The organism is Bacillus sp. USDA818B3_A (assembly GCF_009928415.1).
Lineage (GTDB): Bacteria > Bacillota > Bacilli > Bacillales > Cytobacillaceae > Neobacillus.
The window spans coordinates 72555-130225 of record NZ_JAABNN010000010.1; the positions used below are offsets into that span (position 1 = coordinate 72555).

A 57671-nucleotide genomic window follows, 5' to 3' on the forward strand; every position below is an offset into this window, starting at 1 on the left:
TTTACAGGTGTGACCGAACCAATCGAATTTGCCTTTATGTTTTTAGCTCCAATGCTTTATTTGGTCCATGCAATCTTAACAGGTCTTTCATTGGCGATAGCTGCCGCGTTTCATTGGACCGCCGGATTTGGATTTAGCGCCGGGCTTGTTGACTATGTGCTAAGTTTTAAAATCCCAATCGCCAATCAGCCATATATGTTAATCGTTCAAGGGTTAGTCTTTGCTGTTATCTATTACTTCTTATTCCGGTATATTATCGTTAAGTTTAATTTAATGACTCCAGGCCGCGAAGAGGACGAAGATGAGGCTGCAGTTGAGGCTGGAGCGGGCGAAGGCAAGTTTGCGTCTATGGCCGCCGTGATTTATGAGGGGTTGGGCGGAGATGACAATGTAGTTTCGGTTGATAACTGCGTGACCCGCTTACGATTAGAAGTGAAAGATATAAGTAAGGTGGATCAAAAGAAAATCAAATCAGCCGGTGTATCGGGAGTTAACATTGTTGGTCCTCAAAGTATCCAAGTGATTATTGGCACGAATGTTCAATTTGTGGCTGATGAGGTCCATAAGTTGAGGAAAAACGAATAATGAGTGAAACCGCTAAGATTGGATTATCGAATCTTAGCGGCTTTTTTTTGTTAAAATAAATGGAAAAGAAGTGTATAGGAGCCACCCATGAAAGAATATTACTTTGATAAATTACTTAATATTAAGACCCGCGGTGATCAGCAGGGGTTTCATAAGTCGCTCCATTATCATCGCTATGAGCCGACGCCCTACAGCGCCCTGGAAGAATTGTTTCGTCATTACCAGATAAATCACGACGACTATATTATTGATTTTGGTTCGGGGAAAGGACGCCTGAATTTTTATCTTCATTATTTTTATGATGTAAATGTTGTCGGGGTTGAAATGGATGAAGATCTTTATCATGAGGCGCTGTTAAACCTAAAGCGTTATATAAAAAAGAATGGGAAGGGTAAAATTCAATTTGTTCGCTGTTTTGCTGAAGAATATGAAATCAGCCCTTTAGATAACCGCTTTTATTTTTTTAATCCGTTCTCGATTCAGGTGTTTCGAAAAGTGGTTAACAATATTTTACGCTCTTTGGAGGATACCCCAAGGGATGTGGAGCTGGTTTTGTATTATCCGTCAGAGGATTATATTTATTTCTTAGAGCACGAGACGGCCTTTGAACTGAAGCAGGAAGTGGTTTTGCCATATGTTTATGAAAATAATCCCAATGAACGTTTTTTGATTTACCGGTTAGTACCGTAAAATAAAAACGCCCCTTCCTCTAGGAAGGGGGCTATTCGTCTATTCGTTTATTACCGCACTGGCTTTTTTTGTCTTGATTTTTACGGCAGGGTTAACATACTTTTCGGTAAAAATCGTGTAGCCCATGAGGACATAGGTAAAGCCCCAGAAGAAAGCGAAATAGTCACCTAGGAAAGGAATTCCTAGTGATAAAAGCATAAGTGCAAAGATGGCAATATACCAGCGTGGAAAAAGATTTGCACGGTAGGTGACAATCATCAGGAGTAAGGTCCCTAATAGCAGGCCAGGATAGGCAAGAGATTCAATAATATTCACGAAGGTGCCTGGCTTCGGTAATTCCCCGAAGGCAAAAAATCCATAAAAGCCGCCCGCTAAAATGATATTACCCATGGCAAGAAGTAAGGTCGCAATAAATCCAAAGATTCCTGCCTTTTTTGCTTGAGCTAAGAAGAGGTTGATTGAGCTAATTCCCATTAAGATACTGGCCGCCAAGGCGAAGGCAAGTTCCTGTTTACTATCTGCTCCAAATAATAAACCCGCAGGAGTCATCCCTATTCTAGCAATCCCCGCTAATATACAAATTAATCCAAGCCACTTAATTGTTCTTTCAACAGTCATTCGATCCATCTCCCTAAAAATTGTTGTTTGTTGTTTACAAACTAATCGTAACAAACCAATATTCCTATTTACGAGAGCACCCCATACCTAAAGAATTCGGGAACTTTCATAGGAATATTCGGGATGAATTTGACTGTATACATAGGGAGATGGTCGTTGTTATAATTTTCCTATATATAGGGGGATGGGGAGGATGAGGCCAATGAAAAAAATCGCCACTCGAAGCGGTTTGATTGCCCAGGTAACAGCGGCAGCACTTTGTGCCCTAATGATCGTTTTTTATATGAATAATATTCCTAGTTATTATGAAACACTTCGAATGGACTGTACACTCAAGCCTTGCAGTGCACTGGCCCCTGCCCCGCCAACATCTTTAGAGGCATTGAGTGTTTATCATTTAACCCCTGATACCTACTCGTTATGGTTCGTCATCATTGAATGTACATTTTCATTTCTCTTTTATCTGGCAGCGTTTCTTATTTTTCTAAAAAGTAAACGGGATTTACTGGGGCTGTTGGCGATGATTGCTCTTGTTGCTTACGGGACGACGTTTACTTCGTTAGTCTATATCGGATCGGAAGACAGTCCATTTTTAGAAAAGGTTCCTGAGGCTGTAGCTGGTATTGGACGGATGACGTTCTTTCTGTTTTTGCTTCTTTTTCCAAAAGGCCGCTTTGTACCGCGCTGGACGGTGCTTGTTTTTATCCCTTTTTGCATCGTTCAGATCATCAGCTTCCTGTCCGCGGGGACAGCATTTGATTTGTTAAATTGGTCCAATACAGGCAGGCTTCTCTACTACTTAACCATGATGGGTGTAACCATTTTTTCGCAGGTTTTTCGTTATCGGAAGGTATCGAGTTCCATTGAAAAACAGCAAACGAAGTGGGTGGTCTATGGAGCGGTGATTTCCCTCCTCGGGTCAGTGATCATAAGTGGTTTTTTTGTGTATCCTGTGTTTGCTGATAATCCGATTTCTTATATCTATTTAAGTGCCTTGCTGTACATGGTGGTGGCAATCATTCCTTTAACATTGGTGCTGGCGATTTTAAGGCACCGGTTATGGGAGATTGATCCGCTCGTAAACCGTACCATTCTTTATGGGGCTTTAACGTTAACGATTATTTTAATTTACGCTGGTAGTGTCATGTATCTAGGCGGTTTATTCAAGACTAAGGATAATTTTGTGATTTCAATGATTTCAACGGGAGTGGTGGCGGTTCTTTTTTCACCGTTAAAAGAAAGGCTTCAACGAATTGTAAACCGGCTGATGAAGGGGCGGCATGATGATCCCTATACAGTCTTAAAGGAATTGGGGGATCATTTGGTCCAGCCATTATCTCAGGAAGAGGTATTGAAGGAGGTAGCAGGCACGATAAAAGGGGCATTGCGGCTTCCGTTTGTCGGGATATTCGTAAGGGTAAAAGATGAAGAAAAAATGGCTGTTGCTGCAGGAAATACTGAGGCTATTTTTGATGTTCATTCCTTTCCCATCATTCATGGCGGAGAGGAGCTCGGGACGTTGATGGTTTCGAGCCGCTCACAAGATGAAACTTTTTCCCAAGAGGATTTACGCCTGATGGATGTATTACTCAGACAGTCCGGTGTGATTTTGCAAAATGTAAAAATGACCTGGGGGATGCAGCTTTTAGCCAATGATTTGCAAGAGTCCAGGGAGAAGCTGGTGCTGGCCCGTGAAGAAGAGCGGCTGCAAATTCGGAGAAACCTCCATGATGACCTCGCTCCAAGGCTGTTATCATTATCCTTTAATGTGGCGGCAGCGGAGCAATATGTGAAAAAACAGCCAGATAAAGCTGTTGAGCTGTTGGGGGAACTGCGCAGCGTTATCCGAACGACTGTAAATGAAATCCGCACGATGGTCCATGATTTACGGCCGCCAACATTGGATGAATTCGGGCTGATTGGGTCGATTGAAACGAGGATCAATGAGATTCGAAAAACGATGGGGACAAACAAAACGCAAGAGAATGAGGAAGCAGCCGTGTTAAAGATAGCCTTGGAAGCACCTGAGCAGCTGCCTGTTTTGCCGGCAGCCGTTGAGGTTGCGGCCTACCGGATTATTACAGAGGCACTTGTGAATGTGGTCAAACATGCGCAGGCCACTGAGTGTGTGGTGAGGATATCGGTTCATTCTGAATCCGAACTTCAGATTGAAGTAAGTGACAATGGGCTCGGCTTGCCAATATTGTTAAAGCCGTCAATCAGCGGCGGCATAGGTTTAAAGTCGATACGGGAACGAACAGCAGAGCTTGGCGGGCAATGTTTTTTTGAAAAGTTAGAGAGAGGCAGCGGAACAAGGGTAAGAGCTATAGTACCTTTTTTGCAAAGGGAGGAGAAGGTTAATGAAGGTAGTCTTAATAGATGATCATCCATTATTTCGGAGCGGGGTTCGTAATCTTATACAGACGACAGACGATTTAAAAGTGATTGGCGAGGGAGCTTCGGGGGAAGAGGCAGTGGAACTGGCGCTAAGGCTTCAGCCTGATGTGATGGTGATGGATATTCGCATGCCGGGGATTAATGGGATTGAAGCGACCCGGGTGATACGTGAGAAGCAGCCTGAAATGAAGATATTAATAGTTACGATGTTAAAGAATGATAAATCAGTCTTCACCGCCATGCAAATGGGAGCACGCGGGTATGTTTTAAAGGATGCGGGGGAAATGGAGCTGCTTCATTCGATTCGCATGGTCGGTAACGGAGGAGCCGTATTTAGTTCAGATATTGCTGCCCGGATGATGAACTACTTTACCATGCCGCAAAAGCAGAGCCATGTGAACACTGCTCTTAGCGAGCTGACTAGCCGGGAGCTGGAAGTGTTAGAACTGATTGCTGAAGGATACACGAATGTGCAAATTGGGAACAAGCTGCAGCTAAGTTCAAAAACGGTCGCCAACCATATTTCCAATATACTTAATAAATTGCAAGTCGCAGACAGATACCAAGCAAAAAAACTCTACAAAGAATCACAAAATCCGCTTAGTGGAGAGGATGAAGAATAAGAACAGACCAATCAATAAAGAATCAATGCTAAAAAATTAATTATAGTGAAAAACTTAGTAAGGGTGACAGGCACCGGATGGACATTTGTCCATCCGTGGTGCCTGTCACCCTTTTTAATATCTAGATTACTGTGGATTTATCCTTGATTAGGGTACAAACCTAGAGCCTGTCTTAGTTGTGTTACATATAAATGAAGTACAGTCATACAGAGAGATAAATGGAAGGGAGGGACAAGTGCGGACAAACCTGAGGGGGGGAGGGGGGCGACCCCTGAAACATCATGTCTTACTAACTAGAATGAAAGGGGATAGATATGTTTTTACAACCAATGGTATGGATGACCATCCTATCTTTCGTGTTTACATTAATCTTTATTCTTTGGAGGCCTAAGGGGGTTAATGAAGCAGTTCCAGCAACGGTCGGAGCCATTTTTGTTTTATTAAGCGGCAGTGTTTCGCTGACCGACCTCGGAATGATCACAGAGACGATAAGCGGTGCCGCAATCACGATTATCGCCACAATTGTTATGGCCATCGTTTTAGAAAGCTTTGGATTTTTTAACTGGGTTGCGGAAAAATTGGCAGCCAAGGCCAGGGGGTCTGGTATTCGGTTATTTTGGTATGTGAATCTCTTATGCTTTTTGATGACCCTATTTTTTAATAATGATGGGAGTATCTTAATTACCACACCGATTTTAGTCATGCTTCTTAATAATATGGGGCTGAAAAACCACCAGAAGATTCCATATTTATTATCAGGCGGATTGGTTGCGACAGCATCGAGTGCACCGATTGGGGTAAGTAATATTGTTAACTTAATCGCGCTTAAAATTGTTCATATGAGCCTTTATTTACACACTGCGATGATGTTTGTACCGGCAACGCTGGGCTTGCTGTTCCTTGTCTTTTTGCTGTACCTGCGCTTTAAAAGGATACTGCCGAAAACCGTTCCTGCCACGGTAAGCGGCTTAACGCGCAAATCTTATCATCCACTTAAGCTTGGTCCGGAATATGCTAATGAAAAAGAACGATCAAAATTCATGCGCAATGTATTGCTGTTTGTATTTGGTGTACGAATCAGTCTTTTTGCCGCCTCCTATATTGGCATTCCTGTTTCTTTAATGGCTGTAATAGGATCGCTGATCCTGCTGGGCTGGAGATGGGCCTATCTAAAAATCCCGCCAATCGATATGATTAAAAAGACTCCGTGGTATATTCTTATCTTCGCATTTAGTATGTACGTCATCATCTATGGATTGAACAATATTGGTCTGACGGATTGGCTAATCGGTTTCATGCGGCCAATGGTGTCGGGAAGTTTGCTGAATGCCAGTGTGATGATGGGGACACTTTTAACCGTACTTTCCAATATTTTTAACAATCATCCCGCCCTGATGGTTGGAACGCTTACGTTAACACATATGGGGCTAGACACGCTTACCTTGAAAATTGCTTATCTGGCAAATGTAATTGGAAGTGATATGGGCTCACTCCTGCTGCCGATGGGGACTCTTGCTACACTGATGTGGATGCATATTATTCGGAAAGGGAAGGTTAAGTTTTCTTGGTGGGAATATGTGAAGGTTACAGTGGTTGTCATACCGCCTGCCACTTTGTTCACGCTAGTAATCTTGTATTATTGGGTATCCGGATTGTTTGGAGGAGCACTCCAGTAAGTTCAGTTAGAAAAAGGAAGAGAATCGATGACCCCTATGATCAGAAATAAACAAAAAAAAATAATCCAAACTTGTTTGGCCGACAAAGATTGGATTCACTCGCTCACATTTATACACATAAGCCGTAGTACTAAAAGACTACGGTTCTTTTTCGTTTTTTAGTAATATCGATATATAAATAAAATATGAATCCTTGTATAACTATGTTCATCACCTTAAAAAAAATATCAAGGTTACTATTGGTGACAGGCACCATATGTTAGACTCGAGAAGGGGTGTGTTATGAGTTCGATCGGGGAGAATGAGCGGATTGATCTGTTGGATTTTTTGCGGGGATTTGCTTTAGCTGGGATTATTTTGGTTAATATCGGCCCATTGCTGTCTGTGGATCCCCCGGCAGCAGGGACAGCCGCTTCGGCTTATTGGCGGTTTTTGTATTTATTCATTGAAGGCCGCTTTTATACGATTTTTACCTTTTTATTTGGTGTCGGATTTTACTTGTTTATATCCCGTGCCAATTCGAGAGGGAGAAATGGAACCGTACTTTTTATAAGGCGAATAACGATATTACTCCTGTTTGGTTTAGTCCACGTTCAGTTTCATCCTGGGGAGGCATTAACCGTCTATGCGGTCTCCGGACTGCTTCTTCTGCCATTTTACAAGGTAAAGAGAGACATCAATCTCGTGTTTGCCATCGTCATGCTCGTGGTATTAGCTTTTTTTGCTGCCAAAATTTTTATGGTTATCCCATTAATGCTATTGGGAATTGCTGCAGGCCAATATCATGTATTTGAAAGAATAACACAGCTAAAAAAGGCAACCGCTATTTTTACAGTAATTATGTTTCTTTCCGGTGCCGCTGGGCTTATTTTTCAATATCAATCGGCACCGCCTTTACCTATAAGTGCCAATGATGCGCACCCCGTCCAAATGCAGCAATTTATCAGCAGAGGCATTACCATAGGTCCGCTTGTGTCCGCATTCTATGCTGGATGCATGGTGCTCTTATTGCAAAATCACTTTTTCCGTAAACTATTGGCACCGCTAAAACGCTATGGAAGGATGGCCTTTACTAATTATATATTGCAAACAGTCCTTATCTTGCTGGCGGGGAAAGTGCTTGGTCAGGTGAATCCTCTTACCTGCCTTCAATCCTTATTAATCTGCATTATTATTATAATGATTCAATTACTGTTTAGTACGTTTTGGCTGCGCTATTTCAAGTTTGGCCCTTTGGAGTGGGTGTGGAGGGCGTTGACCTATTTAGAATTTCCGCCCATGCGAAAAAGAACCTAGCATAAATACTTTCATGCAGGTCCGAGCCGTCCACCCCAAAAAACACAGAGCAAGGCTTCGATGGCTCTGTGTTTTCTGCTGAAAAAACTTAAAGTTTAGCTGCTCTTTATTTTCACATTATGTTCTTTTGCCAGTTTGTTCAATTTACTTTTATAATCTTGGATCCGCTCTCTGGCATCTGCCAGCATATCGTTAGCCTCTTGAATGAGGGCAGGATCCTGCTCTTCTATCGCCTGTTTGATGGTGACAAACGCTTTATATTGTATATCGGCACCCTCTATATAAATCTCGTGAATCTCCCTTAGTTCATCGGTTTCTATCTTGACTGAATCCAATTCCTGAATAAATTCATTATAGTTTGGAATTACCTCTTTCGTGAGGGCATCGTACATCGTTTGATCATCCTTATAATTGGCACCGGCAACCCCTTCATAGGCAGATACCGCCGCCGCTTCTAATTTCCCCGCTTGTTTAATTTCCTTATTAACATAATTCATCAAATCATCTTGGACAGGATCGTTAAAGCAGCCTGACAATAACAGCAAAAATGGAAGAACAATGACCCATAGACCTTTTTTCACTTGGCTCACCCCCTAATCCTCAATTTATGAGGTGCTGGAAGTCCAATATGTTAGGGTGTGAAAAAAATGTTAAGCCATCCAACCGCCGCCCGAGAAGTTACCAATGAAATCCAATGAAATTGATAGAAATTCTCATTTACGTATTGACACCATTTTTACCCATTGTTTATACTACATATAAGTGATAATGATTTTCAATCTCACTTGTTTAAAAATAAACCTTTGGAGACAGCGATGAAAAAACGATATCTATTATTGGTGTTATTACTATTGTCAGGGGTCTCATTGTTTGTAGGGGTTACAAGCATCTCACCCAGCGATCTCACAAACTTACAATCTGAGGAAACACAAATATTTTTAATCAGCAGGATACCGCGGCTTGTGGCCATCATCCTTGCCGGAGCAGGAATGAGCATTGCTGGATTAATCATGCAGCAGCTTAGCCGAAACAAATTTGTCTCACCGACAACAGCTGGTACACTAGATGCGACCCGCTTAGGAATATTGGTGTCGATGCTTTTGTTTGCCAATGCCTCGATGATTGAAAAAATGCTGGTTGCCTTTGGTTTTGCACTGGCGGGAACGTTTTTATTTATGCAAATACTCGAGAGAATTAAATTCAAGGATGCCATTTTCATCCCGCTTGTGGGTTTAATGTTTGGAAACATCTTATCATCAGTAACGACTTTCTTTGCTTACCGGGCAGATGTCATTCAAAATATGTCGGCGTGGCTCCAAGGCGATTTTTCGATGATCATGAAAGGTCGTTATGAACTCCTATACATAAGTATTCCGATTTTAATTATTTCCTATTTTTATGCCAACCGTTTCACCGTGGCAGGAATGGGGGAAGATTTTTCAAAAAATCTAGGCCTTGCCTATCGCAGAATTGTCAATATCGGGCTGGTTCTTGTTGCGTTAATCACGGTAACGGTTGTTCTGACAGTCGGAATGATTCCGTTTCTCGGTCTAATTGTTCCAAATATCATCTCGATTTTTAAAGGTGACCATTTGCAAAAGACGCTCCCGCATACAGCCTTACTTGGAGCGAGCTTTTTGCTAGTTTGCGATATTTTAGGAAGAATCATCATTTACCCTTATGAAATTTCGATAAGCCTTATGGTCGGTGTCATAGGCAGCGGAATCTTCCTTTATCTGCTTTTTAGGAGGAGAGCCTATGCGTAACCATTGGACGAAAATGGGGGGGCTTATCTTAGTTGCCTTGTTATGCTGTGGAATCTATTTATTCCATGATTTAAATGGGAGTTTTGATTATGCCCTGCCTAGAAGGGTTGTAAAGGTAATCGCAATGGTCATTACTGGGTTTACGATTGCGTATGCAACAGTTGTTTTTCAAACGATTACCCATAATCGTATTCTAACCCCAAGCATCATGGGGCTTGATGCCCTTTATTTGCTGCTGCAGACCGTCATCATTTTCTTTCTCGGCTCAGACCATCTAGCAGTTGTGAATAAACAGGTAAACTTCTTGATTTCTATAGTAATCATGATTTTGTTTGCCCTTGGTCTGTATCGGTTTCTTTTTAAAAAGGGCGGTCAGTCCATTTACTTTCTGCTTCTAATTGGTATTATCGTCGGAACCTTTTTCTCGAGTATCTCCACCTTCTTTCAGGTGCTGATTGATCCGAATGAATTTCAGATTGTTCAAGACCGAATGTTTGCTAGTTTCAATAATGTTAATGCCGATTTGGTCTGGCTTGCGCTGCTGCTGGTGGGCGTCGTGATTATTTATGCCTGGCGCTATATGAAATACCTCGATGTCTTATCACTGGGGAGGGAGTGGGCGATTAATCTCGGCGTTCCTTATGATTCGATTGTGAAGAAAATGCTGATTATCGTAGCCATATTTATTTCCATCTCCACGGCTCTGGTGGGGCCGATTACCTTCTTTGGCTTAATTGTGGCGAATCTTTCTTATCAGTTTTTTAAAACGTATACACATAAGGTTCTCATTAGTGGTGCGGTTGTCATGAGTGTGATTGCACTTGTCGGCGGGCAGTGGGTAGTCGAGCGGCTCTTTACCTTTTCAACCACCCTAAGCGTCATTATTAACTTTTTCGGCGGAATCTACTTTATCTATCTACTATTAAAGGAGAGGAAAGCAGTATGATCCAAGTAAAGTCATTATCGAAGTTCTACGGTAAGAAGCCGGTGGTCGAGGATGTAACGGTTGATATACTGCCAGGTAAAATTACTTCGTTCATTGGACCGAATGGCGCTGGAAAATCAACGCTTCTTTCGATGGTGAGCAGGCTGCTTGATGCAGATACAGGGGAGGTGCTGCTTAATACCTCCAATGTCCGCAAGATGAAGTCCAATGACTTTGCGAAATCGGTTTCGATTCTAAAACAATCCAATTATATGAATGTTCGTCTCACCATTCGTGAACTGGTTTCGTTTGGACGGTTTCCCTATTCCAGGGGGCGGCTTACCGAAGAGGATGAGCGGGTGGTGGACCAATCCTTAGAGTACATGCATCTCACTGAATTACAGGATAGTTTTTTAGACGAATTATCCGGAGGACAGCGTCAGCGCGCGTTTATCGCGATGGTCATTGCTCAAGATACGCAATATATTTTGCTCGATGAACCTCTAAATAATCTGGATATGAAGCATTCGGTCCAGATTATGAAAATACTGCGCCGGCTGGTCGATGAACTTGGTAAAACGGTAGTTATTGTGCTTCATGATATTAATTTTGCCTCGGTCTATTCTGATTGGATTGTCGCGATGAAAGACGGAAAAGTGGTCAAAAATGGACCGACTGAGGAGATTATACAATCGGATGCCTTAAGTGAGATTTACGACATGGATATTCCGATTCAGGAAATGAACAATTGCCGAATCTGCGTTTATTTTAATTCATAAAAAGGAGAGTGGAACAGATGAAGAAATGGAGTTTAATAGGATTTGTTTTTACGATGATTTTGGTGTTGGCAGCTTGTGGAACAAAGGAGCAGGAGACCTCCAATACAGCCGCTTCAAGTGAGCAGTCAGAAGAGAAGGTGACAATAAAGCATGAGTATGGTGAAGCGGTAGTTGAAAAAAATCCGAAGAAGGTTGTTGTCTTTGATTTTGGTGTGTTAGATACCCTAGATGAGTTAGGTATAGACGTCACAGGTGTTCCTCAAACAGCAATTCCTTCTTACTTAAAGAAATACGCGGATAAAAAGTATACGAATGTCGGCAGCTTAAAAGAGCCTGATTTCGAAGCCATCCATGCATTGAAGCCGGACGTTATTTTTATCTCGGGGCGCCAGGCAGAATTATACGATCAATTTGCTGAGATTGCACCAACCGTGTATGTTGGAATGGATTATGTTCACTACATGGATTCATTTACTCAAAATATGAATACAATTGGTGAGATCTTTGGAAAAGAGGATCAGGTAGCAAGTGAATTGAAGGACATTCAGGCAAGTGTGGATGAATTAAATAAAAAGGCGTCTGCAGAGGATAAAAAAGGTCTTATTATCTTAGCGAATGAAGGGAAAGTAAGTGCCTACGGCCCAAGTTCCCGGTTTGGCATCATTCATGACGTTTTTGGCTTCGGTGCAGCGGATGAAAAAATCGAGGTCTCTACCCACGGACAAAGCATAACATTTGAATATATCAAAGAAAAAAATCCTGACGTTTTATTTGTCATTGACCGCTCTACGGCTGTTGGAGGAGAAATTGGTGCCAAAGAAATCGTTGAAAATGAGTTAGTTAAGAAAACGACTGCGTATCAGGATAAAAAGGTTATTTACCTAAATGCTGATTCTTGGTACCTAAGCGGCGGTGGTTTGCAATCAATGAAGAGTATGGCAAAAGAAATAGAATCAGCCCTATAAAATAAATGAAATGGTTGGAACAAAACGCTTGGCTTACCGAAGAGGCCAAGCGTTTTATCTATATGTCCATCCCAGAAGGACAAAGAAGAGCGAATGTCTTTTTTTGGTGCCTGTCACCAATTACCTCTTTCTTTTATTCCAAAGTTTTGTAAAAATGGAGTAAGAGAGCTTATGTTTGGAGAGATATATATGGCTAAGAGTTTTCCTTTATTTGGCGGATTGAGTGAATCAGATGCTATTAATCTTGATGAATTAATTGACTTGTTTTTAAATGGGACGGCCGATGGTATATGCATGGTGGATATGGAAGATCGTTTTATCCGCGTCAATATGATGTATACGAAAATTTTTGGTTATACGGAAAAAGAGCTGTTAGGGCGCAAATTTGAGGATGTTATTCACTCTTATTTAACGGATGATGTTATTAAGGCAGTTAAACAAGGGGAGTTTATCCATGATCTTGTGACACAATTCTATCACAGAGATGGAAGCCTTCTAGATATTGCCGTATCATTTTCTCCTCTGCGAAACTCAAGCGGAGAAATTATCGCCATCATCGGCAGTTATCGTGATATTACCAAACATTTAACAATTGAACGGGAATTAAAGACAACGCGAAAGTTATATCAGTTGATTACAGAAAATACCACCGATATGATTAAGCTTTATTCCAAAGATAAAAGGGTCCTGTATGCTTCTCCTTCACATACACAAGGGGTAGGAATTCCTCCCGAGGAATTAGTAGGGCAGGACGTATACAATATCATCCTGCCGGAAGAGAAAGAGAACTTTGACAAAGTATATGAGGAACTCAAAAAGACGGGAGAACCGCAGCTGTACCAGGTGAAAATGAGAACGATTGATAATGGATTTATTTATTCGGAGACAAACATGTCCCCTATTTATAATGAAAATAGAGAATTAGAAGCATTTGTAACGGTCGGAAGGGATATTAGCGACCGGGTCAAAAATGATGATGCTCTGCGTAATCTTGATCGTTTATCGATCATTGGACAATTGGCTGCAGGGGTGGCTCATGAAATCCGCAACCCGTTGACCTCATTAAAAGGTTTTTCCAAGCTTTTAAAAAGTACAATCGATAAACAAAAGCAAGAAGATTATCTATCGATTATCATGAATGAACTTGACCGAATCGATATGATTGTTAATGAATTTATGTCGCTGGCCAAACCGCAGGCCATTCAATTTGAAAGAGAGAGTTTAAGTACTATTTTAGAGAGCACTGTTAACATTTTACACCCGCAAGCACTCTTACATAATGTGCAGATCATTAACCGTTTCACCACAGAGGATATTGAGTTGCTTTGCAGCCCTCATCAGTTGAAACAAGTCTTTGTTAACTTTTTAAAAAATGCAATAGAGTCGATGCCGTCTGGGGGCAAGGTCTATATTGATGTTCAAAAAGTAAATGAGAAAGAAGTATTGATCCAGTTTACCGATGAAGGGATTGGAATTGACAGTCAGCTCTTGGAGTACCTCGGTACGCCGTTCTATACGACAAAGGACAAGGGGATTGGGCTGGGTTTAACAGTCAGCAACAAAATTATCCAAGAGCATAACGGCACAATGAAGATTGGAAGTAAACTTGGTAAAGGTACAACTGTTGCAGTGACATTAGAATATGTATAAAAAAAGCGTCAGATACCAGAAGATTTGGGTGTCTGACGCTTATTTGGTATAACGGTTAGCATAACTGGAGGCCACAAAGGCATCTGGCTTTATTTTTGGAGCTACCCCCATCGATTCCATTCGGGAAACCATTTCTTTCACAAATTCTCTTGTTTTATTACGTTTGCCTGCCCCAATGTCGATATGCCCTTCCATGGTGAAGGTGGCCCCTTCATATATATACGGCAGGACAATGGAGATAAGCTGGTTTTTCCGTTCCTCAGTAAACATGGCAACAATTTCTTCTGTTAATGATAGTTCCAATGAAATCCTTTCGTGGAGCTGGGTCATCTTCCTTGGGACCACGTATTTTCTAATGCAGGCCCATACTCCATTTCCCTCATTTTGAATGACAATACCTGTAATAAAAACAGTTTGCGATTTATGAACCTGTGAATCTGTGCCGACCATTAAACGATAGTGGCCTTTCGGATCTAAGTTCATGAATGTAACAATCCGTTCAAACACCTGTTCAAACGAGAGCCCGTTTTCCTGCAGATTTTTAAATGAATGGTTATACACTGAAACATTCTCCATATATAAACATCACATCTTTCCTTTCATAAGAAATAATAAAACTGCTTCTTATTCCTATCTTATGGTGAAAGAACAAATCTCGTGCGGACAGCTATGGGAATTCAATCTAATTAATATGTATGTAGGATTGTGAAAAAATAGACAGGTGGCAGGCAGACTGTCCAGGCTTCATCTTTTGGAGATACAGCAATCTGGCAGGAAAAATTTTATTCCTAAAACAATTATTTGCCTAACAATCTTTATGCCAGTCCATCATTAGATAAAGAAACAAGATTAATAGGAAGAGGATGATGAGAATGGCAAAAAGAAACAGAGGAAAGACGATCAGCAGCTTGCCTTCAAATGGACGGGGGACATGCCCATTATGCGCAAAAACCGGGATTAAATTGCTATATTCGCATAAAACAGAAACAGGAGAGACGATCCAAGTTTGTAAAAACTGCCGTAATAAATAAGCTAATGATCCTTTGCTTTCAATATTCATATTGTTAACTAATATTAATATTTAGTTGACAATAGCTATCCTTACCATTTATCTTAAAAATAAGATAAAAAATAGGGGTGGGGATTAAATGAGAAGGTTAAGAGCTTTAGATTTAACACTTGCAGCTATGTTTGTGGCACTGATGGCTATTGGGGCCAATATTTCGACGATTGCTCCGTTTTTACATGTGGGCGGAGTGCCGATTACGCTGCAAACCTTTTTTGCTATATTAGCAGGAGCGATCTTAGGAAGCCGTTTAGGTTCGGTTGCCATGACCGTTTATATGTTAGTGGGCTTAGTCGGAGTTCCTGTCTTTGCTGACTTTACTGGCGGGCTTTCCATCATCATAAGACCTACATTTGGCTTTGTTCTTTCTTATATATTAGTTGCATTTATGATTGGGAAAATGGTGGAACGGAATAAAAGCCTGCCTGCGTTTATCACTGCTTCGTTAATCGGAATGGCGGTCAACTATCTGTTTGGAACCAACTGGATGTATTTTGCTTACAAACTTTGGGCCTCAGCACCAGAAGGCTTCACATACAAGATGGCATGGCTATGGATGGCAGCCCCGCTGCCAAAGGATATCATCTTATCCGTCCTAGCCGGAATAATGGCCCACCGCCTCGAAAAAACCGTCCTATCCAAGGGCCAATTCAAACAAATCAAACGTGGTGCCTGACACCATTACTCACATTGCCACATTGCAAAAGCGGATCAACCGATAGGTTGATCCGCTTTTGTATGCATTGTTGGAAGGTTCTTTCTAGAGAGTTTTACTCACGTACTTGGTTTCTTCTTAACTTAAGAAAATAGACCCATGACAAAGGAGAAGTTTATCATGTAAAATTTAGGTGAAATTGTTAAAAAGTTCTTAAAAATACGTATCTAGGTGATAATGAAACTTATTTTTGAAATCGGTTTCAAAAATAACCAGTTTCATTAAGGGACCAAATAATATAAGAGCGGCATATATATTGAAACTTTACCTATTTTTCTTTAGAAACCACAAATGGTTGCAATTAAGGAGGTGATGAAAAAGGGTTTGCGTTTCAATAAAATTGTAAGCGTTTCATTTTTATGATTTTATGAAACCGATTTCAAAGTAATTTGAAATCATCCATCAAAGCTTTACAACTGTGAAAATACCTACTATTTAGGATGAAGAATGATTGTAAACGGGAGGTTGGCAAATGAATCGAAAATGGACTAGTTTTGGGATTGGAGTTTTTCTTCTAGGTTCCACGCTTTTTGCTGGGCTGCCTAATGCCAAAGCAGAGACAAACGGAAATACGGCAGCTGCTTCTGAACATGAACCGATGAATACAAAGGTAAAATCAATTGATGGAACGAATGTGCTGTATCAATATGGGGAACCAGTTCCTTCCTTTGATACATGGACGTTAAAAGAGCAAAGCAGAAGTTATTTAAGCCTTGATGGGAAGTGGAAATTTGCCATGGACCCCAATAATCAAGGGATGGATGAAAAATGGTTTGCACAAGGATACGATGATAAAAATTGGCAGCAAGAAAAGGTTCCAGGCAGCTGGGATCTGTATGATACCCCTGAATTTGGTACATACGATGGATCCAACTTTGGAAAAGGAAGTGCTTTTTACGATGGTTACGCGTGGTTCCGCACGCATTTTTCACCAGATGCAAATTGGAAAGACCAATTTGTTAAGCTTAATTTTCTCGGGGTTAACTATCGTGCATGGGTTTATGTAAATGGACATTTGGCGGGGGAACATGAAGGGGGATATACACCTTTTGCCCTTGATGTAGGTAAATTTCTACAACCAGGAAAAGAAAATGTAGTTGCAGTCCGCGTTTACCGAAAACCGACCTTTGATTCCTATACAAGCTCGAATCCAAAACCTGTTACAGCTGACACAGAGCTTCCGTATAAACCGGTAGATTTTTGGCCGTATGCCGGGATTACACGCAGTGTCTATTTGGAGGCAGCCTCCGATGTAAATGTTAGTAAAATATTAACTGCAACAGGCGATCATAGCTTAACCACAAAAGTGGTCGTATACAACCATGGTGACAAAGAAGTACATCGTCAATTAGTGGTCGATCCAGGGGAACAAACAGGTGGAGCTCCCAAGTCACAGGATGTGGAATTAAAACCTGGGGAAGTAAAAGTGGTTTCAATGGATTTCGAGATTCCAAATGCAGCCTATTGGTCTCCGGATACCCCGACGCTTTATCAAGTAACCGCAGAACTTTATAAAGGTAAAGGGGAAGGTCAGGTTCAACAAAAAGGGAACGGCTCTATCGATGACAGTCTTTCTACCAATTATGGAATGAGAACCATTGCTGTAGAAAATGGAAAATTAACGCTAAATGGGAAACAGGTGTTTTTGAAGGGTCTTAACTGGCATGAAGAAACAGCCGCAAGCGGCCGCTCTATGACCATTGAAGAGTATGATACGGAGTTAAATCATGTTCTAAATGTCAATGCAAACTTCCTGCGTAATAGCCACTACAATCGTCATCCATATGTGTACGATTTTGCGGATCAGCATGGATTAATGGTAATGGATGAAGTAGAGAATATGTGGCTTGATACAAAGCAGGAAGCACTGCAAACCAACTCTTACGGTCTTTCAAGAGCATTAGCTCTAAGCATGGCTTGGAATCAAATCAATCACCCTTCCACGATTATGTGGTCATTACAGAACGAGTCGGGAATTTGGGATGATCAAACCGTTTATCGTAATTGGCTGGCAGATATGAAGGAAGCGGTCAAAAGCGTTGATATCCAAAAGCGCCCCGTCACATGGGCATCTGGCAGCAGCTGGGACCCAGCCTATGACTTGGCGGATGTGATCGGTTTAAATGAATACTTTGGGTATTTTTATATGGAGGATTCAGACCTAGGGCGGACAGTGGATATTGTTCATAATACCTATCCAAATAAACCGATTCTCATTACGGAAAATGGAACATGGGCCTATGCAGATGAAATCAATAATCACGGACCAGAAACACAGTCCGGAACAGAAGAATGGCAAGCGTATAAGTTCTTAAATCACTGGAACCAGGTAACAGACCCTAGCCGTCTATCCTATATGGCAGGTTATACATTCTGGGTGTTAAAAGATTATAAAGAAAGAAATAACTACAACCAACAAATTAACGGAATTTCCACAATGGGCTTAATGTCTTTCGACAAAGAAAAACCACGTATCGTATATGACACCTTTAAAAACGCAGCGAACCCGATCCGCTAATGGTACAGTCAAAGGGGTCATCTACATGAAATGACCTCTTTGACTGCAGAAAAAAAGAAACATGATTCAAGTAAGGAGGAACCTTGTTGCTTAAAATTAAAAAGGTTGTATCATCCATTTTAACCGCTTCACTCATTACAATTCCAGTCTTACCCTCAACCGGACATGTTTCTGCTGAAGGGACAACCGTGGACAATAACGTGCTCTATTTTGTAAATGCAGGTGACCCGACCCCTGATACGGTCGAGGGAACCGATCAATTTGGACTGTATTCTAGTACAACAGAACAAAAATACGGTGTAGACAGCCTTACAGGGAAAAAATGGGGACTAGTAACCACCACCAGCAGTACTAGTGTCTCAAATGGCGCTGATAAATTAGGCTCACTTCGATATTATAACGGGACGCAAGTTAGGGATAAGGCATTAGAGTATAAGTTCGAGCTGCCGAATGGTCAATATGATCTTACATTAGGATTCAAAAACCCGTGGAGCGGCCGAAGTGTCAATATCATCAGTGAGGGGCAGAATCTATCCAATGGAGATTTGGATATTGGAAGCTATAATGCTGAAAAAGAAGTCACGTATCAACAGGTTTCGGTAACGGATGGAGAATTAGATGTAAGAATCCAAGGACCTGCCACAGCTTCCCTATCAAACTATAATGACCCATTAGTAAACTATATTATTATTAAAAATTATGTAGTGATTCCTCTTTCAGATTTGGAGGCAAAAGTAGAATCAGCAAAGAAGGAGGCGGAAAAAACAGATACCTATACCCAATTCAGCCTGGAGTCACTAAATAAAGCCATTACACAAGCAGATGCCCTGGTTAAAACGATCAAAGAAAATGGGTTAGATGCACAGAATAAAACCAATCAGGAGAAAATTCGAACAGCCATAAAAAATCTAGACACTGCGCTGACAGGGCTTACTATCTACGCTCCGAATACTTCCTATAAACCCGGGCAAGTATGGAACGATACAAATGGTGCTCCAATCCAGGCACACGGCGGCGGGATTATGTATGATGAGCAATCCAAGAAATATTATTGGTACGGGGAAGATAAAACCAATGGATATCTTCCTGCCAGAGGGGTAAGAGTCTATTCTTCTACTGATCTATATAACTGGAAAGATGAAGGCTTAGCCCTTACCGCAATTGAGTCCATCGGCCAGTTCGAAACCGACCCGTTAATCTCTAAGCTTTATGAAGGCAGACAGGACAAGGCCGATATTCTAAATGATATTGGTACCGACAGGGTAATTGAAAGACCTAAAGTCATCTACAATGAAAAGACGAAAAAATATGTCATGTGGATGCATACCGATGGACCTTCGACAACATCGACGGCAATGTATGCAAAAGCTGAAGCGGGTTATGCATTAAGTGACTCTCCTACAGGACCGTTCGTTTACCAAGAAAGTAATCGTATGGACAGAGCACCAAAAGATGCTGCTTATAATGGACAGCCAAACCAGCCAGGAATGGCACGTGATATGAATTTATTTAAGGATGACGACGGTACAGCTTACTTGATTTATTCCAGCGAAGAAAATATGACCATTTATATTTCAAAGCTGAACGATTCCTATACAGATGTGGTTGGCTGGCATAAGGATGGAAAGGTAGAACGCGATACTGAGTACAAAGCCGTATATGGTGAGGATTATGTGAGGGTATTCCCTGGGGCGCAGCGTGAAGCACCGGCCATGTTTAAATATCAAGGAAAATACTATTTAATTACATCTGGCGCTACCGGCTGGGACCCTAATCCGGCAAGGTATACAGTGGCGGATACTATTTTTGGAGATTGGAAGCCATTGCGCGATCCTTCGATAGGAGCCAAAGCTTCTACCACATTTGATTCACAAAGTACCAATGTCATTCCCGTCGATGCGAAAAAGGGAAAATTCATCTTCATGGCCGACAGATGGAAGGCCAGCGATCTTAAGGACTCAAGATATATCTGGCTGCCAATCGAGTTTGGCCAGGGTGATGAAATAAGTTTGCAATGGTATGACGAGTGGAAACTGGATACATTAGACAGAATGGGGAAAGTCACTATCAATACAGAACTGCCTGAGAAGGTGTCTGTTGGTCAAGTGCCCGCTTTACCGGATAAGATCAACGTAACGAATTCAGAGGGAGGCAAGCTTGATACGCCGGTAACATGGGCGATTCATCCTGAAAATTTCTCTAAACCAGGTACGGTTGTCGTTGAAGGTACGCTTTCTGAGTTGGCAAATAAAGTGATTAGAACCAAAATCTTAGTGATTCCGGATCATGTAAGATATTTTGTCCATGCCAGCGGAGTGAAAACAAGTGATTACATGACATGGTCTTCTTATATGGAGAATACACTAGTAAACAAAGATGTTATTGATCAGAAATATGACCCGGCTAATGGCCAAACATGGGGCTATGTGGGGAATCAAACAAGACCTGCCGGCGGAGAAGGTGATGATTTATTTTCTTCTTTACGCTACTTATTAGCGAATTCCGGTGATGACCTTTCCTATAAGTTTGATTTAAAGAATGGTAAATACACCGTATATACCGGTCTATATGATCGCTGGTATACATCGACAAAGGGAAGCCGTAAAGCGGATATTCTGATTAATGGTGAAACCAAAACCAAGGGATATGTATTCACAAGTTCTTATGATGTCCTAAGCTATCAACATGTGAACGTTACAGACGGGAAACTGGATGTGACGGTCCGCAGGGTACCTGGTTCACCAGATCCGCAAATCAGCTGGATTATGATTGTGGAAGAAGATACAACAGCCCCAGTCATTACTGTTAAGGGGAATGAGGAAAGCTATTCTGTTGATGAGAACATTTCTATCTCCTGCAGCGCGAGTGATGATTTATCTGGAATTGCCTCTGTTGATTGCCCGTCCATTGAAGGACCAGCATATGAGTATAGTTTAGGTGAAAATACATTCACCGCAAAAGCAACAGATCGTACAGGGAATACATCGGAAGCTGACATCCAATTTACAGTAACGGTTGATTTTGATAGTCTAAGCCGCTTGACTGAGTCATTTATTAAAGACGATGCTATAAAGAATTCACTTACAGCCAAACTTGCATCAGCAAAAGAAGCATCTGCTAGAGGAAATAAAGAGGCAGTGGCAGGCAAACTTACAGCATATGTGAATGAGCTGTCTGCCCAAGGTGGTAAAGCTCTTACGGAAAAGCAAGCAAAAATATTAACCTCTTTATCTAGTAACCTTTTATTAAAATAATAGAGAAAAGAATAATAAACCGGACACGTCCTAGTTAAGTTAAAAACCTAACTAGAGCGTGTCCTCATTGTTTTTTATTTCTAGTTTATGATTAGGCACTTTCCCGACATATTGTTTTCGAAACTGATGGGGAGATAGATGTTCCAGTTTTTTAAAGATCCTGCTGAAATAGGCGGATTGTGTGAAACCGCTGCTTTCTGAAATCCTATCGATGCTCCAATCCGTTGAAACCAATAATATCTTAGCCTGATCAATACGAATCTTATTTACATATTCAATAGGAGTACAGCCAAAGGATTGGATCATACATCTTGCAATATGATTCGGATGAAATCTAAGAGCCCTCCCTAAATCTTCATAGGTCACTTTTTGAGCATAATTTTTCCGTAAATAAACCGCTGCCTTTTCTGCTACCGCAAATGCAGGCATAGAATTGGCTAAATGCATGTGATTCGAAAGTTCCTGCAGTAATTGCTGGAAGAGTATTTGCCGCTGCCATTCTCCCGAATAAAGGGACTCATTCTCAGAAGAAATAATTTTTGAACAGAGGAGTTCAACCGCCTCGGGATTGGATAGTTTGCAATATTTGGGCAGGGTGATCCCAAATGGGCTCTCTGATAAACAGTTTCCGCCATCTATACCTGCTCTCTCTTCATGATGAATTGGTTTCGATATGGTCAGGTCCTTCCATCCTTTTGCGGCTATGAAATGAAACCAAAAAAATTCAGTCAACTGTTCACAATTGGAAGTGGAATAATGGTACCGATCTGGGTAGAGTATCAATGCATTACCGCTGAAGACCTTATATTTACGATAATCCTCACCCATGAACAATTGTCCTTTTGTGACAACTAATAAATCAAAAACACCAATATTGTTCCGATTTAAATGTGCTTGGCCAATATCAAAAATATTCTTACCGGCCGCAAGAAGAGTTGGTAAAGGCGGGGCAAACAATTGAAGCATTTGATCTCTCCTCTAATGTTAGGATTGTGCAATTTTATGTTATGATTTTATATTTTATTCTTTAATAATAACACTATAATAGGTTCATAAATGTTTTTATTTTAATGTATTTATAGTAAGGGGTTGTAGGAAGGGGGAAGTGAATCATGCAAAGCATACGTTGGGTGTGGGGGTATATTAGGAACTTTCGGATAAGAATGTTTAGCGGTCTTTTTCTGGCATTAGTGGTTTCCATGTTAAACATGTTAAATCCATATTTTGCAGGAAAAATTGTCGATAAAGTGATTTATGGCCACCAGAGCGGCCTATTATGGCCCTTTTTAGGAGCGATGATAGGGGTAACTGTTGTAAAGACGGTCATTCGCTATAATTATCAATTAATGTTTGAACTAGTTTCACAAAATGTAATTTTCAAAATTAGAGAACAGTTGTATGACAGACTTCAGCAATTGGATTTCAGTTTTTTCGATCGAACGAAGACAGGGGATATTATGGCTCGAATGACAGGCGATCTTGAAGCTGTACGACATTTCACCGCATGGGCCATCTATATGATCTTCGAAAATTTAACCATCTTAATTATTGCAATCGGGTTTATGTTCTATATTAACCCATTGTTGGCCCTCGCAATGATAGCGGTAACACCGATTATTGGCTTTTTTGCCACCAGGTTATCCTTTACAGTTAAACCTACCTTTTCAGAAATTAGGGGACAGTTTGCTCGATTAAACTCTGTGGTACAGGAAAACATTAGCGGAAATCGGGTTGTAAAGGCATTCGCAAAAGAAGACTACGAGATTAATAAGTTTTCAGTCGAAAATGAGGCATTTAAGGAAAAGAGTCTTAACTCGGCAAAAGTGTGGGAAAAGTATTTGCCAGTTCTCGATTCACTTGCAGGCGTATTAACGGTTGTGATGATTTTAGTGGGCGGAATAATGGTTATTAATGGATCGCTTACTTTTGGTGAACTAGTAACCTTTAACTCTTTGATTTGGGCGTTAAATAATCCAATGCGGATGGCTGGCTGGCTGCTCAACGATGTGCAGAGGTTTATAGCTTCAGCTGAAAAAGTGGAAGACTTGTTAAATACTGAGCCTGAGATTATCAACGAAGTAACTAAAACGAATATCAGACACATGAATGGCGTAGTCGAGTTTAGCCATGTGTCCTTTAGTTACGGAGACGAACAGGTCTTAAATGATATCAGTTTTAAAGTAATGCCAGGCCAAACCGTAGGGATTATCGGGCCAACAGGTTCGGGTAAATCAACAATGGTCAATCTCTTAAGCCGCTTCTATGACACAACGGGCGGGGAAGTTAAAGTAGATGGCCTTAATGTGAAAGATTGGGATATGGCCAAATTAAGAGATAGTATGGCCATGGTCATGCAGGATATTTTCCTCTTTTCCGATACAATTGAAGGCAATATTGCGTATGGGAATCCAGATGCCTCCTTGGAGGATGTACAATCAGCTGCAAAAATGGCAGAGGCTCATGACTTCATAACGAATCTTCAAGAAGGATACGACACCATTATCGGAGAACGGGGAGTCGGTCTGTCAGGAGGGCAAAGACAAAGGATTGCTTTAGCACGTGCCATTCTAAAAGATCCATCCGTCTTAATTCTCGATGACACGACATCTGCAGTTGATATGGAAACAGAGCTCCGTATCCAGCGGACTTTAAAGACATTACTTAAAGAAAAAACTTGTTTTATCATTGCTCACCGAATTTCATCCGTAAAAGAGGCCGATATAATCTTGGTCATGGAACATGGAACCATCATTGAAAGAGGAAAACATAAAGAGCTGCTTGCGAAAAAAGGATATTACTATAAAGTGTTTATGAATCAAAATGGGAATTTTGATGGTCAGCACAATGGCGAGGAAGTGATCTATCTCAATGGCGCGCAATAAATTTGATGTGGATGAAGAGTTAGATTCACCATTTAGCTTTGTTCATCTGAAACGATTGTTTACCTATTTAAAACCTTATAGAAAAAAGATTCTCTTGACCGTTTTAATTATGCTTATTGCCAGCGGAGCCAATTTAATTGGACCCTATCTGATTAAAAGGGCAATTGATGAAAGTATTCCGAATAAAGATGTGGGCAATTTACTTTTTCTATCCTGTATTTACCTTGGGGCCCTCGTTATAACCGGGATTTGTATGAAATACCGAATTAGAATGATGTCCCAGATTGGGCAAAGTGTCATCCTTAATATTAGGAAAGATTTGTTTACCCATTTGCAAAAATTATCCTTTTCTTTTTATGACAGCAGGCCGCATGGTAAAATTTTAGTGAGGGTGGTTAACTATGTTAACTCCTTAAGTGATTTGTTATCGAATGGTTTAATTAATTTGATTACGGACCTGTTCAGCCTGTTTGTCATTATCGGTTTTATGTTAGCGATTGATGTAAAACTGACACTTATGGCTATGCTCGGATTCCCTGTCCTCGCAGCGGTAATCCTCCTTATAAAAAATGCACAGCGCAAAGCATGGCAGATATTGAGTAATAAGCAGTCCAATATGAATGCTTATATTCACGAAAGTATCAATGGGATTAAAGTGACCCAAGCTTTTACAAGGGAAGAAGAAAATAAACGCATTTTTAGTGATGTATCTGAGAGTTATCGAAGCTCGTGGATGAAAGCTGTACGAATTCAGTTCCTATTATGGCCTTCAATCGAAAATATTTCTATTCTCACAACTTCACTCATTTATGTTGTCGGTATCTCTCAGATTGGGGAAGGCGTTACAGTCGGTGCTTTGGTAGCCTTTGTTGGTTATATAAGTATGTTTTGGGCGCCAATCGCTAATATCGGGAACTTCTATAATGCAATTATTAATGCCACCGCCTACTTAGAGAGAATTTTTGAAATGATTGATGAACGCCCGACGGTGGAGGATCGTCCGAATGCTGCCGAGCTTCCGATGATCAAAGGAAAAGTGGAGTTTAAAGAAGTGGTGTTTGAATATGAAGAAGGGGATAGAATCCTTAAAAATGTAAGCTTCTCCGTCAATCCTGGTGAAACAATCGCACTCGTAGGGGCTACAGGATCAGGAAAGACGACGATTGTTAGTTTGCTTAGCCGCTTTTACGATGTCAGCAGCGGGAAAATTGAAATCGATGGTGTGGATATCAGCGCCGTCACGATTCCATCGTTAAGGAAGCAAATGGGGGTCATGCTCCAAGATCCCTTTATTTTTTCCGGAACCATTATGGATAATATCCGCTATGGCCGGCTGGATGCAACGGATGAAGAAGTTATTGCAGCGGCCAAGGCAGTTCAGGCTCACCAGTTTATCAGCGGACTTGCAGATGGGTATTATACCGAGGTAAACGAAAGAGGCACAAGACTTTCTACCGGTCAAAGACAGTTGATTTCCTTTGCCCGTGCACTATTAGCTGATCCTAAGATTTTAATCCTGGATGAGGCGACATCATCAATTGATACAGAAACTGAGCTGGCGCTGCAGAAGGGCCTTGAGACGTTACTTGCGGGAAGAACCTCTTTTATTATTGCCCACCGCCTATCGACGATTCAAAATGCAAACCGCATCCTTGTCATTGATAAGGGCAGAATCATCGAGGAAGGTTCTCATCATGAGTTATTGAGCCACAAAAGTTACTATTGGAAGCTGCATCAGTCACAGCATCAATCTTTAGAGGTAGGATGAGAAAATAAAAGTTAGGAACTTTGTTGTTCCTCGAGAGAGAGTAACAAAGTTCCATTTTTTCTTTATCCGGTAATCATCAAGAGTTACGAGGCACTATTTTTCTTATTTTATTATGAAACCCATTTCAAAGGCAGGAGGTTGGATAATTGATTACATCAGATTTTCAGAGTCTAATAAGTTCGGAGACTGCTCTTCTTTTTTCAAGTAAGAATGCAAAAGACAGCTGGTGGAAAAACACGGCTCAAAATCCTGTTTTACAGCAGTGCTTTAAGGAAATCCGAATAGACGCTAAAAGGCTTCTTCAGGAAAAGGACCAAGTATTAACCTATTCAGTATTTAGGATTTTTACTGAGTCGGGTTCCCGTCTCGAATATGAAAAACTATATTTCGAAAAAAGGAGGCGTCTGAATACCTTTGCAATCATGCTGCTTCTTGAACCGGAAAATATAGAGTATTTAAATGCGTTAGAAAATACAATCTGGTCTATTTGCAATGAGTATTCATGGTGCCTGCCAGCCCATTTGATGAACAGTCCTGAAACATCAACTCAAGTAAATTACTTCTTGGATAAACCAATTGTTCAAGGCTATACCATTGACTTGTTTGCTGCAGAAACTGCATTTTCATTGGCAGAAATATTAAAGCTGACGGAAGAGTATTTGAGTCCACTAATTTGTAAGCGCATTTATGAGGAAGTATACAAGCGGATCTTCCACCCCTTCTATGAAAAACAATTTGGCTGGGAGACCCAAACCCATAACTGGGCAGCTGTCTGTGCGGGCTCGGTTGGTGCTGCCGCTCTGCATTTAATGGAGGATACCCGGGAACTCGCGATGATACTAGAACGGGTGCTTCCGGCCATGGACTCTTATTTAAAGGGCTTCAATCAGGATGGCATTTGCCTTGAAGGATACGGGTACTGGCAATATGGCTTTGGTTATTATGTCTATTTTGCAGATTTATTAAAAAAACGTACAAGGGGCCAAGTGGATTTATTTGATTCAGAAAAGGTTCATCAGATCGCTCTCTTTCAACAAAGATGTTTTCTGAACCGGAATTTGGTTGTGAACTTTTCCGATGCCTCACCTGAAGCGAAAATTTTTCTAGGGTTAAGCCATTATTTAAGCAGAATTTATGGTGACTTTGAAGTTCCCGAAGAGGATCTCCGTGCCAAATATTCGGATGACCATTGCAGCAGGTGGGCCCCGGCGATCCGCAACCTGCTGTGGTTCGATGAAACCGTTTTACCGGAAGCGTGGAAAAGCGGGACCTTTTACTCGGAAGAGTCAGCCTGGTTTATTTCAAGGCATCAATCGGAATATGGAAGTTTTTCCTTTGCAGCCAAAGGCGGCCATAATGATGAACCGCATAATCATAATGATATCGGCCATTTTATACTGCAAGGAAACAATGAAGTGTTTTTAAAAGATTTGGGCTCTGGTTTATATACGAAGGATTACTTTAGTGAAAAACGCTACTCGTATTTATGTAACGGGTCGCAGGGGCATTCTGTTCCGATTATTAATAATCGATTTCAAAAAGAGGGCTCAAAGAGGCGGGCGGCGATTCAAAATGTTTCGTTTGGAGAAGAGATTGACACCTTTGAATTTGATTTTGAAAAGGCATACGAAGTAGAGAGCCTTCAAAAATTATCTCGAAAATTTACTTGGGTCAAATTAAATCAGCCGAAACTTATTTTGGAAGATATCTATTCTTTTACAAAACAGCCTGAATCAATTATCGAAAGGCTGATCATCCCTGCACTTTCTGTATCGAAGGATGAAAAAGGAATCCTTCTTGAAGGAAAGGGAAAATTGAGAATTACCTATGATAAAACAAAACTTAGTCTAGTTGTGAGAATACTTGAATTTCAGAACCATTTTGGAGAAACAGAGAATCATATGGCACTAGATTTTACGGTAGTAAATCCAGAACCGGACTGTAGTGTCCAGCTTGTTTTTCAATTTGAATCGTAGGGGTGGAGAAGATGACAGAGCGAATGAAGTGGGTAGAAGAAGCATGGCAGCAAGTGACTAGAAAAATTGACAGAACCAGCAAAAAGATAGGTGCCAATTTTCCTCATGCAAGTGATAACGGGGCCTATATCCTTGCGGAGCCGCACTGGTGGACAGCAGGTTTTTGGCCGGGATTGTTGTGGCTGGTCTATCAGGATACAAAAGATGCTGGGTTAAAGCAGCTGGCAGAGGAATGCGAGCTGAAGCTTGACACTGTCCAAAATGAGTATTATCGGTTGGATCATGATATGGGATTTATGTGGACACTAACGAGTGTTGCCCAATATAAGCTCTTGGGAAATGAGGATTCCAAACGCCGTGCACTCCTGGCAGCCAATCTTCTAATGGGGAGATTTAATGTAAATGGAAACTTCATCAGAGCTTGGAATCCATGGACGGAGGGCGAAGACAATAGCGGAGTTGCCATTATTGATTGCATGATGAATTTGCCGCTTTTATATTGGGCTAGTGAAGAAACAGGTGACCCAAGGTTTAAAAGTATGGCCCAAAAGCATGCTGATACAGTTTTAGAGCATTTTATCCGGAATGATGGCAGTGTTCATCATATTGTCCGCTTCGATCCTGAAAGCGGGGAAAAGCTGGAGGCAATCGGCGGACAAGGCTACGGTCCGGATTCAGCTTGGTCAAGGGGAACAGCTTGGGCAATCTATGGTCTGACAGTATGCTTCCATTATACAGGGGATACAAAATACTTAGAAACCGCCAAACGGGTGGCTCATTTCTTTATCGCCCATCTTCCGGAAGATCATGTTCCAGCCTGGGATTTCCGCCTTCCTGCGGGAATCGATTCTCCAAAAGATTCCTCTGCAGGGGCGATTGCCGCATCAGGCCTCTTGTTATTGGCAAATAAGGTAACAGCGGCAGAATCGGCTGTTTACCAGCGGGCAGGGGAAAAGATCCTCGAATCCCTTTACCGAAATTATGGGGACTGGGATGGTACGGAGGAAGGATTGATCCTGCATGGTACAAGTCATTTTCCTGAAGGGAAGTATACGGATAACCCGCTGATTTATGGGGATTACTTTTTTGTTGAAGGTCTTGCGAGATTAAAAGGTTTTAAGGAATTATTTTGGTAGAATAATCGGCCGGTAATCGGACCACTCGCAGTTAAAAGGAGCGTTCGTGTAATGTTAAAACTCAATTTACCTATACAAACAAATCCTCTCCAATCACGAGAAGATTTTATCAAAGCCATCAATCAACTAATTAATCCATTGAAGCCCTATTACAGTAAGGGGAAGGCCCTTCTTGAAATAGGCAGTACAGGTGCAGGCTACTCAGACTCCATCGCAGGAATGGAGGGGTTCTCTCGAGTCCTATGGGGTCTTATCCCACTGTTGGCCGGGGGAGAAGAATCTGAAATATGGGAAGAGTGTCTAGAAGGCATTAAGAATGGTACGAACCCAACCCATGAGGAATACTGGGGAGAGGTTTCCGACTTTCATCAAAAAGCAGTCGAAATGGCTGCATTCGGATATGCACTTGCCTTAATTCCCGAAAAGATTTGGGAACCGTTATCTAACCAAGATAAAGAAAATCTATATAACTGGCTTAACCAGATTAATCAAATCAAAGTATATGATTGCAACTGGCTGTTTTTTCCTGTCCTTGTTAACCTTGGTTTTAAAAAAGCAGGCTTGCCATATGATGAGGGAAAAGTAAGGGAGAACCTTGACCGGATTGATCAATTTTATCTAGGAGAAGGATGGTATGCCGATGGTATAGATGCCCATTGTGATTATTACGGGCCATTCGCGATTCATTTTTACAGTCTTCTATATGCAGCACTGATGGGTAAGGAAGACCCAATCAGGGCGCAGCGCTACATAAGCAGAGCAGAGGCCTTTGCGAAAGATTTTATCTATTGGTTTGCCGGCGATGGTTCTGCCCTCCCATATGGCAGAAGCTTAACCTATCGATTTGCCCAATCTGCTTTTTGGAGTGCACTCGTTTATGCTGGGGCGGGGCCGTTTCCACTAGGGGTTATGAAAGGACTTATTTTTAGAAACCTCCGCTGGTGGTTCAGTCAGCCTATTTTTGATTCCAATGGTTTGTTAACCATTGGGTATCGTTATCCCAATTTAATTATGGCGGAGAATTATAATGCACCCGGTTCACCTTATTGGGCACTGAAAACCTTTTTACCGCTGGCACTGCCGGATAGTCACCCATTTTGGCAGGCTGAAGAAATGCCGCTGCCGGATTTGAAAACAAAAGTTGCTCAACCGGCACCGCGCTTTATATTGTGCAGGCAGGAAGATAAAAACCATATTGCTGCGTTTAACGCGGGCTATCTGCACACAAATGACCACTCCCATACTGCGGCAAAATATGAGAAATTTGTTTACTCCAATGTTTTTGGCTTTAGTGTTCCGAAAGCAGAGTGGGGGCTTGGGCAGGGGGCATTTGATTCGATGCTTGCTGTAGCTGAGGGAGATCATATTTTTAGAGGTAAAAGAAAGTGTGAAGAAATAAACGTGAGTGAGAATGTTATTTACACAAAGTGGAAGCCGTGGAATGATGTCGTGATACGAACTTGGATTGTGGCCGGGGCGCCATGGCATACCCGAATCCATTGTATTGAGACAAAGAGAAGCCTGGATGTTGCAGATGGCGGCTTTGCACTAGGATTGGAACATAACCAATATAAGGACCAAAAAATAGAACACGCAGTAAATCAGCAAGAAAGCTTAGCCATGTTCCCTTGGGGAGCAAGCGGCATCAAAAGTATGTATGGAAGCGGGCAGGCAGATTTGGTGTATCCAAATGCAAATACCAATCTTATGTATACTCGAACCGTTATACCCGCAATTAAGGCAAGCCTTAAGCCTGGTACACACTGGTTAGTAAATGCAGTATTTGGGGAACCAGGCAGCGGGAATGTCAATAAGCTTTGGGATGCTGTACCGGATGTGGTTGTTACGGGTGAGGAAATTAGTATTGGTAAAGGACCCGGGAAAGTTATTATTTCTAAAGATGTTGTAACTCTTTAAACTCGGAGAGTTTGGATATCAGTCTCTTTTTCTGTAAAAAACCTTTTGTAATTAAAGGAGATTAATATGAAAGAATATGAAAAAACCTATACGACGAAAGCAAAGTTCATGCTGCACGGAGGAGACTATAACCCAGATCAATGGTTAGACCGTCCTGATATATTAGCTGATGATATTGAACTAATGAAGCTCGCCCATACGAATACATTTTCCATCGGGATTTTTGCTTGGTCTGCTTTGGAGCCGGAAGAGGGAATCTACCGTTTTGAATGGTTAGATGAGATTTTTAACAACATTCAGGGAATAGGAGGAAGGGTTATTCTGGCTACGCCAAGCGGGGCACGCCCTGCCTGGATGTCTCAAAAATATCCAGAAGTATTGCGTGTCAATGCTTCAAGGGTAAAGCAGCTGCATGGCGGCAGACATAATCACTGTTTTACTTCAGGAGTTTACCGTGAAAAAACCCAAGTGATGAACCGATTATTAGCAGAGCGATATGGAGAGCATCCATCCCTTTTAATGTGGCATATTTCCAACGAGTACGGAGGGGAATGTCATTGTGAAAAATGCCAGGCTGCTTTTAGAGACTGGCTTAAGGAAAAATACAATCATGATTTAAAATCCTTGAATGACGCCTGGTGGGGGCCATTTTGGAGTCATACTTACAGTGATTGGTCACAGATTGAATCTCCATCTCCATTAGGTGAAAACATGGTTCATGGATTGAACCTTGATTGGCGCCGGTTTGTCACGGACCAAACCATTTCTTTTTTTGAAAATGAAATAGTCCCGATCAGAGAATTGACGCCGAATATTCCAATTACAACAAACTTTATGGCAGATACACATGAACTGATTCCATTTCAGGCCCTCGACTATAGCAAGTTTGCTAAACATCTTGATGTACTCAGCTGGGATGCGTACCCTGCATGGCATAATGATTGGGAAAGTACGGCTGATTTGGCGATGAGGGTTGGGTTTATTAACGACCTATACCGAAGTCTGAAACAACAGCCATTCTTATTAATGGAGTCTACCCCAAGCCTTGTCAACTGGCATAAAGTCAATAAAGCAAAGCGTCCAGGTATGCACCTGCTTTCATCAATGCAAATGGTTGCTCATGGATCTGACAGTGTTATGTACTTCCAATGGCGGAAATCCCGCGGATCATCGGAAAAATTTCATGGTGCCGTGGTCGATCATGATAATAGTTCAGAGAATCGTGTCTTCCAAGATGTTGCAGGAGTGGGGCAAACTTTAGAGAAGTTGTCCGACATCGTTGGCACGAATCGACCGGCAGATGTGGCCATTCTTTATGATTGGGAAAGTAATTGGGCTTTAAATGATGCACAAGGGTTTGGCAAAGAGACTAAGCGCTATCCCCAAACATTAGTGGCTCATTACCGGACTTTCTGGGAACAGGATATCCCGGTGGATGTGATTACAAAAGAACAAGAATTCTCTGGTTATAAACTATTAATTGTCCCCATGCTTTATCTTGTAAGTGAAGAAATGATTGCAGGTTTGAAGTCGTTTGTTGCTAATGGCGGAACATTAGTGATGACTTATATTAGCGGACTAGTCAATGAACATGATTTAACTTATCTTGGCGGATGGCATAAGGATTTGCAGGCAATCTTTGGAATGAGGCCGGTTGAAACCGATACGCTTTATCCGAGTGATAAAAACTATGTAATCTACCGAAATCAATCGTATGAATTGAAAGATTATGCGACTGTTATTGAACTAAATACGGCTAAGCCAGAAGGGCAATACAAGGAAGACTTTTATGCCAATACCCCTGCGGTAACCAGTCATCAGTATAAAGGCGGCAAAACCTATTATCTTGGCGGCCGGTTAGAGGATGAGTTTCATCGGAATTTTTACCAGGAATTAATCAGTGAATTAGCGCTTCATCCAGCTGTTTTTATAAAACATGAAAAGGGCGTATCGGTACAGGTTAGACAGTCTCCAGAACATGACTATATTTTTGTTATGAATTTTACCGAAGAAAAGCAGCCGATTGTCATTGAAGACCAAGTAAAGGATTTAGTTACCGGTGAGGAGCTCAAGGGTGAATTAACATTGGAAAAATATGAGGTTCGCATTCTTGAAAAAGCAAGGGGAAGGGCCTCATCCTTCGAAGGAGGAATGCGGTCATAGCTTCGACAGATGAATGGTGGTCTCATCCCCCGAAGGAGGATTCCAGTCCTATCTTCGGCAGATGAAAAGGGATCTCAACCCCCGAAGGAGGAATCTAGTCCTAGCTTCGACAGATGAAAGGGGGTCTCAACCCCCGAAGGAGGAATCTAGTCCTAGCTTCGGCAGATGAAAGGGGATCTCAACCCCCGAAGGAGGAATCTAGTCCTAGCTTCGGCAGATGAAAGAGGATCTCATCCCCCGAAGGAGAGAGTCAGTCCTTGCTACGACAGATGAAGAAGTCAATCTTTCATATTAATCAAGAAAAAATAGACAAAAGCAGGCGCATGAATCATTGGTTCATACGTCTGTTTTTTGTAGATAAAATTTTAGTAATATTTTAGTAAAAAATCGTTGAATTATTTTACTGAGGTGATAAAATGATATTAGATAAATGAAAAGGATTACATGATCGGAGGAACGAAAAAATGACCGTTACAAAACTTAATACAATATTTGAGGGAATTTTTAAAGCAACACCTGAAAAATCTTTCTTTGCTCCTGGACGGATTAATTTAATTGGGGAACATACAGACTATAACGGCGGACATGTCTTTCCATGTGCCATCACCTACGGAACGTATGCAGTTGCTAAGAAACGTGAAGATCAGCTTATTCGTTTATATTCAGCTAACTTTCCGGACAAAGGGATTATTGAGTTCACCCTTGATCAACTAGACTACAACAAAGACCACAACTGGGCTAACTATCCAAAAGGAATGATACGTTACATCATAGAGACCGGTTACCAAATTCCATCTGGATTTGAATGTGCCATTGAAGGGAATATCCCAAATGGAGCCGGTTTATCCTCATCTGCTTCTATTGAACTATTAACAGGAGTTCTTGTCGCAGGATTGTTTGGGTTAGATATTCCGCGGCTTGACCTCATAAAAATCGGAAAGCAGGTTGAAAATCAGTTCATTGGTGTGAACAGTGGAATCATGGATCAATTTGCAATTGGAATGGGTAAAAAAGATGCAGGTATTTTACTGGATTGCCAGACATTGAAATATGAATACGCACCGATTCAGCTGGAAAACCACAAAATTATCATTATGAATACAAACAAGCGCCGTGAGTTAGCAGATTCAAAATACAATGAGCGCAGGGGTGAATGTGAAGAAGCTTTATCACAGCTGCAGCAGAAGCTTCCAATTGAGGCGCTGGGGCAGTTATCAGAGGCTGATTTTGATGAAAATCAGTACCTGATTACAAATGAGATCGTACGCAAACGTGCAAAGCATGCCGTATATGAAAATACTAGAACCATAAGAGCCCTTGAGGAACTAAAAGCTGGGAACTTAGATGCATTCGGTCAATTAATCAATCAATCACACATCTCCCTGAGAGATGATTATGAAGTAACCGGAATTGAGCTTGACAGTTTAGTAGAAGCTGCCTGGAAACAGCCTGGGGTCCTGGGAGCACGGATGACAGGGGCGGGCTTTGGCGGCTGCGCGATTGCGATTGTTGAAAATGATCAAGTTGAAAGCTTTATCGCAAACGTAGGTGCTGCATATGCAGAAAAGATCGGATATGAAGCTGATTTTTATGCAGCCAGCATTGGTGATGGGGCGAAAGAATTATAATATTGGTTCGGTAGTTTTATCACATCCAAAAGTTTTTAAAAATAGGTGGCGATCATAGATGATTTTTCAATTGATACAACAATTAATTGAGCAGGCACTTGCTGCTCAGTTGATTGAACCGGATGATGAATTATATGCAAGAAATCAATTGCTTGCACTGTTGCAATTGGATGAGTATCAGAAGGAAGAAATAGAAGAGCCGATCCCGGAAATCCCTGATCTCCTTGAACAAATCGTTGATTATGCAGTCGAGCAAAGTATCATCGAAGATATTTTTGATGTAAAAGATATTTTCTCTAGTAAAATCATGAATTGTTTTATTGCCAGACCATCAAGTGTGAACGAGCATTTTTATAAAAAATACCAGCAAAGTCCAAAACTTGCGACTGAGTACTTTTATGAGTTAAGTAAAAACAGCAATTATATCCAAATGAAACGGATCCGCCAAAATATTGAGTACAAAGCTGCAACCGAATACGGGGAGTTAGACATTACCATCAATCTATCGAAACCGGAAAAGGATCCAAAGAGTATCGAACTTGAGAAGCTGGCTAGAAAATCAAGTTATCCGAAATGTTTGCTTTGTATTGAAAATGAAGGGTATGCCGGCCGTATCGGCCACCCAGCCCGTTCAAATCACCGAATGATCAGAATGAATGTTACAGATGAGAATTGGTACCTCCAATATTCTCCTTATGTTTATTATAATGAGCACTGCATTGTGTTATCAGAAACGCATAAGGATATGAAAATCAGCCCGTTGACGTTTAAAAGGCTTTTATCTTTTGTGGAGCAATTTCCGCACTATTTCTTAGGTTCCAATGCCGATATTCCGATTGTCGGCGGTTCGATTCTTTCTCATGAACATTATCAAGGCGGAAATTATCAATTCGCGATGGCAAAGGCCGAAACCGAGTGGACTTTTAATATGGAAGGTTTTTCGAATGTCGAATGTGCAGTTGTTAAATGGCCAATGTCAGTCATCCGCTTACGTTCAGCTGAAACAAATGCCTTGGTAGAAGCCGGAACTCATATTTTGGAAAAATGGAAAAACTTTAGTGATGAAGCACTTGATATTCGGGCGTGGACGGATGAGACACCCCATAACACGGTTACCCCGATTGCCCGTAAAAATGGCGATAGGTTCGAATTAGATTTGGTTCTTCGCAACAACCGAACGAGCGACGAGCATCCGCTGGGCATTTTCCATCCGCATGCAGATGTCCATCATATTAAGAAGGAAAATATCGGTCTGATCGAGGTAATGGGATTGGCTGTGCTGCCTGCCCGTCTTAAGAGGGAACTGGAAGAGGTGGAAAACTTCATTCTTGGTGAGTCGGATACGGTCGCAGACTATCATAAGGACTGGGCAAATGGGTTAAAGGACTGCTATGGAAAAATAGCTGATAAAGCTAATGTGGAAGAACTGGTAAGAGAAGAAGTCGGCAGAAAGTTTTTGAGAGTATTAGAAGACGCCGGTGTGTATAAGCGGAATGAAGAAGGACAGGCAGGTTTCTCTAGATTTATTGATGAGTTATAAGAGGAATCATTAAAGGATGTGATCGTCTTGAAGATAGTAAATAGAGTGGTTGGAAATTATCAGGGAGAACCAGTAAGAGAATATACCCTTAGCAACGAGACGGGGATGACCGTCTCCTGCCTTGATTACGGTTGTGTGATTACGAAAATCCTTGTTCCTGACCGTCATGGAAATGTTGAAAACGTGGTTCTCGGCTTTGATGAGTTCGAAGATTACCTGGACCTTTCTCCATACTTCGGGGCAGTAGTAGGAAGAGTGGCAGGAAGAATAAAAGATGCCCGGTTTGAATTGAACGGAAAAGAATATCAGCTCGCTAAAAATAACGATCCTAACCACTTACATGGAGGTAATAAGGGCTTTGATTCTGTGGTTTGGAAAGCTGATGTAATAGAGGAAGATGAGGCCGTTGGTGTGAAATTTCATTACCTTAGTCCAGATGGTGAAGAGGGCTACCCGGGTAATTTGAACACTAATGTTACCTATCTATTAAACAATAAAAATGAATTAACGATTACTTATAAGGGAAAAACCGATCAACAAACCATTATCAATTTGACCAATCACTCCTATTTTAATCTAAGTGGAAATTTAAAATCAGACTGTTCCAATCATATTCTTCAAGTAAATAGTGATCGCTTTTTAGAATTGGGGCAGGATTTGATTCCGACAGGTAAAATCTTATATGCTAAGAATACGCCATTTGATTTTCAGCATGGACGAAGACTATTATCGGGAATAAATTCAGAACATCCACAAAATGTATTGGTGGGTAATGGCTATGACCACCCGCTTATTTTTACTGCGAAAGACGGGCAAAGAATTGTTTTAAGTGATGAGGAAAGCGGGCGGACGTTAATTGTAACAACGGACCAACCATGCGTGGTACTCTATACATCTAATAATTTAGAAGGGCCGTTTACCATATCAGGTGTTAAGGCGAAGAATTATTTAGGTGTCTGTCTTGAAACGCAAGGGTTCCCTGATGCTGTCAATCATTCGGACTTCCCATCGGTTGTTTTACATCCGGAGGAAGAATATTATTCGAAGACCACGTATCGTTTTTTTTCAAAGATTATAGGGGATTGATGTATGGCTACCATTAAAGATATTGCACAATTAGCGGGAGTTTCGATTGCGACGGTTTCACGGGTGTTGAATTATGATACAACGCTTTCTGTCAGTGATGAGACGAAGAAAAAGATTTTTGAGGCGGCTGAGGAGCTTTCTTATAAGAAGAAACCTGCCCGTAAGCAGGATTCCGGCAGGATTGCCGTCCTTCAGTGGTATACGGAAAAAGAAGAACTTGAAGATTTATACTATATGTCGATACGGCTGGGTGTCGAAAACCGCTGCCGTCATCATGGTCTTCAACTTGTTAAGTATTTCCAGGATAACTATAATGAGTTAATGGAAGATGATCAGCTTCAAGGGCTGATTGCGATTGGGAAGTTTAGCCGAAAGCAAGTGAAAGAGCTGCGGGCGCTTACCCAAAATATTGTGTTTGTCGATACTTCTCCGGATGATGAGCGATTTGACGCTATTGTCGTGGATTTTGAGAAGGCGACGAATAAGGTTTTGGATCATTTCATGGAAAAGGGCCATAAGGAGATTGGCTATATCGGCGGTAAAGAGGAATTTAAAGATAAGACCTCCGCCATTGAAGATGCAAGGGAAGAAACCTTTAAACGTTATTTAACCGATAAAGGAGTTTTTAATCAAAGCTATATGTATAATGGAAAATTTTCTGCCGATGATGGCCACGCTTTGATGAAACAGGCAATTGCTGACCATGGTGACAAGCTGCCGACTGCGTTTTTTGCAGGTAATGATTCGATTGCAGTGGGGGCCTTGCGGGCACTGCTAGAAGAAGGGATTGCGGTACCGGAGCGGGTCAACCTTATTGGTGTCAATGATATTAGCATCTCAAAATACGTTTTCCCCGCCTTAAGTACGGTTAAAGTCTATACCGAGTTAATGGGAGAAACAGCGGTAGATACCCTATTGGAGAGAATCGAAGGCAGAAAAACCGCCAAAAAAATCTTTATTGCCACCAAACTAATCATTCGAAACAGCAGTTTCTAAGCAAGAATAAGATAGGAGGGATTGTCCATCTGTGATGGACAATCCCTCCTATTTGTCTTTTGATGGTGCCTGTCACCATTAGGAGCTATTTTCAGTCTTTCATTCCCTTTTTTGGAGATACTAACGAAAAGCAAAATAGTGAAGACTTTCGCAATAAAATCCAGAAGGTAATGAAAACAATAAAGGGGGCATTAACATGCTAAAAAAGCTAAGGAAGAAAAAATCAAAAATACAAGCCTTTACTCTTACGTCTTCCTTACTTCTCTCCGGACTCACCTATGACATTGCATCCGCTCAAAGTCCAGATTCTTCAACTGTACAACAAAATCAAACATCTATTGTACAAACATCCACACCTTATCTAACAGACGCAGCATCTATTGATCGTGTCATTCAAGCTATGACTGTAGACGAAAAGGCAAAATTTGTCGTAGGGGTGGGAATGCCTGGGTTTGGGGGGAACCCTCCATTTGAGGTAACCGGTGCTGTCGGCGGGACCTATGGAATCCAACGGTTAGGTATACCTGAATTACGGCTGGCTGATGGACCTGCAGGATTAAGGATTCGCCCGACAAGACCTGGACAAACTCAAACCTATTATGCGACCGCTTTTCCAATTGCGACGTCTCTTGCTTCTACTTGGGATACGGAAACCGCTAAAGCAGTGGGGGAGGCTCAGGGAAATGAAGTAAAAGAATATGGGGTCGATCTACTGTTAGCACCAACATTAAATATTCATAGAAATCCATTAAACGGAAGGAACTTTGAATATTATTCTGAAGATCCTTTAATATCTGGGAAAATAACTGCTTCCCTTGTGAATGGAATTCAATCCAACGGTGTAGGGGCAACCATTAAGCACTTTGCAGCCAACAATCAGGAAACCAATCGAATGGCAATAGATACGATTGTTTCTGAAAGGGCCTTGAGAGAAATCTACTTAAAAGGCTTTGAAATTGCCGTAAAAGAATCGAATCCATGGTCAGTAATGAGCTCTTACAACAAAATTAACGGCACTTATACTTCTCAAAGTGCTGATTTATTAACAACTGTTTTAAGAGAAGATTGGGGCTTTAAAGGTTTTGTTATGACCGACTGGTTTGCTGGTAATGATCCAGTGGCAATGATGAAAGCTGGCAATGATATGATTATGCCAGGGGTGTCAACGCAATCTGATCTAATAAAAGCTGCCGTGTTAGACGGTAGATTAGACGAGAAACTGCTTGATCGTAACATTAAGAAGATCTTGCAAATCGTCATTCAAACACCTGAATTTAAAAAATATCAGAATTCCGATCAGCCTGACTTAAAGGCACATGCAGCCGTAGCAAGAAAAGCCGCTGCAGAGGGGATGGTTCTATTAAAAAATACAGGCCAAGCCCTTCCTATCAATAATAGTAAAAAAATTGCATTATTTGGTAATACACAAATTGAGACCGTAAAAGGCGGTACCGGAAGCGGTGACGTGAACGCTGCTTACACTGTATCTATAGCAGATGGTCTAAAGAGTGCAGGGTATCAAATCAATCAAGAGTTATTAACTAACTATAAAACGTATATTGATACATTACGTCAGCAGGAACAGTATAAAATTAAGCCTAGCCCATGGGGTGAAGATTTTGGTAAATCTATTCCAGTCATTCCTGAAAAGCCTTTGGAAGATCAAGAAATCGCTTCTGCTTCAAAAGGATCGGACATGGGGGTCATTGTTATTGGCCGTAACTCAGGGGAAGGTGAGGATCGTAAAGTTGTAAAAGGGGATTACCTCTTAACTGATGCTGAACAAGATATGATCTCAAGGGTATCTGCAGACTACCATAAGCAAGGTAAAAAAGTCGCTGTTATTTTGAACATTGGAGGACCAATCGATGTAACCAGCTGGCGAGATAAAGTAGATTCTATTCTCCTCGCTTGGCAGCCGGGTCAGGAAGCAGGTAATGCCGTTAGTGATGTCATCTCTGGTAAAGTGAATCCATCTGGAAAACTCACTACTACTTTCCCTGTAAAGTATAGTGACGTATCATCAGCATCGAACTTCCCTGGAACACCTGCCGATAAGCCAACTCAAGTGGTTTATCAGGAAGACATTTATGTAGGTTACCGCTATTATACAACTTTTGGAGTGAAGCCTGCCTATGAATTTGGCTATGGCCTATCCTACACAGATTTTGAAATCAGCCATGTAAATATTAGTGAGGGCAAAAAGTTTAAAGATAATCTGAAAGTCACTGCTATGGTTGAAAATACCGGCACTCTCCCAGGAAGAGAAGTTGTACAGGTGTACGTCTCTGCATCTGATGGAAAGCTTGAGAAACCAGCTGTTGAATTAAAAGCCTTTGACAAAACGAAAGAATTAAAACCACAACAGCGTCAAGCTTTGCAATTCAATCTGAATGCTAAGGACCTTGCTTCCTTTGATGAAGAAAAATCAGCCTGGATTCTTGAAAAAGGGACGTATACAGTTAAAGTCGGTGCCTCTTCGGAAGATATTAAAGGGACTGCAACATTTACTGTTGATCAGGATTTGATCCTAGATAAAGTGCATGATGTCCTCTCACCGAAAGTGGAATTTAAACGGCTTTCTAAGAAATAATATAAGCAGCCAGCCCGCATGAAAGTGATGCAGGCTGGTTTTTTCGTAAAATAAATTTGTAACATACTGTATTTAGGGGAGATTGTCGATTTTTGGAATCTTCCTTATAATAGATTTAACAATGCTGAAAAATGGGGTTATTATATGAGCAGGTTATCCAGCACCGTGTATACAGTCGGAAGTTTGTTTTTCCTAATCAGTTGCTCATTTGCCATTTATTATGGCTATATGGTAATTACTGATGACTTACCCAAAGAACAAAAAACAGCAGTAAAGTATAACTATCATTTAGTGCTTGTTCCAGAAGAGCTGGACAATGAGTATTGGAAGCTAGTAGAAAAAGGAGCAAAAGATGCGGCAAAAGAATATGGAGTTCTCCTTGAATACGCGGGTCCAAAGCAGGCAAACATTGCTGATCATGTAAAGACAATTGAAATGTCGGCTGCATCTAAAGTTGATGGAATCATAACCCAAGGTTTGAGCGACGAGCAATTCATTCCATTAATCGATCGGGTCGTTGCAAGCGGCATACCTGTCGTTACAGTGGATACCGATGCGGTGGACAGCAGGAGAATGGCCTATATAGGAACCGATAATTATTACGCAGGGTATTTGGCTGGGAAAGCTTTGATAGCGGATACATTCGGAAATGTGAATGTCGCGATTATCACAGGCAGTTTTTATGCAAACCATATGCAGCAACGGGTCAAGGGGTTTGAGGATGCTGTAAAAGAAGAAGAAAGAATCCACATCATCACAGTGGAAGAATCCGAGATTAGCAGGGTAAAGGCGGCTGATAGGGCAAATCAGATTTTACAAGAACATCCGGAGGTTACAGCCTTTTTTGGCACGAGTGCACTCGATGGAATTGAAATAGCCCATGTTGTCAAAAAATATCACAAACAGAAACAAATTTATATTATTGGTTTTGATACACTTCCAGAAACACTTGATTTTATCCGAGAAGGAACGATCCATGCAACGGTTGTTCAGGAACCATATCAGATGGGATATGGTGCTGTTAAAATGATGATTGATCTTATCAAAGGCAACAAGGTCCCTGCAATTGTACATACAGACACAAAAATTATTCGAGCAGCGGATTTACCTGCAAGTGACCACATCCGAAAGGCGGTCAACGAATGATGCTATTTCGGATTAGATCTAAATTGCTGCTCTATTTTATTGTCCTTGTTGTCCTATTAACCTCTGTTGGATTGTTTTTTTATGATAGAAGCGAGAAGTTAGTTTCAGAATATGACGAAAGCTTTGAACGTTTTCTTTTACTTAATGATATATCGCAAAGAAGTAATCTATTAACTGAAAAACTGCATGGCTATATCTTAGATAAGGAAAAATCGTATTTAAATGATTACCGAAGTGAAAAATTGAAGTTAATTCAAGACCAAAAAAAGCTGAATAAAGTGATGGGCTCCAAAGATGTGACACTCACAAATTATAAGAATATGATTGATAGTTTTTTAGATGAAGCGGATGCTACGATCGGTGCATTTCGGCAGGATCAAATTAATCAATACTCGAACCACTTTAATGAAGTACTGAAAATTAACTCATTCCTTCAAGAGAGTACACTTGCTTTATTAAATAATAAACTAACAGATTATCAAAAATTCTATGATCAAATGGAGAAGCAAAACCACTATTATAAGCTTCTATCGATTTCCTTATTTGCTGCAGCCTCTATTTTAAGCGCTTTATTGGCAGTATGGATATCCGGAGGAATTACCCGTCCGATTAGTATGCTTTCAAGTGCAGCCCAAGAGATTTCGAAAGGAAATCTATCCGGTGACGATATTAAAATAACCACAAATGACGAACTTAAGCTGTTAACAGAAACCTTTAATCAAATGCGTACGAATATAAAAGTACTTGTCACGGAAATCAAGCAGCAGGGTGAACTGGATAAGCTTTTAAAAGAGTTGGAGTTAAGAAGCCTGCAAAATCAAATCAATCCGCATTTCTTATTCAATACACTAAATACAGTTTCAAAGATGGCTTATCTTGAAGAAGCAGAGGAGACATCGAGACTGATTGAAGCAGTTGCTGCTCTACTCCGTTATAACCTTAGTGATTTCGATAAAGTTTCCACTTTGCGGGATGAAGTCAATATTGTGAAGGAATACTTTTTTATTCAAAAAACAAGATTTGGCGACCGCATCCAATTTATCACAGATATTCAGGAAGATTGTTTAGACATGGAAATCCCTAGTTTAATTCTCCAGCCACTGATTGAGAACGCCTTCATTCACGGCGTGGAAGAATATGAGGAGAATGGTGTGATACAGCTTCATATCTATCAGTTAAGTGACCATATTCATGTGGAGATCATTGATAACGGAGCTGGCATGGATGAACGGACGAAGCGGAAGCTGATTAATTATGTGAATCAGCTGGAGGCTGAAGAAACAATCGAACAAGATAAACAGAAGGGACAATCTAATGGTATTGCAGTAAAAAATGTCATTAGAAGGCTTCAGCTTTTTTACCAGCGAAAAGATATTGTTGAAATAGAATCCGAATTAAACACTGGAACCAATTTTCGACTGACGATACCTGTTATCGCGGCCAAAGGGGGAAGTGAACTTGTTGAAAGTTCTTATAGCAGATGATGAGATTCTCGAGCGTAAAGTAGTAGCTAAGATAATAAAAGGGTCTCAAGAGGAAGTAAAGGTTATTGGGGAAGCGCAAAACGGGAGAATTGCAATTGAAATGGCTAAGGAATATAGGCCTGATATTATTTTTATGGATATTAAAATGCCTGGGACCGACGGAGTTCAAGCGGTGAAAGAGATTAGAAAGTTCGACAAGGGCATTCGCTTTATCATGGTATCGGCCTTCAATACATTTGAGTATGCAAAGGAAGTCATGCAGCAAGGAGTCAAGGAATACATACTAAAGCCAAGCAGTAAAAAGGACCTTCTTGAAAGTTTACAGCGTGTTACTGAGGAAATCAAAGTAGAACGAAGACAAAAGGAAGAACATCAAAGTTTAAGAGAAAACCTCGATCGCGCGGTGTCCATCGCACAAAAAGAGTGGGTCACGTCCTTACTTATGAATCAGGTACAAGATATGACCTTTGATGAATGGAGCCAGCTGCTGGGGGTTGAAATTACGTCCGGATATACGATGTTATTTACTTTAAGACAATCTTCCAAGATGGAAGCATCACCAGCCGAAAAAGAAAAATGGTATAAATGGCTAAAAACCAACCTCAAAACGATCGCCGCAAAGTATGAAATTATGGTGGGGGCAATGACGGATTGTCAGGTGCCTGTATTATTTCTTTGCAAAAAGTTTGGGGAGAAGAACCATTTCAGGACCAATGCAGAAACAATGATTGACAACCTCAATCGTCTATACCAGCAGGAAGACTTTTTGGCAGAAATGAGAATTGGGATTGGCCATCCTTATAACCATGCTCATGAGCTTAATTATTCTTATCACGAAGCAATCGTGGCACTTGAGGAGCTATTGGCCACACCTAATCGAAAATATTTATTTTTCAATAAGCAGGGACCCGCCTTTGAAGTACCGACTGACTCTGAGATTATAAAAGTGGAGAAAAAGCTGCTTGATAGTATCAGACAAGGGGATGTCAATCAGGTTATGCTGCTCTTTGATTCTTTTGTATCAAAGCTTGGTACCAATAATACAAGGGCCTCTATTGTAAAAAAATCATTTGAGGAGCTATTTATCCTTATTTCCCGCATGCTTCATGATTTAGGAATTACATATGAGCGGATTCCTAATTTCGATGAATCTGATGAAATACGTATCCTTCTTGAAAAGGGAAAGACACATTTACTTGCAGTGGTACAGCATGTACAGGTGTGGCGGAATAATCACGCGAAGGGGATGCTGCAAAAGGCGAAGGATTATATTGAAACGCATTATGCAGAAGCCATTACATTGGAGTCTGCTGCTGAATATGTGGAACTTAGTCCATTCTATTTTAGTAAGTTATTTAAAGATCGATTTGGAATGACTTTTATCGACTATCTGACTGAAATTAGAATCAAGAGAGCCAAAGCGGAGATGCTCGACCTAGGGAAAAGTATGAAAGAAATCTGTTATTCTGTAGGCTATAGAGATCCTAACTATTTCAGCAGGGTATTTAAAAAGTTGACGGGATTGTCACCGAGTGAATTCCGGAAGGCAGCTGTTAAGTAGAATGTTCAGTGAGGGGCAATTTCAGTTGAAATTGCTCCTTTCTATTTTAAAATCAAATTTATTACATTCATATTTCAAAGATTGCAAGATAATCTAGATAATCGCAAATATGTGCTATAGGTCGCCCTATTGTAACCGATATCACCATGCTACTATATTTGTAAAGGCTTACAAGGAGGCTTAATTAAGTTAAGTTCTTAAAACAGCTTAATTGATCCTTTATAAAAAAGTAGGGGAGAATGATGAATTTGAAGAAAAAGGGTTTAATTCTATCATTAACGGTTGCATCCAGTATTCTATTAGCAGCAGGCTGCAGCAGCAGTTCCACAAGCGGTTCGGGGGATTCTTCCAGCAAAGACACCAAGCTGCCAGCTGTTGGGGCAACGATTTACAAGTTTGATGACAACTTTATGTCCTATGTACGCCGTGCAATGGAAACTTCAGCAAAAGGGAATGTGAACTTAATGCTGAATGACTCACAGAACGACCAAGCCAAACAAATTGAACAAGTGGATACTTTAATCGCTAAAGGCGCAAAATCACTTGCTATCAATCTGGTAGATCCAAAGGCAGCACAAACAATCGTTGATAAAGCAAAGGCTAAAGATATTCCTGTTATCTTCTTTAATAAAGAGCCAGATGAGAGCGTACTTAGTGGCTACGATAAGGCTTATTATGTTGGAACAACTTCTTCAGAATCTGGAGTCCTGCAAGGTGAATTGATTGCAAAGGCTTGGGAGGCAAACAAAGACAAGTATGATAAAAATGGTGACGGCAAGCTGCAATATGTATTACTAAAAGGTGAGCCGGGACACCCAGATGCTGAAGCTCGTACAAAATTCGCTGTGGATACTGTAAAGTCTAAAGGCATTCAAGTGGAAGAATTAGCAATGGATACGGCTATGTGGGATGCAACAAAAGCTACTGAAAAAATGGATGCTTGGGTTTCTAAGTACAGCGACAAGATTGAGTTTGTAATCGCTAACAACGATGGTATGGCATTAGGTGCTATTGCATCACTTGAAAAAGCAGGCTACTTCACTGGCGACAAGTTTATTCCAGTAGTAGGTGTTGACGCGATTCCAGAAGCACTTGAAATGATTGAAAAAGGCAAAATGGTTGGTACGATCTTGAATGATGCAAAGAACCAAGGTAAAGCAACAATTGACCTTGCGGCAAATGCAGCAAAAGGCAAAGACGTGCTAGATGGCACAGAGTGGAAGCTTGATGACAAGAAAGCAGTTCGTGTTCCTTACATTGAAATCACAAAAGACAATATTCAAGTTGGTAGGGACGCTTATAAATAAGAGTTTGGGCTCGGAGCGCCTTTCGTGAGGGCATTAGCCCCTTGGCGCTCTTCGAACGAAGGGAAGGATCATGCTTTTCCTTCGTTCGGAGAACAAAGCTGGTAAAGCTGGATACCGTAAAAAATTAAAACTAGTTCCTTTATCAAGCAGGCAGGAACTGGTTAGTTATAGTCAGCCATATTTTTAAATGGTAAGTTAGGAGGTTCACTTATGACAGGATCAAGTACTGCCTATCTATTAGAAATGCAAAATATCACCAAAAGATTCCCCGGGGTGCTTGCTTTAGACAATGTTACCTTGAAAGTAAGACCGGGTTCGGTCCATGCCTTAATGGGTGAAAACGGTGCAGGAAAATCAACCTTAATGAAATGCTTATTCGGAATTTATTCTATGGATGAAGGCAAAATCACCTTTAATGGAAATGAGGTATCCTTTGCTAACTCCAAGCAGGCCTTAGAAAATGGTGTTTCCATGGTGCATCAGGAATTAAACCAGGTCCGGCAGCAAAATGTTATGGATAATATTTGGCTTGGCCGTTATCCGAAAAAAGGTATCTTCATTGATGAAAAGAGAATGTACGAAGATACAGCGGCTATATTTAAAAGTCTAGATATTAATCTAGACCCGCGCAGCAAGGTTAGTTCATTATCCGTTTCTGAGATGCAAATGGTTGAAATAGCAAAAGCCGTTTCTTATCATTCAAAAATTATTGTAATGGATGAGCCGACATCATCATTAACCGAGACTGAAGTAAATCATTTATTTAAAATCATCAAGAGGCTGCAGAGTGAGAATGTAGCGATTATCTATATCTCTCACAAAATGGAGGAAATCTTAAAGATTTCAGACGAAGTAACCATCATGCGTGACGGCCAGTACATCGCGACGAGAAGTGCAAAGGACCTAACAACAGATGAAATTATTAAGTTAATGGTAGGCCGTGACTTATCACAGCGCTTTCCTGCAAAGGAAAATAATCCTGGAGAAATGATCTTAAAGGTTTCTGATTTAACGGCAGAAACACAGCCATCTTTTTCAGATGTAAGTTTTGAGCTGAGAAAGGGGGAAATCCTCGGAATTGCTGGTTTAGTTGGCTCAAAAAGAACGGAAGTTGTTGAAGCGATCTTCGGAATTCGTGCATTAAAATCTGGAACCATCGAGCTGAATGGTAAGGTCGTTAAAAACGCTTCCCCACAGCACGCCATTAAAAATGGTTTCGCTCTTGTAACAGAGGAAAGACGATCAACCGGTATTTTTGCAGACTTAAGCATTAGCTTTAACTCGATTATTTCTAACATGAAGCAGTATAAAACAAAAAGCGGATTTTTATCTGATAAAAAAGTTGCGGGTGATACGCAATGGGTCATTGATTCAATGAAGGTAAAAACACCTTCGCAGAAAACATCGATTGGCAGCTTATCCGGTGGTAACCAGCAAAAGGTGATCATTGGGCGCTGGCTATTAACAAAGCCCGATATTTTGCTGTTGGATGAGCCGACTCGCGGGATTGATGTAGGAGCTAAATTCGAGATTTACCAGTTAATCAACCAATTGGCGGCTGAGGGAAAGGGCATAATCATGATTTCCTCCGAAATGCCGGAGCTATTAGGTACAACTGATCGGATTTTAGTGATGAGTAATGGAAAAGCTGCTGGGATTGTGGATACGAAGACAACTTCTCAAGAAGAAATTATGCGTTTAGCCGCATTGTATTAGGAGGCGACAAATATGAGTACACAAGCTTTAAAAAAATCAGATTCTAATGATATAAACAAATCTGGTTCTAATAATAAAAAATCAGATTTCAATAATGGAAAGAAATCCAAGCCAAATCTTTCAAAGTGGATGGTAGATAATGTTATCTATGTAGTATTAATTCTACTAGTTGTTGGTATTGTGGCAGCATCCCCAGACTTCTTATCGATAACGAACTTAATTAATATTCTGAGTCAGTCATCTTCCCGTATTATTATTGCTCTAGGGGTTGCTGGTATCTTAATCACAGCAGGGACCGATCTATCAGCAGGGCGTATGGTTGGTCTTGCTGCGGTTATTTCAGCATCAATGCTGCAGGCTGGCGATTACGCCTATAAAATGTATCCTAACTTGCCTGAATTACCGCTTTTTGTTCCAATTTTACTAGCTATGGCTGCAACAGGTCTTATCTCTGCTTTAAATGGTGTGATTGTTTCTAAACTCCACGTTCCCCCGTTCATCGCCACATTAGGGATGATGATCGGTGTTTATGGTTTGACTTCCATTTACTTTGACCGCCCTCCATACGGCGCACAGCCAATCGGTGGGTTAAGTGAAAAGTTTACGACATTTGCTCAACGCGGGATCAAATTAGGCCAATATGAATTCCCGTATCTTATCCTTTACGCTATCATCGTTTCCTTAATTATTTGGGTTGTCTGGAATAAAACTCAGCTCGGTAAAAATATGTACGCCATTGGTGGAAATCCAGAGGCAGCAAAGGTTTCTGGAGTAAACGTTGCAAAGAATCTAATTATTATTTATACAATTGCAGGACTTCTCTATGGCTTAACAGGTACTTTAGAGGCGGGACGTGTAGGCAGTGCAACAAATAATACAGGAAACATGTACGAACTCGACGCGATCGCGGCATGCGTAGTCGGCGGTGTATCCCTTTCAGGTGGGATCGGAACTGTACCAGGGGTAGTCACTGGGGTGTTAATTTTCCAAGTTATTAACTACGGTCTCGCGTTTCTTGGTGTAAGTCCATATATCCAATTCATCGTAAAAGGCTTAATCATTATTGTGGCAGTAGCCTTTGATATGCGCAAACACGCAAAGAAAAGATAATTCCCCTTGTAAAAGGCAGCCTCCTCTAGGAGAGCTGCCTTTTTTGTTATGTTCTTTTTGAAAACGCACCCATCTAAGTTATTCATTCATGAAACACTTCAGTATTATAGAATACCTTTAGAGAAAGGAGAGAGAAGTTCGATAGATGGATAAACACTATATAAAAAGAGTTAAGTAGGATTTAATTGATTTGAATAATAATATATTTCAGAAATATTAAAATTAATAAATAATATACTAGACGAATGAAATTAATTGTATTACAATACTAAATATCATTAATTATTCGACAAAACATACCTTTCTTCGAGACTATTAATTTACGGTTGTTTATGTCAGAAAAATCAGATAAATAGAAAAGGGGAGCGTCATGATGAAGAAGAATTTTGCAAAGATGTTTATGGCTTCAACATTATTGGCTGGTGTATTGGCCGGATGTTCAGGAGCAAAAGATAGCGCGGGCAGCGCAGGAGATTCAATTAAAATCGGTGTGAACTTAGAACTTTCCGGTGGAGTAGCATCTTACGGGGAGTCCCTAGCTTCAGGGATTGATCTAGCAGTTAAAGAGATCAATAAAGAAGGCGGCGTTGACGGCAAGAAAATAGAATTGGTTAAAGTGGATAACAAATCAGAAGCGGCTGAAGCTACGAACGGTGCAATTAAGTTAACAAGCCAAGACAAGGTTGCAGCAATCATTGGTGCTGCTACGAGCGGTGACACGGTTGCACAAGCTGAAATTGCAAATAGTAATAAAACCATCCTTTTATCTCCATCAGGAACAGCACCAAATGTAACTGTAACGGATAAAGGAAAATTAAATGAATATGTCTTCCGTACCTCTTTCATTGATCCATTCCAAGGAACAGTGGCAGCAAACTTTGCAGCTAATAACTTAAAAGTTAAGAATGTAGCAATTTTTGCGGACAGTGCAAGTGACTACGCGAAAGGTTTGGCAGCTTCTTTTAAAGAAACGTTCGAAAAGGCAGGCGGCAAAGTTGTTGCTGAGGAAGCATATGTAGCAAAGGATACAGATTTCCGTGCAACTTTAACACGTATCAAAGCTAAAAATCCAGAATTCATCTTTATCCCTGGTTATTATGAAGAAGTAGGTTTAATTGTTAAGCAAGCCCGTGAATTAGGAATCACTGCTCCATTAATGGGTGCTGATGGCTGGGATTCACCGAAGTTAGTTGAATTAGCAGGTGCAGATGCATTAAACAACACATACATTACAAACCACTACTCTTCTGAAGACAAAGACCAAAAAGTTCAAACATTTGTATCTGCGTTTAAAGAAGCAAACGATGGCAACTCACCTAACGCATTTAATGCCCTTGGTTATGATTCTGTTTATCTGTTAGCAGATGCAATCAAGAGCGCAGGCAGCACAGATTCTGCTAAGATTAAAGAAGCTTTAGAAAAGACGAAAGATCTATCTCTTGTTACAGGTACTGTGACGATCGACAAAAACCACAATCCTATTAAATCAGCTACTGTTTTAGAATATAAAGATGGTAAGCAGGTATTTAATACAAAGGTAGACCCAGAATAAACGACGATTTTATCAAAAAGACTTATTCGCTTGTTTGGCGGATAAGTCTTTTTTTTAGGTTTTCAGGTACAACCCGAAAAGGGCAGTGCGATGGACTTCCGTAAAAACGGAAAATTCCATTTTTGCGGAAAAGTAAAGGTTCGATTTTCCGGAATAACGGAATCATCCTAACCAGGAAGAGTGGCTAGGTGAGATGATTTTTAAAAAAAAGTTGGCACATTTTTTGCATAATTTTAATGCAGGGATCTGAATTATTTATGAGAGATTACTAGACTAAGAGGAGGCAGGCATAATGAGTAAATTATTAGAAGGAAAGACAGCCTTTATTACTGGTTCAGCGAGCGGCATTGGCTTAGAAATTGCAAAAACCTTTGCCCAGGAGGGGGCTAATGTTGTTATTTCCGATTTACACGCAGAAAAAAGTGAACAGGTGGCAGCGGAATTAAGAGCGCAAGGATATGAAGCCTTGGCCGCTCCATGTGATGTGACAAATGAGGATGCTTTTAAAAATAGCATTCAACAGGCATATAAAACATTTGGCCGCCTGGATATCTTAGTGAATAACGCCGGTATGCAGTATGTATCGCCAATCGAAGAATTCCCAACTGAAAAGTTCGAACTTTTAGTAAAGATCATGTTAACCGCTCCGTTCGTCGGCATTAAAAATGTATTTCCAATTATGAAGGAACAGGGTTTTGGAAGAATAATAAATATGGCGTCGATTAATGGGGTCATTGGATTTGCCGGAAAGGCTGCCTATAATAGTGCGAAACATGGGGTGATCGGATTAACAAAGGTGGCGGCACTAGAAGGGGCAGCGAGCGGAATCACTGTTAATGCCCTTTGTCCGGGATATGTCGACACACCGCTGGTTAGAAATCAGTTAGCTGATCTCGCAGCGACCAGAAATGTCAGCTTAGAAAGTGTAATGGACGAGGTCCTCTTACCGCTTGTTCCCCAAAAACGGCTTTTGGCCGTAACAGAAATAGCGGATTATGCCGTCTTTTTAGCAAGTGATAAAGGAAGAGGTATCACCGGCCAAGCCGTTATTTTGGATGGCGGATATACAGCCCAATAACGACAAATAGAGTCCTATTCCGTACTGGATAGGATTCTATTTTTTTTAGAAAAATAAACTTATCTATTTAACAATAGGTTCGTTTGATATAATAATTTATATCCAAGATTGAAAGGTTGTGGATCAATGAACAGTGGAATGGAAGCGATTCCGGTTGATTGGTATGAACAAATTATCAATCTATTAGCGGAAAGAATCGTAGTAACCGACCGTGAGGGTACGATTATTTATATAAATGAAGCCTATTGTGAGTTCTTGGGAACGACAGTGGAAGAGGCGCTCAGCCGGCCAGTACAGGATGTGATTGAGAATTCACGGATGCATATTGTCGCTAAAACAGGCCATAAAGAACTGGACTCCCTTCATCCAATCAATGGAAGTGAAATGATTGCAAACCGCTATCCACTCGTCGTGGATGGGAAGCTTGTAGGCGCCCTTGGGACGGTTATGTTCCGCAGTCCTGAGGAATGGCGGATGTATAAAACAAAGATTCAGCACTTAGTGGAAGAATTAAAATACTATAAGACAAAAGTAGAAAGAGAGTTAACAGGTAAATACTATTTTCATGATTTGATTGGCAAAAGCCAGCCCTTTCTTGAGGCTAAACAGTTGGCGGAGCGGATTTCTGACAGTAATTCCTCCGTTCTTTTAATAGGGGAGTCGGGCACAGGCAAGGAATTGTTTGCCCATGCCATCCATAACCACAGCATCCGTTCCTCTTTGCCATTAGTAGCCATTAACTGTGCCTCCATCCCTGAACATCTCTTTGAATCAGAACTATTTGGTTATGATGATGGGGCGTTTACAGGCGCAAAAAAAGGAGGGAAGAAAGGCCAATTTGAAATAGCTCATAATGGTACTCTTTTTCTAGACGAAGTCGGCGAAATGCCGCTTTCCATGCAAAGTAAACTGCTCCGAGTGCTGCAGGAAAAGGAAGTCCAGAGAGTTGGCGGGCAGAGGTCCATTCCGGTCGATGTCCGTGTCATTGCCGCAACGAATCGTAATCTTGAAAAAATGGTCAATGAAGGAAAGTTCCGGCAGGACTTATACTACCGCTTAAATGTCATTAAAATAGAAATTCCTCCTTTGAAAAAAAGAAAAGAGGATCTAAAGTTAATCTCGCTGCGTCTGCTGCAGAAAATGGAAAGGAAGTTTTTTCGAGCTGGAATTGAACTTTCTGAAGAAGTGCAGCAAAGATTAATTGAACATTCATGGCCAGGGAATATTCGTGAACTTGAAAATGTGCTTGAGCGGGCAATTAATGTCCTTGATGGACAAACGATTGAATTATCCCATCTTCCGTTATATTTACGTGATAAAGAGAGGCAAATTTCTAGCGAGGTTGATCGTATCGCAAGTCAGGAAGACACTGGTAATAAAATACCTTCCTCTATTATTCCATTAAAGGAAAAGCTGGCTCAAGTTGAAAAGGAAGCGATATTGAATGCTTTAGCTGCGGCAAACGGGAATAAACAAAAAGCTGCACAGCTGCTGGAAATAGGGAAAACGAGGTTTTATGAGAAGTGTAAACTCTATAATATAAAATAACCATACTCCAGGATGATAAAGAACAAAAGATGGAGATTATGCCAGGAAATCAATATTTATATAGAAATAGAATGCACTCTAGTTTAAGATAAGAAATATATCCTAATTTGACAAAGTTTGGGTGGGAGTCCGTTGGTTCTTTTAGACTATATTATCAATCTCTCAATTTTCTCACTTTTGGTTTGTGTTCCACTGATAATCGGTTCCTTCCTTCACCATAAGCCGCTAAAAAATTGGCAATATTGGGCAGGGGTTTATGGAGGGATTGTATCTATTATTTTGGTAAGGCTATCCTTTCAACAAGCGGGCTATTCTTACGATATCCGCTATGCTCCTCTCATTTTGATATTTGTCTATTTCGGTCCTCTATCCGGCTGGATAACAGGGTTAATGGCCTTAGGGATGAGATTGCTTGAAAGCGGGCACTGGACACCTGCTATTATTGGATGGATCGTCATTATGGTTTCCTTTTCTGTGATTCATCTCGCCGCGAAACAGCTTACCCATGTGAAAAAAGAGCGTTATTTATTACATAACCTATACTCTGATTTATATCATCTTAGTGCCTATTATTTTTCAAGTATTTACAGATAAAACATTATTTCACTTACAATATCTCATCTTCGTCATGCTGGGAGTGGTGATCGGTGTTCTATTGATTGAGTCCTATGAAAAACTGCACCGGTTAAATCGAAGGTTGTCCGAGATGTACGAGCTCGTGGAAGCAAGTGAAGCGAAATACCGGTTGATTGCAGAGAACACATCTGATTTAATTCTGTTGATGGATAATGAGCATGCTATTAGTTATCTTTCTCCGTCTCATGAAGATGTATTAGGCTATCCATGTGCTGAGTTACAGAAACATAGATGTTTCCAGTTAATTCATCCAGATGATGTATCGATGTTTCAAGATTCCATTCGTAAGATGTTTACATATATGGAGTCCCAATCGATGGAATTACGATTAAAGCATAAGGAAGGATATTGGATTGAATTTGAGTCGAAGTGTATGCCTGTAAAGGGCAGTGAGGATACGGTTGAAAATATTGTCATTATCAGCCGGGATATATCCGAGCGGAAAAAGTCCGAAGAAATTCTATTGCAGTCAGAAAAGCTCTCTATTGTTGGTGAGCTGGCTGCGGGTGTGGCACATGAGATCCGAAATCCACTGACAACGATTAAAGGTTTTGTTCAATTGTATAAGGCAGAAAATCGTTCAAATCACTATAATGATATACTCCTAAGTGAATTAGAGAGAATTGAGGCCATTACAAGTGAGCTTCTTTCACTTGGCAAACCGCAAGCAGTCCAGTTAAACCAAGTGAGTTTGGGGGAGTTATTAGAAAATACGGTCGAACTGCTGCATCCGCAAGCAAATATGAACAATATTCAGTTTGACTTAATGGTCGACGGAGGTCCATTCATTGTTAATGGAGAAAAGAACCAATTAAAACAAGTTTTCTTAAATGTCTTAAAGAATGCCATTGAGGCGATGCCAAATGGCGGGGATATTCAAATTAGACTAAGAGAAGATGGTGAAAATAGTTGTGTGATCTCAGTCCAAGACCATGGCTTGGGGATTCCCGAAGAACTCCTTCCTCGTCTCGGAGAGCCGTTCTACAGTTTGAAAGAAAAAGGAACAGGCCTTGGAGTCATGATCTGCCACAAAATTTTGAAACAGCATCATGGCACTATTACCTACACAAGCAGACTGAAAGAAGGAACCAAGGTCGAAATCAAACTTCCGCTAGCAAGTTGATAACGGTAAAAAGGGTGACAGGCACCGGCCGTGGACTTTGTCCACGACCGGTGCCTGTCACCCTTTTTTCTGGTTACCACAATAAAAACTTTTGCTATATACCCCAGTTTTGGGTGTGGTATATAATGGTGAACTTGGCATATTTATTTATTATCAAACGTTTGATAAACGGTATAGGTAAATGCTGCAGGTTCAGATTGTGTATTTCTAAGTTTACTGATAGGAATGTTGATTTTCTATAAGGAAACAGGGGAGGAATACGATGAATACAGTTCTGATTATTATTAATATCGCTGTCTTACTATTGCTCATGTTTGGTTTATTTGTCATGCAGAAAAAGCATGTGTCGTTTTCAAAACGTGTTTTTAGTGCTTTAGGGTTAGGTATTATTTTTGGTTATATTCTTCATTTGATTTACGGAACGACCCATGAAGTAACCACAAAATCGATTGATTGGTTCAATGTTGTTGGTGTGGGTTATATAAAATTGCTCCAGATGGTTGTGATGCCGCTTGTCTTCATTTCTATTGTTGGGGCATTTACAAAGCTCAAATTAACTAAAAATATTGGTAAAGTTAGTTTTCTTGTAATTGCCATCTTACTTGGGACGACGGCGGTCTCAGCTGCAATTGGAATAGGCTCAGCACTGGGATTTGGTCTTGATGGCATCCATCTGAACGAGGGGGAGGCTGAAAAGGTACGAAATGAGCAATTAACGGAAAGGGCTGCGAGTGTTGATAATATGACCCTTCCACAGCAAATTCTTGAATTAGTGCCTAGTAATCCTTTTCAAGATTTAACTGGGGCGCGGGCAACTTCTACGATTGGTGTGGTTATTTTTGCTGCCTTTATCGGGATTGCCTATCTTGGGGTGAAACGGAAAGATCCTGGGCATGCTGAGTTTTTCGCTAAAATCATTGATACTATTTATTCAATCATTATGAGGGTCGTCACACTCATTCTCCGCCTTACCCCGTATGGAATACTAGCGATTATTACTAAAGTAACCGCCACAAGTGATTATGAAGCGATTGCGAAACTAGGGAAGTTTGTGATTGCCTCTTATGTGGCACTTGTCATTATGTTTGTTGTGCATTTGCTTCTTTTAGCTTTTGCCAAATTAAATCCTTACAGATATGTAAAGAAGGCACTTCCTACCTTGACCTTTGCTTTCACTTCACGTACCAGTGCGGGAACGCTGCCAATGACGATTAAAACACAAAATAAAGATCTGGGTGTCTCGGAAGGAATAGCGAATTTTGCCGGTTCCTTCGGTTTAACAATCGGCCAAAATGGGTGTGCAGGAATCTATCCAGCTATGTTAGCGGTGATGGTTGCTCCGAGTGCAGGGGTTGACCCAACAAGCCTTTCTTTTATTGTGATGTTGATTCTTGTTGTCGCCATAAGTTCATTTGGTGTTGCGGGTGTAGGGGGCGGAGCAACGTTTGCAGCCTTAATTGTTTTATCGGTCATGAACCTTCCGATAGCAATCGTCGGCTTGCTCATATCTGTTGAGCCTCTAATAGATATGGGCCGGACCGCTTTAAATGTAAGCGGGGCAATGACAGCAGGTGTCCTCACAAGCAAAGCAACAGGAGAATTTGACGAAACTGCCTACAAGCAGCCTGATATAATAGAAGCATAAAAATGGTGACAGGCACCATGCGTTATCCTTTTTTGGTGCCTGTCACCATTCTTTTATTTCAATTATCTCGAAATAAAAATAATTGAATTCAAGACAATCCTGTGTTACACTGTGGAGGTGGAAATATAAGCAGCAGAATAATAATTTAGGTCTTTTTAAATGATATTAATAAGCAATTATAAGCAGATTGAATGGAAAGGAAGGGATGAAATGGATAAATTCCACCAAAGCCCGAATACTTATGTAGGTCTGGTTAATATAAAAGTGAAAAATTTAGATTACTCCGTTACGTTTTATCAACAAATAATTGGCCTTAGAGTACTGGACCGAAACGAACGGAGAGCTGTTTTAACTGCTGATGGGAAATCCCCTTTAGTCATTCTTGAAGAACCTGTTGGAGTAATTCCTAAGCCGGAACGGACTTCAGGATTATATCATTTTGCGATTTTACTGCCTTCCCGTGCGGACTTAGGAGCCTTTCTGCGGCACATCATCGAAACTGGCTATCCACTTGGAGCAGGGGACCATTATGTTAGTGAGGCATTGTATCTGAATGA

At 40.9% G+C, this 57671-nt stretch carries 43 protein-coding genes (2 of these 43 cut by a window edge); 39 read left to right on the top strand and 4 right to left on the bottom strand.

Translation table 11 applies throughout. The annotated features are described in order from the left end of the window. Window positions 1-585 carry the 3' end of an N-acetylglucosamine-specific PTS transporter subunit IIBC gene (gene nagE, locus GXK58_RS16660; protein WP_160724293.1) on the top strand. The gene continues 861 nt to the left of window position 1, outside the view, so the window shows 585 of its 1446 coding nt (coding positions 862-1446); its start codon lies off the left edge, out of view; its stop codon occupies window positions 583-585. Window positions 586-672: 87 nt separating this feature from the next. Beyond that, window positions 673-1275: a class I SAM-dependent methyltransferase gene (locus GXK58_RS16665; protein ID WP_160724294.1), complete on the top strand. Its 603-nt coding sequence runs from the start codon at window positions 673-675 to the stop codon at window positions 1273-1275. Window positions 1276-1314: 39 nt separating this feature from the next. On the opposite strand, the gene GXK58_RS16670 is transcribed toward GXK58_RS16665, so the two are convergent. Then, window positions 1315-1893 carry a hypothetical protein gene (locus tag GXK58_RS16670; RefSeq protein WP_160724295.1) on the bottom strand — a complete coding sequence of 193 codons (579 nt, stop codon included), beginning with the start codon at window positions 1891-1893 and terminating at the stop codon, window positions 1315-1317. Window positions 1894-2095: 202 nt separating this feature from the next. On the opposite strand from GXK58_RS16670, the gene GXK58_RS16675 reads away from it, so the two are divergent. From GXK58_RS16675 to GXK58_RS16690, 4 genes are all read left to right on the top strand, one after another. Further along, window positions 2096-4276: a GAF domain-containing sensor histidine kinase gene (locus tag GXK58_RS16675; RefSeq protein WP_160724296.1), complete on the top strand. Its 2181-nt coding sequence runs from the start codon at window positions 2096-2098 to the stop codon at window positions 4274-4276. After that, window positions 4254-4913 (top strand): response regulator transcription factor, encoded by a 660-nt coding sequence (locus GXK58_RS16680; RefSeq protein ID WP_160724297.1) that lies wholly within the window; start codon window positions 4254-4256, stop codon window positions 4911-4913. Before GXK58_RS16675 ends, GXK58_RS16680 begins: the two co-directional genes overlap by 23 nt. A gap of 314 nt (window positions 4914-5227) precedes the next feature. Beyond that, complete coding sequence (locus GXK58_RS16685; protein WP_160724298.1) at window positions 5228-6589, top strand: arsenic transporter; 1362 nt, start codon at window positions 5228-5230, stop codon at window positions 6587-6589. A gap of 282 nt (window positions 6590-6871) precedes the next feature. Beyond that, a complete protein-coding gene (locus GXK58_RS16690; RefSeq protein WP_160724299.1) occupies window positions 6872-7885 on the top strand; it encodes a DUF418 domain-containing protein in 1014 nt (337 codons plus the stop codon). Window positions 7886-7980: 95 nt separating this feature from the next. On the opposite strand, the gene GXK58_RS16695 is transcribed toward GXK58_RS16690, so the two are convergent. After that, window positions 7981-8466, bottom strand: a complete 486-nt coding sequence (locus tag GXK58_RS16695; RefSeq protein ID WP_160724300.1) for a hypothetical protein — start codon at window positions 8464-8466, stop codon at window positions 7981-7983. 234 nt (window positions 8467-8700) lie between these two features. Here GXK58_RS16695 and GXK58_RS16700 point away from each other — a divergent pair, with 234 nt between their 5' ends. The 5 genes from GXK58_RS16700 to GXK58_RS16720 all read left to right on the top strand — a co-directional run bounded on the left by GXK58_RS16700 (window position 8701) and on the right by GXK58_RS16720 (window position 13970). After that, entirely contained in the window at window positions 8701-9651 is a 951-nt protein-coding gene (locus tag GXK58_RS16700) for an ABC transporter permease (RefSeq protein ID WP_160724301.1), read from the top strand. After that, window positions 9644-10597 carry an iron chelate uptake ABC transporter family permease subunit gene (locus GXK58_RS16705; protein WP_160724302.1) on the top strand — a complete coding sequence of 318 codons (954 nt, stop codon included), beginning with the start codon at window positions 9644-9646 and terminating at the stop codon, window positions 10595-10597. The genes GXK58_RS16700 and GXK58_RS16705 overlap by 8 nt, the downstream gene beginning before the upstream one ends. Next, window positions 10594-11355 (top strand): iron ABC transporter ATP-binding protein, encoded by a 762-nt coding sequence (locus GXK58_RS16710; protein ID WP_160724303.1) that lies wholly within the window; start codon window positions 10594-10596, stop codon window positions 11353-11355. Before GXK58_RS16705 ends, GXK58_RS16710 begins: the two co-directional genes overlap by 4 nt. A gap of 17 nt (window positions 11356-11372) precedes the next feature. After that, complete coding sequence (locus GXK58_RS16715; protein WP_160724304.1) at window positions 11373-12320, top strand: siderophore ABC transporter substrate-binding protein; 948 nt, start codon at window positions 11373-11375, stop codon at window positions 12318-12320. Between the two features lie 189 nt (window positions 12321-12509). Continuing rightward, the gene (locus tag GXK58_RS16720; protein ID WP_160724305.1) at window positions 12510-13970 is read left to right on the top strand and encodes a PAS domain-containing sensor histidine kinase; all 1461 of its coding nucleotides are present in this window, start codon (window positions 12510-12512) and stop codon (window positions 13968-13970) included. Window positions 13971-14009: 39 nt separating this feature from the next. Here GXK58_RS16720 and GXK58_RS16725 read toward each other — a convergent pair whose 3' ends face one another. Then, complete coding sequence (locus GXK58_RS16725; RefSeq protein WP_160724306.1) at window positions 14010-14546, bottom strand: ribonuclease H-like YkuK family protein; 537 nt, start codon at window positions 14544-14546, stop codon at window positions 14010-14012. Window positions 14547-14842: 296 nt separating this feature from the next. Between GXK58_RS16725 and GXK58_RS27045 the strand changes: the two genes are divergently transcribed. The 4 genes from GXK58_RS27045 (at window position 14843) to GXK58_RS16740 (ending at window position 21523) form a co-directional block, all read left to right on the top strand. Continuing rightward, window positions 14843-15001: a hypothetical protein gene (locus GXK58_RS27045; RefSeq protein ID WP_202171383.1), complete on the top strand. Its 159-nt coding sequence runs from the start codon at window positions 14843-14845 to the stop codon at window positions 14999-15001. A 117-nt stretch (window positions 15002-15118) separates the two neighbouring features. Further along, the gene (locus GXK58_RS16730; protein WP_160724307.1) at window positions 15119-15712 is read left to right on the top strand and encodes a biotin transporter BioY; all 594 of its coding nucleotides are present in this window, start codon (window positions 15119-15121) and stop codon (window positions 15710-15712) included. A 511-nt stretch (window positions 15713-16223) separates the two neighbouring features. After that, a complete protein-coding gene (locus GXK58_RS16735; protein ID WP_160724308.1) occupies window positions 16224-18269 on the top strand; it encodes a glycoside hydrolase family 2 protein in 2046 nt (681 codons plus the stop codon). An 86-nt stretch (window positions 18270-18355) separates the two neighbouring features. Next, entirely contained in the window at window positions 18356-21523 is a 3168-nt protein-coding gene (locus tag GXK58_RS16740; protein ID WP_160724309.1) for a family 43 glycosylhydrolase, read from the top strand. A gap of 51 nt (window positions 21524-21574) precedes the next feature. Here GXK58_RS16740 and GXK58_RS16745 read toward each other — a convergent pair whose 3' ends face one another. Then, on the bottom strand, window positions 21575-22489 hold the full coding sequence (locus tag GXK58_RS16745) for an AraC family transcriptional regulator (protein WP_160724310.1): 915 nt from the start codon (window positions 22487-22489) through the stop codon (window positions 21575-21577). Between the two features lie 146 nt (window positions 22490-22635). Here GXK58_RS16745 and GXK58_RS16750 point away from each other — a divergent pair, with 146 nt between their 5' ends. The 24 genes from GXK58_RS16750 to GXK58_RS16860 form a co-directional block, all read left to right on the top strand. Beyond that, window positions 22636-24405 carry an ABC transporter ATP-binding protein gene (locus tag GXK58_RS16750; protein WP_160724311.1) on the top strand — a complete coding sequence of 590 codons (1770 nt, stop codon included), beginning with the start codon at window positions 22636-22638 and terminating at the stop codon, window positions 24403-24405. Next, window positions 24392-26173: an ABC transporter ATP-binding protein gene (locus GXK58_RS16755; protein WP_160724312.1), complete on the top strand. Its 1782-nt coding sequence runs from the start codon at window positions 24392-24394 to the stop codon at window positions 26171-26173. The genes GXK58_RS16750 and GXK58_RS16755 overlap by 14 nt, the downstream gene beginning before the upstream one ends. Window positions 26174-26319: 146 nt before the next feature. After that, a complete protein-coding gene (locus tag GXK58_RS16760; RefSeq protein ID WP_160724313.1) occupies window positions 26320-28149 on the top strand; it encodes a heparinase II/III family protein in 1830 nt (609 codons plus the stop codon). An 11-nt stretch (window positions 28150-28160) separates the two neighbouring features. Further along, window positions 28161-29285, top strand: a complete 1125-nt coding sequence (locus GXK58_RS16765; RefSeq protein ID WP_160724314.1) for a glycoside hydrolase family 88 protein — start codon at window positions 28161-28163, stop codon at window positions 29283-29285. A gap of 51 nt (window positions 29286-29336) precedes the next feature. Next, a complete protein-coding gene (locus GXK58_RS16770) occupies window positions 29337-31202 on the top strand; it encodes a DUF2264 domain-containing protein (protein ID WP_160724315.1) in 1866 nt (621 codons plus the stop codon). 66 nt (window positions 31203-31268) lie between these two features. Then, on the top strand, window positions 31269-33365 hold the full coding sequence (locus GXK58_RS16775) for a beta-galactosidase (RefSeq protein WP_237389698.1): 2097 nt from the start codon (window positions 31269-31271) through the stop codon (window positions 33363-33365). 464 nt (window positions 33366-33829) lie between these two features. Beyond that, entirely contained in the window at window positions 33830-34993 is a 1164-nt protein-coding gene (locus tag GXK58_RS16780) for a galactokinase (protein WP_160724316.1), read from the top strand. A 58-nt stretch (window positions 34994-35051) separates the two neighbouring features. After that, entirely contained in the window at window positions 35052-36533 is a 1482-nt protein-coding gene (gene galT, locus GXK58_RS16785) for a UDP-glucose--hexose-1-phosphate uridylyltransferase (protein WP_160724317.1), read from the top strand. Window positions 36534-36560: 27 nt separating this feature from the next. Next, window positions 36561-37619, top strand: a complete 1059-nt coding sequence (locus GXK58_RS16790) for an aldose epimerase family protein (protein ID WP_160724318.1) — start codon at window positions 36561-36563, stop codon at window positions 37617-37619. A 3-nt stretch (window positions 37620-37622) separates the two neighbouring features. Next, on the top strand, window positions 37623-38615 hold the full coding sequence (locus tag GXK58_RS16795; protein ID WP_160724319.1) for a LacI family DNA-binding transcriptional regulator: 993 nt from the start codon (window positions 37623-37625) through the stop codon (window positions 38613-38615). Between the two features lie 196 nt (window positions 38616-38811). Next, on the top strand, window positions 38812-41208 hold the full coding sequence (locus tag GXK58_RS16800; protein ID WP_160724320.1) for a beta-glucosidase: 2397 nt from the start codon (window positions 38812-38814) through the stop codon (window positions 41206-41208). Between the two features lie 144 nt (window positions 41209-41352). Then, window positions 41353-42354 carry a sugar-binding protein gene (locus tag GXK58_RS16805; RefSeq protein ID WP_160724321.1) on the top strand — a complete coding sequence of 334 codons (1002 nt, stop codon included), beginning with the start codon at window positions 41353-41355 and terminating at the stop codon, window positions 42352-42354. Continuing rightward, window positions 42351-43838: a sensor histidine kinase gene (locus tag GXK58_RS16810; protein ID WP_237389699.1), complete on the top strand. Its 1488-nt coding sequence runs from the start codon at window positions 42351-42353 to the stop codon at window positions 43836-43838. Before GXK58_RS16805 ends, GXK58_RS16810 begins: the two co-directional genes overlap by 4 nt. Further along, the gene (locus GXK58_RS16815) at window positions 43813-45399 is read left to right on the top strand and encodes a response regulator (protein ID WP_160724322.1); all 1587 of its coding nucleotides are present in this window, start codon (window positions 43813-43815) and stop codon (window positions 45397-45399) included. The genes GXK58_RS16810 and GXK58_RS16815 overlap by 26 nt, the downstream gene beginning before the upstream one ends. Window positions 45400-45641: 242 nt before the next feature. After that, entirely contained in the window at window positions 45642-46706 is a 1065-nt protein-coding gene (mglB, locus tag GXK58_RS16820; RefSeq protein WP_202171385.1) for a galactose/glucose ABC transporter substrate-binding protein MglB, read from the top strand. 210 nt (window positions 46707-46916) lie between these two features. Continuing rightward, window positions 46917-48422: a galactose/methyl galactoside ABC transporter ATP-binding protein MglA gene (gene mglA / locus GXK58_RS16825; RefSeq protein WP_160724324.1), complete on the top strand. Its 1506-nt coding sequence runs from the start codon at window positions 46917-46919 to the stop codon at window positions 48420-48422. 12 nt (window positions 48423-48434) lie between these two features. Beyond that, window positions 48435-49532, top strand: coding sequence for a galactose/methyl galactoside ABC transporter permease MglC (gene mglC / locus GXK58_RS16830; protein ID WP_272928162.1), 1098 nt, complete (start codon window positions 48435-48437; stop codon window positions 49530-49532). 373 nt (window positions 49533-49905) lie between these two features. Then, window positions 49906-51084: an ABC transporter substrate-binding protein gene (locus GXK58_RS16835; RefSeq protein WP_202171386.1), complete on the top strand. Its 1179-nt coding sequence runs from the start codon at window positions 49906-49908 to the stop codon at window positions 51082-51084. Window positions 51085-51376: 292 nt separating this feature from the next. Next, complete coding sequence (locus GXK58_RS16840; protein WP_160724326.1) at window positions 51377-52162, top strand: 3-hydroxybutyrate dehydrogenase; 786 nt, start codon at window positions 51377-51379, stop codon at window positions 52160-52162. Window positions 52163-52288: 126 nt separating this feature from the next. After that, the gene (locus GXK58_RS16845) at window positions 52289-53710 is read left to right on the top strand and encodes a sigma-54 interaction domain-containing protein (RefSeq protein ID WP_160724327.1); all 1422 of its coding nucleotides are present in this window, start codon (window positions 52289-52291) and stop codon (window positions 53708-53710) included. Window positions 53711-53842: 132 nt separating this feature from the next. Beyond that, window positions 53843-54304, top strand: coding sequence for a LytS/YhcK type 5TM receptor domain-containing protein (locus GXK58_RS27295; protein WP_237389700.1), 462 nt, complete (start codon window positions 53843-53845; stop codon window positions 54302-54304). 46 nt (window positions 54305-54350) lie between these two features. After that, on the top strand, window positions 54351-55469 hold the full coding sequence (locus tag GXK58_RS16850; protein WP_237389701.1) for an ATP-binding protein: 1119 nt from the start codon (window positions 54351-54353) through the stop codon (window positions 55467-55469). 262 nt (window positions 55470-55731) lie between these two features. Continuing rightward, complete coding sequence (locus GXK58_RS16855; protein ID WP_160724328.1) at window positions 55732-57114, top strand: L-cystine transporter; 1383 nt, start codon at window positions 55732-55734, stop codon at window positions 57112-57114. Window positions 57115-57324: 210 nt separating this feature from the next. Continuing rightward, on the top strand, window positions 57325-57671 hold the 5' end (the start) of the coding sequence (locus tag GXK58_RS16860; protein ID WP_160724329.1) for a VOC family protein. 502 nt of this gene lie beyond the right edge of the window; 347 of the gene's 849 nt are visible here — the first part of the coding sequence; the start codon lies at window positions 57325-57327; its stop codon lies beyond the right edge, outside the window.

Excerpts from the sequence above, each read along its gene's own strand:
- GXK58_RS16765 (WP_160724314.1), top strand. The coding sequence starts at position 28,161 with ATGACAGAGCGAATGAAGTGGGTAGAAGAAGCATGGCAGCAAGTGACT.
- mglB (WP_202171385.1), top strand. The coding sequence starts at position 45,642 with ATGAATTTGAAGAAAAAGGGTTTAATTCTATCATTAACGGTTGCATCC.
- galT (WP_160724317.1), top strand. The coding sequence starts at position 35,052 with ATGATTTTTCAATTGATACAACAATTAATTGAGCAGGCACTTGCTGCT.
- GXK58_RS16755 (WP_160724312.1), top strand. The coding sequence starts at position 24,392 with ATGGCGCGCAATAAATTTGATGTGGATGAAGAGTTAGATTCACCATTT.
- GXK58_RS16835 (WP_202171386.1), top strand. The coding sequence starts at position 49,906 with ATGAAGAAGAATTTTGCAAAGATGTTTATGGCTTCAACATTATTGGCT.
- GXK58_RS16705 (WP_160724302.1), top strand. The coding sequence starts at position 9,644 with ATGCGTAACCATTGGACGAAAATGGGGGGGCTTATCTTAGTTGCCTTG.
- mglA (WP_160724324.1), top strand. The coding sequence starts at position 46,917 with ATGACAGGATCAAGTACTGCCTATCTATTAGAAATGCAAAATATCACC.
- GXK58_RS16685 (WP_160724298.1), top strand. The coding sequence starts at position 5,228 with ATGTTTTTACAACCAATGGTATGGATGACCATCCTATCTTTCGTGTTT.
- GXK58_RS16845 (WP_160724327.1), top strand. The coding sequence starts at position 52,289 with ATGAACAGTGGAATGGAAGCGATTCCGGTTGATTGGTATGAACAAATT.
- GXK58_RS16800 (WP_160724320.1), top strand. The coding sequence starts at position 38,812 with ATGCTAAAAAAGCTAAGGAAGAAAAAATCAAAAATACAAGCCTTTACT.
- GXK58_RS16680 (WP_160724297.1), top strand. The coding sequence starts at position 4,254 with ATGAAGGTAGTCTTAATAGATGATCATCCATTATTTCGGAGCGGGGTT.
- GXK58_RS16730 (WP_160724307.1), top strand. The coding sequence starts at position 15,119 with ATGAGAAGGTTAAGAGCTTTAGATTTAACACTTGCAGCTATGTTTGTG.
- GXK58_RS16775 (WP_237389698.1), top strand. The coding sequence starts at position 31,269 with ATGAAAGAATATGAAAAAACCTATACGACGAAAGCAAAGTTCATGCTG.
- GXK58_RS16720 (WP_160724305.1), top strand. The coding sequence starts at position 12,510 with ATGGCTAAGAGTTTTCCTTTATTTGGCGGATTGAGTGAATCAGATGCT.
- GXK58_RS16855 (WP_160724328.1), top strand. The coding sequence starts at position 55,732 with ATGAATACAGTTCTGATTATTATTAATATCGCTGTCTTACTATTGCTC.
- GXK58_RS16675 (WP_160724296.1), top strand. The coding sequence starts at position 2,096 with ATGAAAAAAATCGCCACTCGAAGCGGTTTGATTGCCCAGGTAACAGCG.
- GXK58_RS16780 (WP_160724316.1), top strand. The coding sequence starts at position 33,830 with ATGACCGTTACAAAACTTAATACAATATTTGAGGGAATTTTTAAAGCA.
- mglC (WP_272928162.1), top strand. The coding sequence starts at position 48,435 with ATGAGTACACAAGCTTTAAAAAAATCAGATTCTAATGATATAAACAAA.
- GXK58_RS16725 (WP_160724306.1), bottom strand. The coding sequence starts at position 14,546 with ATGGAGAATGTTTCAGTGTATAACCATTCATTTAAAAATCTGCAGGAA.
- GXK58_RS16700 (WP_160724301.1), top strand. The coding sequence starts at position 8,701 with ATGAAAAAACGATATCTATTATTGGTGTTATTACTATTGTCAGGGGTC.
- GXK58_RS16715 (WP_160724304.1), top strand. The coding sequence starts at position 11,373 with ATGAAGAAATGGAGTTTAATAGGATTTGTTTTTACGATGATTTTGGTG.
- GXK58_RS16735 (WP_160724308.1), top strand. The coding sequence starts at position 16,224 with ATGAATCGAAAATGGACTAGTTTTGGGATTGGAGTTTTTCTTCTAGGT.
- GXK58_RS16795 (WP_160724319.1), top strand. The coding sequence starts at position 37,623 with ATGGCTACCATTAAAGATATTGCACAATTAGCGGGAGTTTCGATTGCG.
- GXK58_RS27045 (WP_202171383.1), top strand. The coding sequence starts at position 14,843 with ATGGCAAAAAGAAACAGAGGAAAGACGATCAGCAGCTTGCCTTCAAAT.
- GXK58_RS16710 (WP_160724303.1), top strand. The coding sequence starts at position 10,594 with ATGATCCAAGTAAAGTCATTATCGAAGTTCTACGGTAAGAAGCCGGTG.
- GXK58_RS16690 (WP_160724299.1), top strand. The coding sequence starts at position 6,872 with ATGAGTTCGATCGGGGAGAATGAGCGGATTGATCTGTTGGATTTTTTG.
- GXK58_RS16810 (WP_237389699.1), top strand. The coding sequence starts at position 42,351 with ATGATGCTATTTCGGATTAGATCTAAATTGCTGCTCTATTTTATTGTC.
- GXK58_RS16770 (WP_160724315.1), top strand. The coding sequence starts at position 29,337 with ATGTTAAAACTCAATTTACCTATACAAACAAATCCTCTCCAATCACGA.
- GXK58_RS16805 (WP_160724321.1), top strand. The coding sequence starts at position 41,353 with ATGAGCAGGTTATCCAGCACCGTGTATACAGTCGGAAGTTTGTTTTTC.
- GXK58_RS16670 (WP_160724295.1), bottom strand. The coding sequence starts at position 1,893 with ATGACTGTTGAAAGAACAATTAAGTGGCTTGGATTAATTTGTATATTA.
- GXK58_RS16750 (WP_160724311.1), top strand. The coding sequence starts at position 22,636 with ATGCAAAGCATACGTTGGGTGTGGGGGTATATTAGGAACTTTCGGATA.
- GXK58_RS16745 (WP_160724310.1), bottom strand. The coding sequence starts at position 22,489 with ATGCTTCAATTGTTTGCCCCGCCTTTACCAACTCTTCTTGCGGCCGGT.
- GXK58_RS16840 (WP_160724326.1), top strand. The coding sequence starts at position 51,377 with ATGAGTAAATTATTAGAAGGAAAGACAGCCTTTATTACTGGTTCAGCG.
- GXK58_RS16665 (WP_160724294.1), top strand. The coding sequence starts at position 673 with ATGAAAGAATATTACTTTGATAAATTACTTAATATTAAGACCCGCGGT.